Genomic DNA, 54,983 nt, shown 5'->3' on the forward strand with positions numbered 1-54,983 from the left:
GGGCATCGTCGGCGACGTGCTGGTGGGTCATGGGGTCGGTGCCGTCCCACGAGGAGACGTTCCGCGCCTTGGGAAGGTCGTCGCGGTGGAACACCGGGTTGTGGCCCTTGGCCCGCTGCTGCAGGTAGTGCTGGAGGAGCGCCACCGCGAGACCGCCGAGCGGGATGATCGCGATGAGGTTGATGGTGGCCATGACGCCCATGAACAGGTCGGCGAGGTTCCAGATGAGGTCGACCGAGCCCAGGCTGCCACCGAGGACGGCGAGCACCACGAGGATGCGGAAGGTCCGCAGTGCGGCGGGGTTGCCGCGCAGGAAGGTGATGTTGGCCTCGCCGTAGTACGAGTTGCCCAGGATGGAGGAGAACGCGAGGAAGAAGATGACCACCATGAGGAAGGGGACGCCCCAGTCGCCGACCGAGGCGGCCAGCGAGTCCTGGGTGAGCGTGATGCCCTCGCGGTCACCGCCGAACTCCGGGTTGGCCAGCAGGATGATGAAGGCGGTGGCCGAACACACGATGATGGTGTCGAAGTAGACGCCGAGCGCCTGGACGAGGCCCTGCTTGACCGGGTGGGAGACCGATGCGGTGGCGGCGGCGTTGGGCACCGAGCCCATGCCGGCCTCGTTGGAGAACAGTCCGCGGCGCATGCCCTGCATGATGGCCGCGCCGACCGCGGCGCCGGCGACCTCGCGGAACCCGAGCGCGTGGCCGACGATGAGGGAGATCATCCCCGGGACCTCGGTGATGTTGATCGCGACGACGACGAGGGCGACGACGATGTACGCCACCGCCATCACGGGGACCAGGATCTCGGTGACCGCGGACAACCGGCGGACGCCACCGAAGATGACGGCACCCACGACGAGGGCGAGGACGATGCCGATGATCAGGCCCGGGGTGAAGCCCTCGAGGGAGAACTGGTTGCGGACGGACTGCGCGATCGAGTTGGCCTGGACGGCGTTGAACACGAACCCGTAGGTGACGGTGATGATCACGGCGAAGGCGATGGCCAGCGGCTTCCAGCCCAGCCCGTCGCGGATGTAATAGGCGGGCCCGCCCACGTAGGAGTCCTTGCCCTTGACCTTGTACAGCTGCGCCAGGGTGGACTCGACGAACGCGGTGGCGCCGCCGATGATCGCGAGCAGCCACATCCAGAACACCGCGCCCGGCCCGCCGACCGTGATCGCGATCGCGACGCCGGCGACGTTCCCGGTACCCACGCGGGAGGCGGCGGAGATGGTGAAGGCCCGGAAGGCGGAGATGCCCTTCTTGTTCTCCTCGATGTCCGACGGCTTCTCGAAGATCGCCCTGATCATCTCCGGGAACATCCGGATCTGGACGATGAGGGTGGTGACGGAGAAGTAGAGACCGGCGACGACGAGTAGCGCGATCACCGCGTACCAGTAGACGTCGTTGATGGACACGATGAAGTCGGTGACAGCGCTCACACGGTGACGGTAGCGGATCGCGGCCCCGGAGGCGATGCGACCTACCCTGGGAGTCGTGACCGATTTCGCACCGACTGCCCCGGACGTCGCCCTGCTCTTCGAGGGCGGCGGTATGCGGGCGGTGCACACCGCGGGGGTCGTGGAGACGCTGATCGAGGCGGGCATCCACACGGGGTTGGTCGCGGGGATCTCGGCGGGTGCCTCCCACCTGGCGAACTACGTGTCGCGCGACGCGGTCCGGGCCCGCAAGAGTTTCGTGGAGATGGCGGCGGACCCGAACTTCGGCGACTGGCGAAGCTTCGCCCGCGGCAAGGGTCTGTTCAACGCCGAGTACATCTACGAGCAGGCCGGACTGCCGGACGAGGTGCTCCCGTACGACTTCGAGACGTTCGACGCCAGCGGTACCGAGGCGCGGATCGGGACGTTCCGCTGCTCCGACGGAGAGACCGTCTTCTGGGGCGAGGACGACATCACGTCGATGAGCGACCTCATGAGGATGGTCCGGTCGTCGTCGACGATGCCGGTGTGGATGCCGCCCGTGCTCATCGACGGCGAGTACTACGTCGACGGGGCGCTGGGCCACGACGGCGGGATCCCGCTGTCGGCGGCTCGCGACGCGGGGTACGACAAGTTCCTGGTGGTGCTCACCCAGCCGCACGGGTATCGGAAGATCCCGCCACGGCGGCTGACGCCGTTCTACCGCTCCTACTTCCGCCGGTTCCCGGCGGTGGGGGAGGCGCTGATGCACCGCTGGGCCCTCTACAACGAGACCCTCGACGAGATCGAGGCGTTGGAGGAGTCGGGCGAAGCACTGGTCTTCCGCCCGCACCGGGTGATGATCCGCAGCTACGAGCGGCGCGTCGACCGTCTCGCCGAGGCGTATGTCCTCGGGCGGGAGCAGGCCAGGCGTGAGGTCGACACCTGGCTCGACTTCTGCGGGATGTAAAGCTTCCGAAATCGCGACACGCCCCGGTGGCGGACCACCGGGGCGTGTCGAATCAGATCAGGAGCCGAACAGCTCCGCGCCACCACTGAGGGTGCCGAGTACGTAGGCCGGGAGGCGCAGCAGGCCGTCGATGGCCGCCGAACCGAACGGCGCGGGGATGAGCTCGGCCGAGCCCGCTGCAAGTCCTGCCCAGAAATCAGAGAACATGGTGTGTCCTTTCGATGTGGTACCCACCAGCTGTGGGCTATGTCTCAGACAGTACGGTCGGTCGCGGGGCCGACGCCACCGCCGAATCGTGAACTTTCCGCTCCTTAACTAATTGCCTAACCGTTATGCTGCACGGTTCCCACTTTATGAGGAAATGCCTAGGCTGACGGCGGGGCGTCTGGGGTGCGGATCCACCACAGGGATGGGTCGTCAGATCAGCTCCGGAAGGAGTGCATCATGGGAAGTCTCGTAGAGCTCGCCGGGTCGTCGATGGCGGCGGCCGGCAGTCTCGTACAGGAGTCCGGCTCGACCCTCGTGGATTCGGCGACGTTCCTCCCGTTCCACATCGTCCAGATCCTCTGGGGGACCCTGTTCGGCATCGCCGGGGATCTCGGCTCGACCTTGCCGGGGGCCTGAACTCGACGTCACCTGAGTGACGACGGGCGGGCGGGGGTCGGTTAGGTCACCCTGGATAGACAGACCAGTCTGTTCTGACTATTGTCGCGGGCATGACCGATACTGCAGCCGCCCCCCGCCCTGCTCGTCCCGCGCGGGCGCCCAAGCCGCAGGGGCAGTGGAAGATCGACGGCAAGCTGACGCTGAACCACAACGAGGAGTTCAAGCTCACCGACGACGCGCTCAACGTGCGCCAGCGGATCCTGGACACGTACTCCAAGGAGGGCTTCGCCTCGATCCCGTCGGACGACCTCTCCGGCCGTATGCGCTGGTGGGGCCTGTACACCCAGCGTAGGCAGGGCCTCGACGGCTCCCGCACCTCCAAGCTGGAGGCCGACGAGCTGCAGGACGAGTACTTCATGATGCGCGTCCGTACCGACGGCGGCGCGGTCACCACCGACCAGCTGCGCGTACTCGCGGGGATCTCGACCGACTTCGCCCGCGGCACCGCCGACATCTCCGACCGGCAGAACATCCAATACCACTGGATCGCCATCGAGGACGTCCCCACCGTCTGGCAGCGGCTCGAGGACGTGGGGATCGACACCGTCGAGGCCTGCGGCGACTGCCCGCGCGTCATCCTCGGCAGCCCAGTGGCGGGCGTCGCCGAGAACGAGATCCTCGACCCCACCCCGGTGATCGCCGAGATCAAGGCCAAGTACATCGGCACCCCCGAGTTCTCCAACCTCCCGCGCAAGTTCAAGTCCGCCATCACCGGCCACCCGAGCCTGGACGTGGTCCACGAGATCAACGACATCTCGCTGGTGGGCGTCGAGCATCCCGAGCTCGGACCCGGTTACGACCTGTGGGTGGGCGGCGGCCTGTCCACGAACCCGCAGCTCGCGACCCGCATCGGCGTGTTCGTCCGCCAGGAGGAGGCCGCCGAGGTGTGGGCCGCCGTCGTGGGCATCTTCCGCGACTATGGCTACCGCCGCATGCGCACGCGCGCCCGGCTCAAGTTCCTCATCAAGGACTGGGGCGCCGAGAAGTTCCGTCAGGTCATGCAGGACGAGTACCTGGGCCGCGAGCTGCCGGACGGGCCGGCACCCCGGCGTGGCGTCGGCTCCGGTGACCACGTGGGCATCTACGAGCAGAAGGACGGCCGCTACTACCTGGGCGCCGCCCCGACGGTCGGCCGCGTGGGCGGCGAGAAGCTGGCGCAGGTCGCCGACCTCGCCGAGGCCGCGGGATCCAAGCGCGTCCGCTTCACCCCGCACCAGAAGCTGCTCGTGCTGGACGTCGAGCCGGACAAGGTCGACCAGCTGGTCGACGGACTGGCCGAGATCGGCATGTACGCCCGCCCGAGCTCGTTCCGCCGCGCCACCATGGCGTGCACCGGCATCGAGTTCTGCAAGCTCGCCTTCGTCGACACCAAGGACACGGCCACCGCGCTGGTCGACGAGCTGGAGCGGCGCTTCGCCGACGACGCGCCCCTGCGCACGCCGCTGTCGATCCACCTCAACGGCTGCCCCAACAGCTGCGCCCGGATCCAGACCGCCGACATCGGGCTCAAGGGCCAGCTGCTCGACGGCGACACCCCCGGATTCCAGGTCCACCTGGGTGGCGGACTGGCCTCCCAGGACCAGGAGTCGGGTGGGCTCGGGCGCACGGTCCGCGGCCTCCGCGTGCCGTCGGCCGAACTGCCCAACTACGTCGAGCGCGTGATCCGCAAGTACATGGACACCGGTGCCGGCGGCGAGACCTTCGCCGAGTGGGCGCACCGGGTGGACGAGGAGGCCCTCGTATGACGGCTGTAGCTCTGGACCTGCTGCCCCGCAGCACGGTCCTCACCCCCGGCCCCGGTCGGAAGCGCACCGCCGCCGAGCTCAAGGCGATCGCCGAGGAGGCCGGCCGTCGCTTCGACGACCGCGGCCTCTACGGGAACCACTCCGAGATCGACCCCGCCGAGGTCCTGGCGTGGGCGGGCGAGACCTTCGGTGACGCGCTCGCGGTGGCCTGCTCCATGGCCAACACGGTCGTGCCGGAGATGACCGCACCCCACGCCCCCGGCGTGGACGTGCTGTTCCTCGACACGAGCTACCACTTCTCCGAGACCGTCGGCGTCCGCGACGCGCTCGCGGCCACTCCCGGTCTCAACGTGGTGGACGTCCGCAGCCCGGCGACCCGCGAAGAGCACGAGGCCGCCCTCGGCCCGCGCCCCTTCGAGACCGACCCCGAGATGTGCTGCCGCCTGCGCAAGGTGGAGCCCCTCGACGCCGCCCTGTCCGGCTACGAGGCGTGGATCACCGGCCTGCGCCGTGTGGACACCGACCACCGGGCCGGCGCGGCCATGGTCGAGTGGGACGAGAAGCACTCCATGGTCAAGATCAACCCGCTGGTCGCGTGGACCCTCGAGCGCGTCCACGACTACGCGGCCGAGCACGGGTGCCTGCTCAACCCGCTGCTCGACGACGGCTACCCGTCGATCGGCTGCGAGCCGTGCACGCGCCGCGTCGAGGCCGGAGCGGATCCCCGCTCGGGCCGCTGGGCGGGATCGTCCAAGACCGAGTGCGGCATCCACCTGTGACCAGCGCGCTCTCGGCGCCGCCCGCCGGCCCGGCACCGACGCCGGCGCTGGACGGGCTCCCGCTCACCGTCGGCCTCGCCGGTCGCGAGGTGCTGCTCGTCGGCGCCGGGCCCGTCTCGGCCCGCCGGGCGGAGACCTTCCTCGAGGCCGGCGCGATCCTGCGCGTGGTGGCCCCGCGCGTCGACCCGGCCATGGCCGACCTCGCGGAGCGGGCGTCCGACCGCCTCGTCGTCGTCACCAGGTCGTTCACCCCATCCGACCTGGACAGCCCCTGGATGGTGCACGTCGCCACCGGCGACCCCCATGTCGACGCGGAGATCGCCGCCCTGTGCGAGCAGCGCCGCATCTGGTGTGTCACCGCGGGAGACGCCGGGCTCGGCTCGGCGCGGGTGCCCGCGCGGACGGCCGTCGCGACGCCCGCCGGCCTCGTGCGCATCGCGGTCGACTCCGGCGACCCCCGGCGATCGGTGCGCGTGGGACGCCACGTGGCGCGCTCGCTGGCCACCGCACCCGCGGGCCTGCGCGCGCGTCGCCGCCCGGCCACCGGGTGGGTCGCGCTCGTGGGTGGCTCCGGCGACGGTGACCTGCTCACCGTGCGCGCCCGACGCCTCGTCCACGCCGCGGACGTCCTGGTCACCGACGGCGCGGCCGACGCCGCGCTACTGACGGAGCTCGACGACGACGTCGAGGTGCTCGAGACCGGACCCGGCCTGCCCGCAGCCCGCGTCGCCGAACTGGTGGCGGCGCGGTTCGCCGCGGGACACGGGGTCGTGCGGATCGCGGCGGCGGCCACCCTGGCCGCGCGGGCCCGCGAACTCGACGCCGTCGGGGTGGAGTTCGAGGTCGTCCCCGGCGTGGTCTGAGCAGGGCAGTCCGGGCAGGGCGGCCGTCTACTCCCAGGCGGCGGTGAGGGCGTCGTCGATCCCGTCGCGCACCGCGCTTCGCACCTCGTCGATCGCCGGCGGGGCCCCCGGGCCCTCCCACACGATGGGCCGACCCGTGGCCAGCACCGGGCGTCGCGGAGGTGTCCTGGCGTGCTCCCGCCCGTGGTAGACGATCCCGACCGGTAGGACCGCCACCCGGCCGCCCTCCACGCGGACCCCGCGGACCATCTGGCCCACCCCCTTCTTGACCGAGTCGAGACGGAGCGTGTGCAGGTCGTCGGCCGAGGAGTTGGTCCCCTCGACGAATGTCAGGACCACGCCGCCCGCGGTGAGACGATCCACGCAGAGACCGATGAGCCGGGCCGCCGCCGCGTCGTGCACCTCGCGAGCCGTGCCCTGGTAGTTCTTGGCCCGGAAAACCGGGACCGTCCCCGTGTACTCGAACACCGGACGCAGCGGGCCCCGGAAGAGCGGGTCCTTGGTCAGGCCGGTGCCGCTCGACAGGAACCGGACCCGCTTGTCGAACACGCCCGAGGCCAGGACGAACGGGTCGTGCTTGGACGGGTGGTTGGCGGCGACGACGATCCCCACCCCGGCGTCGTGGAGACGGTGCAGCTCGGACACGGTCCCCGGCGCGATGCGCAGCTCGGGGGCATAAACGGCCCCGACGAGGGCCAGCAGCGGGTGGGTGAAGCCGTCGCGCCGACGACCGGGGCCGTAGAAGTCGTACACGGCCTCCCAGTTGGCCACGGTCACCTCTGGCCGCGCACCCCGTCTGCCGCCTGCGTTCATCCCCCCAGTGTCGCCGAGCGGGTGCCGCCCCGCACCCGGATTGCGGCATGCTCGAAGGGTGAACGCTCCCGGGATGACGTCATGAGCCCCCGCCTCCTGCTGGTCGCCCACGGCACCCGGGCGGCGGCGGGCCGCCGCGTGCTGGGTCGGGTCCTGCTGGAAGCGCGTAAGCAGCTGCCCGGCGTGGACTGCCGACTCTCCTGGGTGGACGTCCAGTCACCCGGCCCGGGCCGGATACTCGCCGACGGCGCACCGACGGTCGTGGTCCCGGCCTTCCTCGCCCGCGGTTACCACGTCACCCACGACGTCGGGCAGGCCTGCCGCGACGCCCCCGGCCCGGTCGTCCAGACGCCGCACCTCGGCGCGGAACCGGAGGTCGTGCGGGCATTGATGCAGCGGCTCGCCGAGGCCGGCGCGGTGGGCGCGTTCGGCGCGGACGCCGTGGTCCTGGGCGCGGCGGGGAGTAAGAACGCGTCGTCGATCGCGGAGACGAGGGCGCTCGCCGACAGGCTCTCCGACCTCATGGGCGTGCCGGTGACCTCGGGTTTCGCTTCCGCGGCGGTCCCGACCGTCGCCGAGGCGGTCGAGCAGTTCCGCACCGGGGGGCGACGACGGGTGGCGGTCGCGACCCACCTTCTCGCCCCCGGTTTCTTCGCCGATCGAATGGCCGCGGCAGGCGGGGATATCGTCTCTCCGCCACTCGGCGCACACCCGGAGATCGTCGATCTCATCGTGCGGAGATATCGCGAGAATTCCGGCTCTTTCGGCCACTGAACAACTGTGGAATATCCCCGGAAAGTTCAGCACTGAAAACATTGTCGAGAAGTGTTACCCAAAACATACGTGTGCGTATGTCGACTTCCCTGTGCATAATGTCTTCATATAGAGAACAGAGCCGGCCAAGGGAGAAGAACACATGGCACAGCAGTTCCAGGTGCAGTACATCGACGACCTCGACGGAACGGATCTCGGCAGCGACGCCAATACGATCACGTTCGCATTCGACGGTAAGGAATACACGATCGATCTCAGCGATGAGAATGCTGAGAAATTCCGCGAGGTAATGGCTCCGTACGTGGAGAACGGCCATCGTGTCTCGTCCAGCGGCAAGGCCAAGCCTGCACGCCGGGCCGCGGCCAAGTCGTCGTCGTCCTCGGGCGATACCAAGGCGATTCGCGAATGGGCCCGCAGCAACGGTTACGAGGTCTCCGACCGCGGCCGAATTCCGTCCGACATCATGGACGCCTACGCCGCGGCCAACTGATACGGACACGGACTAACCCTGTCGCCACTCGACGAGGCGGCGAACTGGAATCGCGCACAGAGGTAAGGCCCGCAGTCCCCGCGAGGGGCTGTGGGCCTTTCTTTTTTTCGCACGCTGACCGTTCGGGGCCCGCCGACTCTCTCGAGTTGCCCGGCCCGGCGCCGAATTCCCTTGTCCCGGTTCAGCCGGGTCGTGCGTCCGGAACGGACCGAAGACGGCGCGCAGCCATGCGTGGATCGGAACACCGTCACAGCAGGTGGGACACCGTTGCCACGGCGTGCTCGGCGGCGCCGGCCCGGCGCGGGGCGCGGGCGTGATGGCGGTGCCACGACATCGGCATCACGGCGTCCGCCGCGACACGCCACGCCGCTATGACGCCGATGTCGTCGTCGTCGTCGTACCCTGCCGGGGTGACCCCTTCCTCGCCGCGCGCGGCCACCCGCGCCTCGACCCAGGCCGCGACCCGCGCCCCACACCACGCCCAGTACGACGAGGCGCTGCGCCGGGGGATCCTCGACGAGGCCACGCGACGGCTCCGGGACGCGGCGCCGGAGACGCTGGGACTGCGGCCGCTCGCCGCCTCCCAGGGCACCTCCACCACGGCGATCTACACGATGTTCGGCGGCAAGTCCGGCCTGCTCGCGGCCGTCGCGCACGAGGCCGACCGGCAACTGGCGGCCGCCCTGCGCGAGTCGCTGCGGCACGACAGCGTCGAGGGCGACATGCGGTCGCTGTGCCGCGCGTACCGGCGGTGGGCACTGGAGAACCAGGGCCTGTACGGGCTGGTCGTGGGCGAGCCGGTGCGGTCGCCGCGAGCCGGGATCGCCGGGGCCGGGGACGGCAGGGGTGGGGACAGCACCGTCGACGCGCTGTGGCGCGAACCGCTGCTCGAGGTGGTCGACGCGGCCGTCGACGAGGGCGTGTTCCGGTCGGCCGACGTGCACGAGACCGCCACCACGATCTGGGCGTCGCTGCACGGGGTCGTGTCGCTGGAGCTGAGTGTGTGGCGGTCCTCGCCCAGCGCCGAGCAGTACTTCGAGACGCAGCTAGCGGCGATCCTGCGGTCGTGGGCGGCGGGGTCGGCGGGCGGCTCGGCCGGGTTCGGCGCGTACGCCGGCGCCACCGGCACGGACGGGGTGGCCCGATGAGCGAACGCGCCTTCTTCACCCTGGACGACAGCGGGGCGTACCTGCCCACCCGGTACGCCCGCAGCGCCTGGTCGGACAGCATGGTCAACGGCCCGGCCGTCGTGGTGGCGGCCGCCCGGTCGCTCGAGCACGAGTTCGGTGCCGAGGAGTTCCAGCCCGCCCGCCTCACGGTGGACCTGTTCGCGCCGGTGCGCAACGAACCCCTGGTCGTCCAGACCGGGGAGATCCGCAGCGGCAACCGCATCCGCGTGGCCGACGCGCGGCAGATCCAGCGGGGCAAGGCCGTCGCCCGCGCCACGTTCGTCCAGCTGCGCCGCGGTGAACAGCCACCGGGGACGGTGTGGCGGTCCGGCCGGGAGCTCGCGGCGCCGGCCGACGCGGATCCGGGGGAGACCGGGCCGGGGACCAACGTGTTCTTCGGCAGCGGCCAGCCCGGCCCCTCGTGGGACCGCGACATGGGCGTGCACCAGAACGACCAGCGGAAGCGCTTCTGGATCCACCCGCTGGACGTGGTGGAGGGCGAGCCGGCCTCCCCGTTCCAGCGGGCCGTGATCGTGTCCGAGTCCACGAGCCTCATGACGCACTGGGGCGACGAGGGGATCGGCTTCATCAACGCCGACCTCACCGTGGCGCTGGCCCGGCTGCCCCGGTCGGGGGACATCGGGATCGAGGCCGACGAGCACGTCAGCGCGGACGGCGTGGCCGTGGGCACCGCCTCGCTGTTCGACCGCGACGGCATCTTCGGCACCGGCACCGTGGTGGCGGTGTCGAACGCGGGGCGACAGATCGACTTCACCCGCCGCCGGGCGGACGGCAACGACCGCCCCGGGTCCGACGAGGCGACCCGCGTATGACCTCCCGGCTCGCCTACTCCAGGATGCTCGATGCGCTCGAGGCGCAGGTCGGGCTGGTGCGGTACGCCCTGGCCGGGGACGGGCTCGGGACCGGTGCGGACGTCACCGCCCCGGTGGTCTCGTGCCAGGGCTGGACCGTGCACGACCTGGTGGTCCACCTGGGCGCCGTCAACTGGTGGGGCGCCGCCACGGTCCGCGAGGCCACGCCCGACACCCGGACCGGGGGCAGGGGAGCGGTCATGGAGTCCGCGCCGCCGGTGACCGAGGGCGCCGCCGCGCTCGCCGACTGGTATGCCGGTCTCACCGCCGAGATGATCGCGACGTTCACCGACACGGCCCCCGACGCCCTGGTCTGGACCTTCTCCGGCCCGGGCCGCGCCGACTTCTGGCCGCGGCGCCAGCTCCACGAGACCTTCGTCCACCGCTGGGACGTCGAGAACGCCCTGCACGGTGCCGCCGCGACGACGCCCGTGCCGGAGGACGTCGCGGTCGACACGATCGACGAGTTCTGTACCGTCATGCGCCCGCACATGGCCGCCCACGTGCCGCCGCTCGCGGTGACGATCCGCCTCCGCGGCGTCCCCCACGCCCCGGAGGGCCCGGCCGCGGTGGGCCTCGCCGCGGGCGCCGAGCCGGTCGGGGCGGGCGCCCTCGGCGCGCTGGAGTGGGAGCTGCCCGGTACGGACGGTGCGGGCCCCGACTCCACGGGCGTGGTCGAGGTGGCGGGGCCGCCGGAGACGCTCGCCCTGCTGCTGTGGGGCCGCGTCGGCCCCGATGCCGCGGGCCTGGAGATCACCGGTGATCGCGACGGACTCGACGCCGCACTGGAGGCCGGACTGTCGACGTGAGGTTCCCCGCCGCGATGGTCACTCTCACTTCGATGGCCGTCGTCGCCGTCGGCGGGGCGGCTGGCACGTTCGCGCGGGTCGTCGTCTCCGAGTTGGCGCCGCCGGCCCTCACCGTGACGCTCGCGATCAACGTCGTGGGCGCGTTCGCACTGGGGGTCGTCCTCACCGTGCTGCCCGAGGGCGGGGCGTGGCGACGAGAGGGACGACGACAACGACGACGACATCACGCCCGGTTACTGCTCGGCCCCGGTTTCTGCGGGGGGTTCACCACCTACTCGCTCATCGCCCTGCAGGTCTCGACCCTGGCGCGGGCGGGTGATGGGGTCGGCGCGATGGTCTATCCCGCGGCGACGCTCGTGCTGGGCGGTGTGGCCACCGTGCTCGGGATGGCGCTGGGATCGCTGGGTCATGACGGTGGGTGACGCCGTGATGGCGGTGTGGGTCGCGCTCGGCGGGGGCGTGGGCGCGGCCCTGCGCTACGGCGTGGGCCTGGCGGTCGCCGCGCGGTGGCATGGCCGGTTTCCGCTGGGCACGTTCCTCGTCAACGTGTCGGGTTCGTTCGCACTGGGCCTGGTCATGGGGCTGCTGGCCGGACCCACGGGAAGCGGCGGGACGGTGGCCGTGCTGCTGGGCACGGGGGCGCTCGGCGGCTACACGACGTTCTCCACGGCCAGTTATGACACCGTTCGCCTGGCCCGCGACGGCCGGTTCCTCACCGCGGCGGCGTACGGGGTGGGGACGATGACAGCCACGGTGGCCGCCGCCGCTCTGGGGTGGTGGCTCGCGGGCTCGTGATGGATCACGACTCGGGCTTGCGGACCACCGGCGCATGGTCCACGGTGGGGTGATGGGGCATCGGATGTTCGTCGCGGTCGTGCCGCCCGACGAGGTTCGCGAGGAACTGGAGCGGTTCCTCGAGCCGCGGCCGGGTCTGACGTGGACGAACCCCGCCCAGTGGCACCTCACCCTGACGTTCTGTCCCGACGTCGACGACTGGCGCCTCGACGAGCTGACCGAGCGGGTGGAGGCGGTCGCCCGGAAGCACGAGCCGTTCACTCTCCGGCTGGCCGGCGCGGGGGCGTTCCCCTCGGTCGAGCGGGCCAAGGTGTTGTGGGCGGGGGTCGATCAGCCCGAGGATCGGCCGCTCCACGCGCTCGCGGCGGGCGTCCGCTCGGCCGCCAACGCGGCGGGCTGCGCCCCGGACGGCGCCCGGTTCCGTCCGCACCTCACGCTCGCCCGGCTCGGCGGTCGCGACGATGCGACCGCCTGGCTGCGGGTGCTCGACACCTTCACGAGCAGCCGGTGGGAGGTTTCCGAGGTCGCGCTCGTCGACTCGTTCCTCGGCGAGGGGCCGCGGGGCCGGGCTCGCCACGAGGTCGTGGCCCGGTTGCCGCTGGGCGCGGGCGAGTGACGCTGGTGGGACCCGCCCGGGGGCTGAACGGACAGGCCCGGCGACGGCTACCGTATGGCGCGTGGAACTCATCGGGACCGTCGATCCGGCTCACCCTCTCGTCGTCGTCGCGCTGGAGCAGGAGGCGCGGCACTTCGTCACCGACTTCCCGGTGCTCGTCACCGGCGTCGGCAAGGTGCGCGCGGCCGTGGCCGTCGCGCACGCGCTCGGTGGCGGGGCCCGGCCGCGTGAGCTGGTCAACGTGGGCACCGCGGGCGGGTTGCACCCGGGGATGGAGGGCACGCACGAGATCGCGACCGTGTTCCAGCACGACTTCGACGACCCCGCCCTGCACGCCGTCACCGGCCGGCACGACGGCCCGCCGCTGGCGCTGTCCGCCCTGCGTGCGGTGACCCCCGAGCACGCCGCCGCGCCGTCGGGGCCCGGGGGATCGGCTGCGCCCGTGCTCGCGACCGGCGACAGTTTCGTCGCGGGCGGCCCGGTGCGGAACCGCCTGGCCGGGATCGCCGACCTGGTGGACATGGAGGGGTATGCGGTGGCCGCGGCGGGCGCGATGGTGGGCGTACCCACGCGGCTGGTCAAGCACGTCTCGGATGCCGCCGACGAGTCCGCGGGCACCACGTGGGTCGAGGGTGTCGACGCCTGCGCGCGGATCCTGGCGCAGTGGGTGGGTACCAGGTTGGGATGAGTGATCGAAGATGATCGAACCCTTGTACTAATGCGCCGGCGCGGGTACTATCGAATGTAGGTTCGATGTCGATGTCGATGTCGATGTCGATGTCGGTGGCGGAGGGGGTGGAATGGTGACGACGACGAGTGCGCTGTTCGCCGTACCCGAGCCCCTCGGCATGGTCGATATGGAGGCCGTCAGCGAGGCGGCCCGTGCCGCGACGCTGGCGCAGAACCGCGCCGGGGCCACGCGGCTCGAGGCGGCGCATGTCCTGGTCGACCAGTTCGCCCGGGCCGAGCAGGTACAGGCGGAGGAGGCCGGCGCCGGTTCGCGTCGGCCCGCGTACGCCCGGCTGGATCCGGAGGCCCGGGCCCGCGATCACCTCGTGGCGGCGTGTCAGCTCACGTGCTGGCACGCCGCGCGGTTGGTGACGGCCGGGACGCAGATCCACCGGCGGCTGCCCCGTCTGCGATCCACGGTCGACCGCGGGCTGCTGCCCGAGCAGTTGGCGGTCGATATCGCGTGTCGCCTGGCGGAGGTGTCCGACGCGATCGTGTCGGCCGTGGAGGACGAGGTGGTCGCGCGCTTCACGGACGATCTCGACGGTGGCGACCGGCCGACCCGCAACGCGGTGGACTCGGCGATCGATGACGCCGTGGAGCGACACGACCCGGCTGCCGCGCAGGACGCCGCCGCAGCGGCGGCCGCCACCCGCTCGGTCCGTTTCCGCGGCGACCGGAACGGCATGGCCACGATGTGGGCCAAGCTCACCGCCGCCGATGCCGAACTCCTCCGGCGTCGCATCGAGACCGATGCGTCGGCCGCCTCGGCGGACGGACTGGACGGTTCCCTGGATCAGCTCCGCGCCGACGCCCTCGCCGCGCTCGCCGTCTATCCGCCTGCTGGTGACCCGTCCGCGACCAGCCCTTGCGCGACCGACCCTGCCGCTGCCCCTGCGTCCGAGCACGACGGCATCGAGCTCGGCGACGTCAGGCTCGGGGCGGACCTCCCCCGGCCCACGCTGGGCAACGCCGCGCGGGCCGGTCAGCCGATCCGCATCAGCGTGATCGCCTCCGCGGCCCGGGGTCTGCCCAACCGTGTCGAGTTCGTCCACGGCACCTACAGCAGCGTCGAGTGGCTCTGCACGGAACTGCTCGAGGGCGACGACGCGAGCGTGCGGTTCGAGCTCATCGACCCCGCCCCCGGCGTGCTCGACTCCCCCGAGCACGCCCTGCGCTACGTGATCACCCCGGCGATGGCCGAGCGAATCCGCATGCGCGACGGGACCTGCCGCCACCCCGGGTGCTCGGTTCCCGCCGAGGCCTGCGACGTGGACCATGTGATCGCGTTCAACACGAACGACCCTGAGCTCGGCGGGCCGACCACCGAGTGGAACCTCGTCTGCCTGTGCCGCAAACACCACCGCGAGAAGACGTTCGGGACCAACGCCTACCGGTCCGGGCCGTTGGGTGAACTCGTCATCATCACCGACACCGGACACGAACACCGCACCAGACCCAAGGGACCCTTGGCCCGTGCCCGTGACGCCATCTGGGAACGCGAGTGGAACGCCTTCGCCGACCGCATCGTCGCCGACGACGGCACACTCATCAATCCGCCGGGTCAGGACAGGTACCGACCCCGCAGACGGCCGGCCTGACCGCCTCAGCAGTCGCCGACGCCCACCCATTCGGAGACGCCGTCGGTGAAGCGCTGCCGCTTCCAGATGGGCACCCCGTGCTTGAGCCGCTCGATGAGCTCCGAACACGCCGCGAACGCCTCGGCCCGATGCGGAGCCACAGCGACCACCACCACCGCGACCTCGCCCACCGGCAGCACGCCCACGCGGTGGACGGCGGACACGCGGACCGTGCGCCCGGAATCGGCCGCCGAGGTGTGCTCGGCCGCGACCTCGTCGCAGAGCCGGGCGAGCGTGTCCCGGGCCGTGGGGTGAGCCGAATACTCGATGTCGTGGACCCGGCGGCCCCCGTCGTGGTCGCGCACGACGCCGGAGAACGTCACCATCGCCCCGTCGGCGCTGGTCCACACGGCCTTCTCGACCTCGCGCGGGTCGATCTCCCGGTCGGTGATGTCCACCAGCGGACTGGAGACGCTCATCGGTGTCCTCCTCCGTGGGCGTGGACGTCGAGCAGGTGCTCGAGCAGGTCGTCGAGGACCGCCAACCCGTCGCGGACTCCGCCCGTCGAGCCCGGCAGGTTCGCCACCAGGGTACGTCCGGCGAAGCCCGCGAGCCCGCGGCTCATCGCCGCCGTCGGCGTGGCCGCCAGGCCGCGGGCCCGCATCGCCTCGGCGACCCCCGGCAGCTCCAGCTCCAGGTGCGGCGCGGTGGCCTCCGGCGTGCGGTCGTCCGGGGCGACCCCCGTACCGCCGGTGGTGAACAGGACCGCGGGGGAGCGGCGGACGTGCTCGGTGACGGCCGTGGCGATGTCGGCGTCGGCCACCACGTGCACCTCGACCGGCGAGAAACCGCGCTCGAGGAGCCAACCCTCGATGGCGGGGCCGGTGGTGTCCTCGCGGTGGCCGTGCGCGGCGGCGGTGGAGGAGACGACGACGACACCACTTCGGCCGGAATCGAGCGCGGCGGGCCCGGTGTTCGCGCGCGGCACCTCGTCGTCGTCGTTCCCGGTCGCCTTCTCGGATTCTCGCGTCCAGTCACCGCGTTTGCCGCCCGTCTTGGCGGCGAGGCGGACCCCGTCCATGGTGGCGAGCGGGTCGACGGCCTTGACCATGTCGTGCAGCGTCAGCCCGGCCACGGAGACGGCGGTCAGGGCTTCCATCTCGACACCCGTCCTGCCCGTCGTCTTGGCGGTGGCCTGCACGTGGATCTCGCCGGCCTCGTCGTCGAGGTCGAAGCTCACCTTGACCGAGTTCAGCGGGATCTGGTGGCACAGCGGGATGAGCTCGGAGGTCTTCTTGGCCGCGCCGATCCCGGCCAGGCGGGCGGTGGCCAGGACGTCGGCCTTGCCCAGCGAATCCCCTGCGACCATGGTCACGACGTCGGGGCGGGTGCGGAAGATCCCCTCGGCCGTGGCGGTGCGGGTGGTGACCGCCTTGTCGCCGACGTCGACCATGCGCACGCGGCCCTCGGCGTCGAGGTGGGTGAGCTTCGGCTCGGGTGATGAGCCCTGTCCGGTCGGCGCGTCAGTCATGCCGTTCACGGTAGTCGGCCGGGTGCGGCGGGCTCCGGGGGTGCGGCGAGGCGGGGCGTCATGGGATGCGGGTTTAATCGCGGACATGGCGATGCTCTTCGAACCGATCCGTATCCGCGACCTCGAGATCCGGAACCGGGTGTGGCTCTCGCCGATGTGCCAGTACTCGTGCGAGGACCGTGACGGGGTGCCCACGCTGTGGCATCTCGTGCACCTGGGCGCGCGGGCGCAGGGCGGGTTCGGCCTGATCCTCGCGGAGGCCTCAGCGGTGGTGCCGGAGGGGCGGATCAGTCCCGAGGACGCCGGGCTGTGGAACGACACGCAGCGCGACGCGTGGGCGCCCATCGTGGACTTCGTGCACTCCCAGGGGGCGGCGATCGGCATCCAGCTGGCGCACGCCGGACGCAAGGCGTCGGCGTACCGGGCGTGGCCCGGATACCCGGTCGGCTCACTTCCGCCCGAGGAGGGTGCGTGGACGACGGTCGCGCCGTCCGCGATCGGCTTCGGCGACATGACCACACCGGAGGCGCTGGACGCCGACGGGATCCGCGCGGTGGTGACCGCGTTCGCCGACGCCGCCCGCCGCGCCGACCACGCCGGGTTCGACGTCGTGGAGATCCACGCCGCCCACGGGTACCTCATCCACGAGTTCCTCTCGCCGCTGTCCAACGAGCGGGACGACTCCTACGGCGGTTCGCGCGACAACCGGGCCCGGCTGCTGCTGGAGATCTGCGACGCGGTGCGGCAGGTGTGGCCGGAAGGTAAGCCACTGTTCGTCCGGATCTCGGCCACGGATTGGGTGCCCGGCGGCTGGACCCCGGAGGATTCGCGCTGGTTGGCGGGCCGGCTCGCCGAGCACGGGGTCGACCTGGTGGACGTCTCCTCGGCCGCCAACACCCCCGACCGGCCGCCGGTCGAACTGGAGCAGGGCTACCAGGTGCCGCTGACCGAGGAGGTGCGCGCGTCGGGTGCAGTCCTGGCGGGCGCCGTGGGGCTCATCAGTGACCCGGAGTACGCCGAACAGCTGCTGGTCGACGAGCGCGCTGACGTGGTGTTCCTCGGGCGCGCCGCACTGCGCGAGCCCGCCTGGCCACAGCGCGCGGCTGCCGAACTCGGCCTGGACTGGCGGCGGGTCCCGTACCCGCCGCAGTACACGCGCGGGAAGTGGTGACGGCCGACTAGAGATCCAGCTCGACGTCCGAGCAGGCCAGCGCGGTGCAGACGGTGACGCGCTCCTGCGCGACGGCGCCGGGTGCACGGTCGGCGGCCTCCGCGCGGATCGTGCCGCTGAGCTTGGGCGTCACACACGCTTTGCACAGCCCGCGCTGGCAGCCGGTGGGCACGGCGATCCCGGCGCGGCCGGCCGCCTCGAGCAGGGTGGTGGCACCGTCGATCTCCACCGCCGTGCCGGTGCGGCGGAAACGGACGGTGTAGCGACTGCCGTCGTCGTCGGGCCGGTCCAGTTCGGGCGCGGTGAACGATTCGGCGTGGAACCGCCCGGCCGGCTGGCCCAGGTCACGCAGCCACCCGCGCGTCAGGTCGATGAGCGCGGCCGGGGCACACACGTAGGTCTCGCGATCGGCGGCGTCGGGGACCACGCGCTGCAGGAGCTCTGGGCCGAGTCGGCAGGTGGAGAGGTCTTCGCGCGCGGACGGTGCATCGGTGAACAGGTGCAGGGTGATGCCGGAGTCGCGGGCGAGCTCGCGGAGTTCGGACTCGAAGATGATCGAGCGGTCGTCGCGGTTGACGTACAGCAGCGTCGCGTCGGGGCGGGTACCGGTGGCTCCGTCGGGCTGGCCGCGGCGCGCGTCGCGGGCGATGCGGCGCAACAGACTGATGATCGGGGTGATCCCCACCCCGCCGGCGATGTGCAGGGATTTCGCACCCGGCGAGGGCGTCGGGAAGTCGCCCGAGGACTGCGGCACGCCGACCAGTGTCACGTGGTCGCCCGCGCGCAACGAGTCGTTGAGCCGGGTGGACACCCGCCCGCCCTCGACGCGCTTGACGCAGATCTCCATGGCGCCCCCGGCATCCGCCTCCGCGTCCGAACTGTCGCGGACCAGGCTGTACTGGCGGACCGACTCCTCGCCGCCCTGACCATCGCCGGCGCGATCGCCTCCGCCGGCGACCCGGAGCGACACGTACGCTCCGGCATCCCACCCGATGTCCTCCCAGCCGCGCGGGCGGGCCAACCGCACCGACACGGCCTGGCCGTCGGCGACGGGCGTCGCGGACAGGACCCTGACCGGCACGTTGTGGAAGCGCGGCTTGTCCAGGTACGGCGACTCGGGCAGGGGCCTGTAGGACAGCCCGGCGCGCACGCGGCGTACGAGTGAGGCGGGGTCGCGCAACAGTGTCGAGGGGCGGCCGAACTCGCGCTCGCCGAACGGGACCGACAGCCCGGTGAGCGTTTTGGCGATCAGCGGCACGGTCTCCAGCAGCGGGGTCTCGTGGTACGGAAGCCCGTACTTGGCAGCGATGGCCCGGACCTCCGGGGCGATCCTGCGCTGCATCGACGGTGGCAGATCGGGAAACAGGTGGTGCTCGACGTGGGTGTCGAGGCCGCCGTAGAAGATCCGCAGGTCGGGGCGATCGGCGAACGGCACCTCCTCCTCCAGGACCCGCGCGAGGGCGTCGTCCATCTGCGTGCTGGGCAGGAAGTTGCGGGTCGCCCGGATCTGCCGCTCGTAGTACTGGTCGGCGGTCTCGTCGGGCCCGGGATCGGTGAACAGCTCCAGCTCGCCGGCGTGGTGCTCGATGAACACCAGGAACAGCACCGCCATGTAGCCGGTGACGCCGCCGAGGTAGTTGGCCAGCAGGGTGGGCAGCGGCTTCCACCCCGAGCGGAACGGCTCGTCGACGAAGCGACGTTGGAGGTCGCGTCCGGCGATCCGGGCGGGCGAGCGCAGGGTGTAGGCGCTGAAGAACGGGTCGCCGGAAACCTTGCGGGCGATGTTGGCCAGGAAGAACGGAGCCGCTGCCGGGGCCGCGGCCGCCAGCGCCGAGATGAGCGCCACCTGACCGAGGTGGTGGCCGTACCAGTCCTGTCCGGCGCTGCCGCGGAAGATGCTGTAGCCGAGGTCGTGGTCCTTGCCGACGATGTTCGTGTTGGGGTGGTGGCCCACGTGATGCATCGTCTTCCAGTGGTCGACGTCCACGTTGAAGTCCCACTCGTAACGGTCGGAGTGATAGTCGCCGTTGCCGGGCAGGTGGTCGTAGCTGCCGTGGACGATGTTGTGCCCGAGCTCGGAGAACTGCATGAGCCGGTACATCATCTCCAGCGCCGTGGCCCGCCGGATCGCCCGCGGCCCGCCCTCGCGCAGCAACTCGCGGCGACGGGCGTCGATCGCCCGGCCGTAGGCGGTGACGTTGCGGATGTGCGCCAGGTCGTCCTCGCCGACGGCGGCCTTGGCCCGCGCGTACAGCGCCCGGATCTCGTCGGCGAGGCCGGTGGGGCCGGCTGACTGGGCGGTTCCTGCGAGTGCGGCGAGAGTCATGACTGTGACGCTAGCCACCCGACGCGGGCGCGGGAAGGTCGCAAACGGGCGCAGAGTTGGCATTTTCGGACATCCGCCGCCCGGTGTTGCTACGGTCGGCCGATGGAGTCCTCGCCGGTATGGGCGGTGCCGCGGGGCACCGAGGGCGTCCGCATCATGGTGGAGGGCGGGCTGGCCCACGGGATGACGACGACGGAGTGCCTGGCTGGCACGGGTCTCGATCCCGGCGACCTCCACGACGAGACCGCGCAGATCTGGGCGCACCAGGAGTTCACGGTGATTCGCACCCTGCTCGCGCGCCTCGGAGACCGGCCCGGGCTGGGGGCGGGCGTCGGTGCCCACTCCACCATCGGACGGACCGGCGTCATCGGCTTCATGATGCTCGCGGGCCCCACCGTGCGGGCGGCGATCGATCGCGCGATCCCCTATCTCGCCTTGTCCCCGACCCACGTGCAGTTCTCTCTCGAGGTGGACGGCCCGGACGGCGGGGCGGTCCTGGTCGCCGCCGACGACCAGATCCCCGCCGACGTGCGCACCTTCGTCGTGGAGCGGGACCTGGCAGGGTTGGCCGCGGCGTTCCGCGGTGCCCGGATCGACCTGGGGCCGGTCTCGCTCGAGACGACCCTCGGCCCGGAGAGCGCGGCGCTGGTCGGGCACGCGTGGGGCCTGGCGCCGGACACGGTCACGCCGCACGCCGCGCGCAACCGGCTGACCGTCTCGCGACAGGCCCTCGAGGCCGAGCTGCCGCAGGGCGACGAGAACACGGCGCGAGTGTTCGAGCGGCAGTGCCGCGCGCTCCTCGCCGACAGGCTCGCGCGGGTCGGCGTGGCCGGCCAGGTGCGCAGCCGGCTCCGGCACGAGCGCGGGACCTGGCCGTCGATGGCGGACGTGGCGGCGGAACTGCACGTCGATGTCCGCACCCTGCGACGCCACCTCGGAGCGGAAGGGACCTCGTATCGGACGCTGGTCGACGAGGTGCGGCATCAGCGGGCGCTCGAGCTGCTGGTGCACGACGTCCCGGTGGCCGAGGTGGCCGCCGAGCTGGGCTACTCCGAGACCGCGACCTTCTCCCGCAGTTTCCGCCGGTGGGAGGGTGTACAGCCGAGTCGCCGACGGGGGAGGTCGTCGTGACCGGGGAGGTCGGAGCGGCGTATTCGAGCCGCGCACAGGAGTACATCGACCACCTCGGTTCCATCGCGTCGGTCCACCCCTCGGACCTCGAGCTGGTCGCGCGCTGGGCGGATCAGCTCGACGGGCCGCTGATCGATGCAGGCTGCGGCCCAGGGCACTGGACGGGCCACCTGGCGGCCCGGGGCGTCGACGTGCGCGGAGTCGACCAGGTACCGGAGTTCGTGAGTCACGCCCGCCGAACCCATCCCGGGTGTCGATTCGAGGTGGGTGACCTCGACGCGCTACCCCGGTCGCCCGGCGAGGTCGCGGGGATTCTCGCCTGGTACTCGCTCATCCACCACGAACCGGCCACCGTGCGACCGACGCTGTTGCGGATGGCGCGGTGTCTGCGCCCCGGCGGCGGACTACTGCTCGGGTTCTTCCACGGTGCGGAGGTCGAACGGTTCGATCACGCCGTGGCCGGGGCCTACCGCTGGTCGGTTGAGGCCCTGTCGGAGGAGTTGCGGATGGCAGACTTCGAGGTGATCGAGACCTACACGCGGACCGGGCCGGAAGCTCGACCTCACGGCGCGATCGTCGCCCGCCTGATGTCCGCCCACGACGGGAGAGCCGAGTGACCCTGTTCGAGACCCTGAAAGACCGCTGCCGTCCAGAGTGGGAGGCCTATACCGAACACGAGTTCGTCACCGAGCTCGGGCAGGGCACCCTGCCGCTCGCGGTGTTCCAGGACTACCTGGTGCAGGACTTCCACTTCCTGGTGCAATTCGCCCGCGCCAACGCGCTCGCCGCCTACAAGAGCCGCACCCTCGCCGACATCACCGCCGCCCACCGGGCGACCGGCGCGATCCTCGCGGAGACCGAACTGCACCTGCGGCTCACCGACCGCTGGGGAATCCCGCGCGCCGAACTCGAGGCCGCCGCCGAGAAGCAGGCCACCGTCGCCTACACCCGGTACGTGCTGGACTCCGGCATGGCGGGGGACCTGCTCGACCTGCATGTAGCGCTGGCCCCGTGCACGATCGGTTACGCCGAGATCGGCGCGCACCTGGCGCCCCGGCTCGCCGAGCACGACGGCGAGCATCCCTACGGCGAGTGGATCTCCGAGTACTCGGGGGCGGAGTTCACCGCCGCCGCCGGCGCCGCGATCGAGCAGCTCGACGTGCTGTCCGACGGCGGGCTCACCGACCGCCGCCTCGACGAGCTCACCGAGGTGTTCCGCACGGCCACCCGGCTGGAGATCGACTTCTGGCAGCAGGCGCTCGACAGCACGGGATGAGGCGCGGGCGTGACCGGGCGCGATCGGTCGCGGACTCTGTGGGACGTGGGTACGCTCAGTCGTTCCCGAAAAATTACGGTGAAAGGACGAACAAATGATCATTCTTGGCGCGATTCTCTTGATCCTCGGATTCCTCTTGGACATCCCCATCCTCTGGACGATCGGTCTCGTGCTCATCGCGATCGGCGTCATCCTCGTCATCCTCGGTGCGGCAGGCCGCGCGGTCGGTGGACGTAAACACTGGTTCTGACACGCCGGGTCACATCTGACCCGGGGTGAGCACGAGCGTCCGGCGCACAGTCCGCTTGTAGCGGGTGCGTCGGACGCTCTTCATTTACACGTCTGCTGTGCCGGGTCAGGACGCGGCGGAGTGTTCCTTCGCCTTGAACCAGGTCGACACGTCGTCGGCCGCCCGTCGCACCGTGCCCCCGTCCGCACCGGCGGCGAGGTCGTTGAAACTGTCGCGCTCGTCGGGCAGGCCGGCTGGCTCGTGGGCCCCGGGCGTCCCGAATCCCATCCGCCAATCGGGGAAGCTGCGGTCGACGGTCGTCTCGGTGAGGATCACGCGGAGGTGGTGGTGCCGCTCATCGGCGATGATGTCGTCCAGGAGGGCATCGATCTCGGCCGGTGGGCCCTCGAGGAACTGGATGAAGCAGTCGTCCCGGAAGAGCAGGATGCCGGTGATCCCCACGCGACGATTGCGGTGCCTGGCAGTGCGCAGGATCGACTCGAAGTCCTCGGGCACCATCTGCCTGGTCGGCGTACTCGTGTACACGAGGTACTTGAGAAGGCCCTCGTCCGGCACCGCGGTCTGCTCCGCGGTCGGCTCGGCGTCGGAACGCATCGGGACCCCCGTTCTCGCCTGCGGCGAAGTACGACGTGCGCAGGCTGGTCAACGCACCTTCCCCCGGACTGTACGGCGTGCCCCTACAGCGGCAGGACGTCGACCTCGGCGCCGGACTCCAGTGAGGTGACGTCGGCGGGGATCTCGATCAACACGTCCGCCCGGGCCATCGAGGCCACGAGGTGCGAGCCGGGGCCCGAGACCGGATCGGCGGTGGGCCGGCCGTCGCCGTCCGCGGCCAGCGCCGCCCGCAGGTACTGCACCCGCCCGGCAGGCGAGGTGACGTCGCGGGACAGGCGGGCGCGGACGGGGCGGATCGGCGCGCGGCCGACGGCCTCGAGGATGACCGGCCGCAGGAGCACGACGAACGACACCATCGCGCTCACGGGGTTGCCCGGCAGGCACACCACGGGAGTGCCACGCCAGCTCGAGAGCCCCTGCGGGCCGCCGGGCTGCATGGCGATCGGGGCGAAACGGGCGCCCTCTCGGTCGGCGAGCACCTGGCGCACGACCTCGGCGTCGCCCATCGACACCGCGCCGACGGTCACCACGAGGTCGGCGTCGCCGGCGGCCTCGTCGAGAGTCGAGGTGAACGCCGCGCGGTCATCGCCGCTGATGAGCGTCGTGGTGACCTCGCAGCCGCAGGCCTTGAGCGCGGCGGCCAGGGTGATCGAGTTGGACTCCCAGATCTGGCCGGGCGCGAGCGGCCGCCCCGGCGCCACCAGCTCGGAACCGGTCGCCACCACCCCGACCCGAGGCCGCGGCCGCACGTCGAGTCCCGACTCCCCGAGCGAGGCCGCCGCCGCCAGGTGCCGCGCCTGTAGCCGCACCCCGGCGTCGATCACCACGTCGCCGGCCCGGACATCGTCCCCCGGGCGACGGATGAACTCGCCCCGCGACCGCGGCGCATGCACCAGGACGACAGTGGGGTCGGTCTCGCTCACGGTCGTGTCCTCGATGGGCACCACACAATCGGCACCCCGGGGGACGGGCGCTCCGGTCATGATCTTGCAGGCCTCGTCGTCGTCGACATCGGGTCCCGGCCCGTCACCGGCGTGCACCGCCCCGACCACCGTCAGCCGCGCCGGCGAGTCGGGTCCCGCCCCGGCCACGTCAGCGGAGCGCACCGCGTACCCGTCCATCTGCGAGTTGACGAACAGCGGCAGGTCGACCGACGCCCGCAACGCCGCCGAGAGCACCGAGTCCGCGCACGCCGCGAGCGGCAGGTGCGTACTGCGGGCGGCCCGCTCGAGGACCGGCTCCAGGTGCGCACGCAGGAGCTCGCGGTACTCGGCGGGGGACGGGCGGCTCGGCCTGTCGGGCAGGGAGGTCATGTCACCACCGTAACCGCGTTGTACTGTGCCTACGGTCCGCGCGAGTGCGGCCGGACGCAGCGAGAGTGGGGAAGAAGTGGGTCTCTGGTCGGTACACGGCGACGGCAAGAACATCAGACCCGGCGAGGTGGTCGCCCCCATGGAGCGGTTGAGCTGGCCGCGGACCATCGGGATCGGCGCCCAGCACGTGGTGTCGATGTTCGGCGCGACATTCGTCTTCCCCATCATCATGGGGCTCAACCCGCAGCTGGCGATCCTCTTCTCCGGCGTGTGCACCCTCCTGTTCCTCGCGGTGGTCAAGGGGCAGGTCCCCAGCTACCTCGGCACCTCGGTGGCATTCGTCGGCGCGGTCGCCGCCATCCGCGCGCAGGGCGGCACCAGCGCCGAGGTGACCGGCGCCATGCTCGTCGCCGGCGCGACGCTGCTGGTGGTGGGCCTGATCGTGCACGTCGTGGGCGGCCGCGTGGTCACCGCGATCCTGCCGCCGGTGGTGACCGGCGCCGTGGTGATGCTGCTCGGCTTCAACCTGGCGCCGGTGGTGGCGGAGACGTACTGGCCGCAGGACCAGTGGGTCGCACTGGCGGTGATGATCGTGCTGATCGGAATGACCGTGGGGCTCAAGGGCTTCGCCGGGCGGATCGCGATCTTCCTGTCCCTGGTCTTCGGCTACGTCCTGTCCTGGGTGCTCGACCTGGTCACCGGGCCCGAGAGCCCGCGCGTGGACTGGTCGGGAGTGTGGGACGCGCCGTGGATCGGGCTGCCGCCGATGACCGACGAGGCCGCCGGCGTGGTGGGTATCCACGCGCCCGACTTCTCGCTGGCGTTCGTACTGCTCGTGGTGCCGGGCGTCATCGCGCTCATCGCCGAGAACGCCGGGCACGTCAAGGCGATCGGCGAGATCACCCGCACCGAGACCGACGGCCTGATGGGCCGGGCCCTCGCCGCGGACGGCGCGGGAACCGTGCTGGCGACCTCGTTCGGTGGATCGGCGACGACGACGTACGCCGAGAACATCGGCGTGATGGCCGCGACCAAGGTGTACTCGACGGCCGCCTACGTGGTGGCCGCGCTGACCGCGATCGTGCTGGGGTGTTCCCCCAAGCTGGGGGCCGTGATCTCCGCGACCCCGGGCGGCGTGCTCGGCGGCATCACGGTGGTGCTCTACGGCATGATCGGCCTGCTCGGCGCCAAGATCTGGAAGGAGAACCGGGTCGACTTCGGCAACCCGCTCAACCTGGTGCCGGTGGCGGCGGGTGTGGTGATCGCGATCGGGGACACCACCCTGGTTATCACCGGCGACTTCCAGCTCGGTGGCATCGCGCTGGGCACCCTCGTGGTGGTCCTGGGCTACCACCTGGGGCGGGCGATCGCGCCGCAGCTGCGGGGCCAGGCCGAGCGCGACGAGATCCACGAGCTCACGCTCCTGGGTCCGAACCCGGACGTCCCCGCCCCGCCAGGGGCGCGCCGCGGACGGGGACACAGCGGATAGGTGACCGGACGGGGGTCGCACGCCGCCGGACGGTGCCCTCTACACTCGGAGTCACGCGACCGCGGAGGGAGGTGGGCGCCGTGACCGAACCGGACACCCGCAGCCCCTCCACGCGCCCCGCCACCCCGCTGCTCGTCGACTCCTTCGGCCGCGTCGCCCGCGACCTCCGCGTCTCGCTGACCGAGAAGTGCTCGCTGCGCTGCACGTACTGCATGCCCGAGGAAGGACTGCCGCCCATCCCGGACGCCGCGCGGATGACCGCTGACGAGGTGATCCGGCTGGTCGCCCTGGCGCACCGCGAGCTGGGCGTGCACGAGGTCCGCTTCACCGGGGGAGAACCCCTCATGCGGGCCGACCTCGAGCACATCATCGCCGGCACGCGGGCCGAGTGCCCCGACCTGCCGATCGCGATGACCTCCAACGGCGTGGGGCTCGAACACCGGGTCGGCGCGCTGGTCGAGGCCGGTCTGGACCGGATCAACATCTCCCTGGACACCGTCAACCGCCTCGAGTTCGCCCAACTCACCCGCAGGGACCGGCTGCCGTCCGTCCTGCGGGGAGTGCGGGCCGCGGTCGAGGCCGGCCTGGACCCGGTGAAGGTCAACGCGGTGCCCCTGCGGGCGACCCTGCACGGAGCGCCCGACCTGCTGGAATGGGCCCTGGCGGAGGGGGTGCAACTACGGTTCATCGAGGAGATGCCGCTCGACGCCGACAACACGTGGTCGCGCGCGGAGATGGTGACCGCGCAGGACGTGCTGGACTCCCTCGGCACCCGCTTCGACCTCGTTCCCGCCGGGCGCGAGGACCCGTCCGCGCCGGCCGAGATGTGGCGGGTCGCCGGACGCGCCGTGGGAGATGCTCCCGCAACGGTCGGGGTGATCGCGACCGTCACCCGCAACTTCTGCGCCGCCTGCGACCGGACCCGCCTCACCGCCGAGGGGACCGTGCGGTCGTGTCTGTTCAGCGACGACGAGACGGACGTCCTCGGGGTGCTGAGATCGGGCGCCCCGGACCACGAGGTCGCCGAGGTCTGGCGCGGCGCGATGTGGGGCAAGCAGGCAGGCCACGGCATCGGCGGCACCGCCTTCCACAGGCCGCGGCGGTCGATGGGCGCCATAGGTGGTTGACGTGTCAGTGCCGGAGGATAGGGTTGACGTCGTGAGCAGGACACCGAGAGTGATCACCGTGGGGTACTACGCGGCCGCCGAGGACGCCGCGGGTACCGCCCGCGAACGGCTGCACACACAGGCCACGACCGTCGGGGAGTTGGCGCGGGAGGTCTGCGAGCGACACGGTGAGCCGCTGGCCAGCATCGTGACCGTGTCGTCGTTCCTCGTGGGTGAGGAGACGACCCGTGACCCCCACGCCTCGATCGACGGTGTCTCCGAGGTGGACGTGCTGCCTCCCTTCGCCGGAGGCTGATCGGTGAACCGGGGCCGGGCTGTCAGCGCGTTCGCTCTCGCCCTGGCGTGCTCGGGAACCGTCGCGTGCGCCGAGCCGGAGCCCGACTCCCCCGTCATGACCCTCGGGGTCGCCGCCTCGCCGTCCCTGTCCGAGGCGTTCACCGAGATGATCGACGTCTTCGAGGACGAGCACCCCGGGGTCCGGGTGAGCCTGGAACTGGGCCGCTCCGACACGATCGCCGAGGGGATGCCCGCCCGCGACGACATCAACGTGTTCGCCTCCGCGGACGAGGGCTCCATGCGGTGGCTCGTCGATACGGGAGTGGCGGTCGATCCGGTGGTGTTCGCGCGCAACCACGTCGTCGTCGCGGTCCCGTCCGGAAACCCGCGCCAGGTCACCGGCCTCCGCGACCTGGAACGGCCCGACCTGCGGGTGGGGCTGTGCGAGCTGGACGTCCCCTGCGGTCGCGCGGCGGAGTCGCTGTTGGCCGTGGCGGGCGTGGCCACCCCGCCGGGGGTCCCCCGTGATCCGAGTTCGCGCGCGCTCGCGGCCCGCCTGGCGGACCATGAACTCGACGTGGGCATCGTCTACCGCACCGATGTCGCCGCGTCCCACGGTTGGGTGGCGCTGGCCGAGGTCGACCAGCGCGACAGGGAGCTGGCGCAGGACGCCGGCACGACGCGGTACACGGTGGCCAGGATCCCGGGTGCCGAGGACGGCCCCGACGCCGGGGCCGAGCGCGCGGCCGCGAGCGAGTTCCTCGACTTGGTGACGTCGGACCGCGGCCGTCGCGCCCTCGAGATCGCCGGGTTGGCCCCGCTGCCGCAGTAGGCGTCTGCGCGGTCGGGGGCGGCCGCGCTGCGCCGTGGGGGTGGGTGACGCATCACGGAATAGGCGGACGGGTGCACCGGTTGATATAGATGACACATCACGCAACCTCGACACCTCGAGCAAGGAGGGCACCATGCCCGTCTACGTCCAGAACCCCGATCCCCGCAGCCTGGCCGAGCGCCCGGCCGACGATCTGCTCGCGGCCGACACGCGCATGGGTGCGGTCGAACTCCTGGTCCGGGACCTGGACTCGATGATCGCGTTCTACGCCGACGGCGTGGCCCTGGACGTGCTCGAGCAGGCCGGCGAGACCGCCGTGCTCGGCCGGGCGGGTCGACCGATCGTGCGGATGCGCCGCATGCCCGAGCTGCCGCCGCGCAGGCAGGGGCAGGCCGGACTGTTCCACACCGCGGTGCTGTTCGACGACGAGCCGTCGCTGGCCGCGGCCGTCGCCTCGGTCGCCCGGCATGCGCCGAGATCCTTCACCGGCAGCGCCGATCACCTCTACAGTCAGGCGTTCTACTTCGACGACCCCGAGGGTAACGGCGTCGAGCTGTACACCGACAGGCCCCGCGACACCTGGGCCACCGAGCCCCACGGGTTGCTGAAGGTGGCCACCAACCCGCTGGACCCCAACGCCTTCCTGCGCACGCACCTCACCCCGCCGGTCGCGGGTTCGTCGATCGGGGCGTCCGCGGCACTGGGACACGTCCACCTCCAGGTCGGCGACATCGGGACGGCCCGCGACTTCTACGTCGACGCCCTCGGCTTCGAGGTGATGAGCGACGTCGGCTCCGCACTGTTCATCGCCGCCGGCGGGTACCACCATCACATCGCGGTCAACACCTGGGGCACGGCCGGCGCCGGCCCGCGCGCGGCGGCCCTGGGCCTGGGCCGGGTGAACATCGAGCTGCCCACCGAGGACGATGTCGACGCACTCCGGAAGCGACTGGCCGACCACCGGATCGAGACACGTCACGACGGTGCGGTCCTGCGGTTCGACGACCCGTGGGGGACCCTCATCGAGGTCGGGGTCGAGCAGGACTGACCCCGGCTCCGCGGCGAGGTCGGACCCAGTCGACGGACAGGGGGGAACGCCGTCCCCACCCGACGGTCTGTAACAGTGGTTCGTCCAGCTCCAGGGCAGGGTGCCCGAGGCACAGGTAGGCCAGAGGGCGTGCGCCCGTCGGAAGCCGCACGCTGTCGGAGAGATGGTCGGGTTCCACGAGACTCACCCATCCCATACCGAGGCCTTCCGCCGTCACCGCCAGCCACAACAGGGTGATCGCGGCGACCACGCTGTACTCGGTGGCGGCAGGGACGCTGGTCGTCCCGAGGGTCGGACCCGGCGGCGGCACATGGCTGACCACCAGGCCCACGGGCGCCTGGAGGATGCCCTCCAGGCGGAGCGAGTCGTAGAGTTCGCGGCGTTCGCCGCCGAACCGTTCGGCCTCGGCGGCGCGGACCGCGCGGAAGCCGGCGTGGATGGACTCCCGTACGGCCCGGTCCTCGACCACCGTGACGTGCCACGGTTGGCTCAGTCCGACACTCGGCGCGACGGCGAAGACCTCGAGCAGTCGCTCGATGGTCTCCCGCGCGACCGGTGTCGGGTGGAAGTGGCGATGGTCGCGGCGGGCCGACAGGATGCGCCACAGGGCGTCGCCGTCACTTCTCATATCCGTACTCCTCGGACTCCACTCTCGGCCGGTCGCGGTAGGGGCCCACCGACTCTAGACTGGCGCCCCCCGGAGATGGAGGTGCACGATGGCATTCCTACGCAATGCACTGAGGAGCGGGATCGCGCTCAAGGCCGTACAGGTGGTCAAGCGCGAGGCCTCGAAGCCCGAGAACCAGCGCAAGGCCCGCGAGTTCGCGGAGAAGATGCGCAACCGCCGGCGCTGATCGCCGTGGGCCCGGCCGGAGCTGATCCGGGCCCACGCCGGCGGGACTACACCAGCCAGTCGTTCGGCGCGAACAGCTCCGCGTGGAGCCGCTCGGCGGGCACGCCGGCCTCGAGGAACCGCGGGCGCAGTGACTGGAGGAAGCCGGTCGACCCGCAGAGGAAGACGTGCGCCCCCTCGGGGAGCTCGACCGCCGCCAGGTCCATGAATCCCGGGTGGACCGCGCCCGGTCCGGCGACGGTGTCCGCCCCCTGCTCGTACCAGGTGTGCACCTCGGCGTCGGCGAGCAGCGAGGACTCGCCCGCGACCTCCTCGGCGTGGGCGTGCAGCCAGCCCGAGACCTCGCCGGCGGGGCAGCCGAGCCCGCCCCGGACCTCGGCGTCGACCCGGCGGACACCGATGCGCCACGTGCCCTCGCCCGGTGCCGTCGACAGGGAGTACTGACGCAGCTGGCGCGCGCCGTCGGGGAGGACCACGCCGACGGAGGTGTACTGGCCCGGACGGAAGTCGGGCAGCGGCTCGCCGTCCGGACCACCGAGGGTGATCACGGTGACCGAGTCCGTCACGTCCTCCCGGGAGATCACGGTGGCGGTGCGGAAGACGTCCCCCGGTTCCACCTGCGCCTCGGCGTAGAGGGCCTTCTCGAAGTCCACCAGGACGGCGGCCATGATCCAGTAGACCTCGTCCCACGCCGCCGCGACCTCCGGGGTGATCGCCTCGCCCAGGACCTCCACGATCGCGCCGAAGAGGTAGTCGTGGACCACCTGGTATTGGTCGGGGGTGATGCCGAGGCTCGCGTGCTTGTGCCCGATCCGGGAGAGCATGTCGACCGGGCTGCGGCCGTCCACCAGCAGGGAGGCGAACGTCGCGATCGACGCCGCGAGCGCGCGCTGCTGGGCGCCCAGCTTCTGGTTGCCGCGGTTGAAGGTGTCGCGGAGGAGTTCGGGATTGTCGGCGAACATCGTCCGGTAGAAGACGGGCGTGATCTCGTCGATGTGGGCGCCGATGACCGGCAGGGTCGCGCGGACGACGGCGGCGTGCTCCTCGGACAGCTCGCGGGGGTGCGCGAGGATCGACTCCAGGGTGGTGAGCGACGTGGTCATGGGGGATCTCCTTCTCGGGGCGTGACGGGGTGGCCCGGGCACCGTGGGGGCCGGACTGCGGGGTGGGGGTGATGCGGGGTGGGGGGTGATGCGGGTGGTCAGGACCCCGGGCCGGGGTCCGGCCGTGGGGCGGTGGCGAGGCTGAGGGACACCTGCCGGGTGGGTGCCCGGACGATGCCCTCGACGGTGAGGGGGTCGAGGGCGGTGAAGAACGCCTCGCGAGCGTCGACGAGGGCTCGTCGCAGACCGCAGTTGCCCGCGAGCGGGCAGGGCGTCGGACCCTCGCACTGGACGACCTCGCCGGGGCCCTCCAGTTCGCGCAGCAATGACCCGACCGACTCGTGTCGGCCCGCCTCGGTGATGACGAGCCCCCCGCCCCGGCCGCGCCGGGACTCGGCGAGGCCCAGGTCGACGAGCCGGGAGACGATCTTGGCCACGTGGGAGGTCGAGGCGTTCACCGACTCCGCGATCGCCGCGGCGGTCATGCGGTCGCCGCGCTCATCGGCGACGGCGAGGCGCATGAGAGCGCGGAGCGCGAGATCGGAGGACCGGGACAGCTGCACAACGCCGAGCGTGCCATATTGCGAGCTGGTCGGGCGCATTTGATGCCGGTGATCTCAAATACCTTCTGAACTGGTCATTTGGGGCCGCCCTCCGACCTGCGGGAACGCCCCGCCGCGGGCCGGTCAGATCCAGTCGATGATCTCCACGAGGTCGTCGGCCCCGGCGTCGGCGTCGGGGCCCCCGCCCTCGGGCACCACGGCCAGGGCGGGCGCGCCCGCCAGATCCGCCAGGTGCGCGGTGCGCACGCGGTCGGCAAGGTGCCAGCCGCCGGCGCCGTCCGGTCGGGCGGGCAGGATCCGCGAGCGGCCCGGGGTGGCCAGGTCGGCCAGTCCGTGGACGCGCCTCGAAACGGGTGTGCGCTGGCGGCCGGTGAGGGCGTCGACCAGCGCCCGGCCCGTGGTCGCCGCCGCGGACACCGCCGCCAGCGGGTTGCCGGGCAGCCCCAGCAGGATGCGCCCGTCGGCGAGGACGGCCACGAGTTGCGACCCTCCCGGGCGGACACGGACCCCGTCGAGGACGATCCGCGCGCCCGTGCGCGCCAGGGCCGGGCGGAGGAGATCGGCCACCCCGCGGCCGGTGGCCCCCACCAGCACCACCACGTCGCCGGTCGTCGCGTCGACGGAGCCGGAGCCGGCGTCGAGCAGCGCGTCGAGCGCGTCCGGGGTGTCCGCGCAGTGCCCGGGCGGGCCGACGCCGACGAACCCCGCCCGCGCCAGGACCCCGCCGAGCAGCGGGCCGACCGTGTCGCGGATCCGACCCGGCGGCAGCGGCGACGGCGTGTCGGCGGGCAGGACCTCGTCACCGGTGGTGACCAGCGTCGCGCGCACCGGCCCCCGGACCGGGACCCCCGTCACCCCCGCGGACAGGGCCGCGGACGCCAGTGCGGCGTCGAGCTCGACGCCCGCCGGGGCCAGTTCGTGACCGACCGGCCAGTCCTCGCCGACGGGGCGGAGGTCGTTCACCCCGTCGCCCCCGGCAGGGCGGCGACCACCGGGGGCCGGAGGGGGCCGGGGTCACCGTCACCAGTTCGTGCCGCAGTACGCGGTCGCAGTCGGCGGGGGCGAGGGCGCCGGTCGCGATGGGCACCGCGGTGCCGTGGGTCAGCCTCGCCGACGAACCGTCCCCGGCGCGGCGGGCGGTACCGGACAGTCGCCACGGGCCGGGCCCGGCCAGCGCGTAACCGTCCATCGCCGACACCGGCCCCCGCGGCATCGGGTCCTCGGCGACCAGCGGTGAGGTGAGTACCGCGCCGACGGCTGCCAGGGGCGGGCGCACGTCCGCCGGCAGCGGGGTCAGCCCGGCGCGCAGGACGGCCCCCACGTGTGGGAGCGCGACCGGTCCGTGTCCGGCCAGGTCGGCCCACGTGTCCACGTCGCGTGCGGGGTCGCCGACGGGGACGCGGACGACCTCCTCGTCGTCGTACAGGGCCCGTACCGGTCGCCCGCTCACGCCGCCGGAGGCCTCCAGGGCGGCCAGGCGCGCGGCGAGGGCGCGGCGGTCCCACACGGCGAGGAGATACTGGTCGTGCCCGGCGACGTCGACGGCGAGTGCCGCGCCGGGGGCGTGGGTGGTGGCGGCGGGCCGGAGCGCGGCGAGGAGGGCGCGGAGGGTGGCGGCGTCGAGGTCCGGCAGGTCACAGGCGACGACGACGACGAGGTCGACCGACGGCGGGAGCGCCCGCAGTCCCGCGGCGATCCCGGCGACGGGTCCCGAGTGGGGCGGATCCTCGCGGGTGTCGCCCCCGGGGCCCACGGTGCGGACGGGGCCCGCCACCGCCCGGGCGGCGCCGAGCACCGCCTCGACCATCGGCCGACCCGCCACCGCCAGTCGCGCCTTGTCGACCCCGCCGAGGCGACTCGCGCGACCCCCGGTGAGGACGATCGCGCCGTCGGCGACCGCGGTAGCACTGTCCGAGGTGCCGCCGTCCGTCATCCGGCGTCCTCGGCCAGGCGGCCGCGGAGGAAGTCGTCGACGAGTCGCTCCACGTCCTGATCGGTGTACGGGCGCAGGCCGATCATCCGGGCCAGGACGACGGGGCCGGCCAGCTGCGCCACGGCCAGATCGCGGTCGCCGGGGATGAGGGCTCCGGATTCCTCCGCATCGGAGAGGACGGCGTGCAGAGGCTCGGTATAGGACTCGACCACGCTGCGGCGGAGCCTGCCCACCTCGTCGTCGTCACCGGCGTCGCGGCCCATCGCCAGCCACCCCAACATCGACTGCTGGAGCGGCGCGTCCTGGATGAGCTGCGTCATCGAGGCGGCCAGGTGCACGAGCTGCTCCCGGACGGGCAGGTCGGCCGGGGGGCGTGTCGGGGTGGGCAGCAGTCGCCGGAACGCCGCGGCGATGAGCGAGTCCGTCGACGGGAAGTTGCGGTACAGGGTGGTGCGGGCGACCCCCGACAGCCGGGTCACCGCGTCGACGGTCACGGCCGCCGCGCCGCCGGACAGCAACAGCGACGCCGCCGCGTCGAGCAACTTGCCCTGCGAGCGGGCGCGCCGCGGATCCGGGGTCGACATGGCCTCCATTGTGGCCTGTCCGGTGCGCTAGGGTGGGCGCACCATGCGATACCGACGGTATCGTTTCCGTGGAGCGGAGGCAGATATGTTGGAGATGAGTGCGGGTCGGCGGCGGTGGCTGCTGGTCGTCAACCTCGTGGCCGTGTCCCTGGTGGTGGCCACGATGTCCGCCCTGTACACGTCCCTGCCGGACATCGCCGTGGACATCGGTGCCACCCAGGCCGAGCTGACGTGGATCGTCGACTCCTACACGCTGGCACTGGCGGCGCTCGTCCTCACCGCCGGTGCGCTGGGGGACCGCTTCGGCCGCCGGGCCACGCTCATCGTGGGCCTGGCGCTGTTCACCGTCTCCTCGGCGCTGCCCCTGTGGTTGGACTCGCCGCTGTGGGTGATCATGCTCCGTGCGGTGGCCGGTGTCGGCGCCGCCTTCGTCATGCCCTCCACGTTGTCCCTGCTCACGGCAAGCTTCCCGCCGGATCGCCGGGGTGCGGCCGTGGGCATGTGGGCCGGCTTCGCCGGGGTCGGCGGCATCATCGGCCTGCTCGGATCCGGGCTCATGCTCAAGGTGTGGACCTGGAAGGCGATCTTCGGCGTGTACGCCGTCATCGGCCTGGTCGTCCTGGTCGCCGCCTTCACCATCGGCGAGTCCGTGGCCTCCCGCGTCGGCAGGCCGGACGTCTTCGGGGCGGTCTTCTCCGCCCTCGCGGTGGGCGGGGTGGTCTTCGGACTCATCGAGGGCGCGCACACCAGCTACTCCGAGCCGCTGGTGATCGTGGCGCTCCTCGTTGCGGCGGTGAGCGTCGTGGCCTTCGTCCTGGTCGAGCTGTGCGTCGCGGACCCCCTGCTCGACGTGCGTTACTTCCGCCGACGCGGGTTCACCACCGGCTCGGTGTCGGTGGCGCTGCAGTTCCTCACCATCTTCGGGTTCTTCCTGCTCATCGTGCAGTTCCTCCAGCTGGTCAAGGACTACGACGCCCTGTCCGCCTCGCTGGCCCTGGCTCCGATGGTCGTGCCGGTCATGGTCTTCTCGCTGCTGTCCCCGCGCATCACCGCGGCCGTGGGGCTGCGGGCGGTGTCCGTGGTGGGCGTGGGGGCCATCGCGGCCGGGATGGTCTTCCTCTCCCGGCTGTCCGTGGACTCCGGGTACTGGGACATCCTCTGGCCCATGCTCGTCTCGAGTATCGGGCTCGGGCTGTCGACGGCACCGGCGACGTCGGCGATCGTCTCGGACGTCCCGTCCGACGAGCAGGGCGTGGCCGCCGCCGTCAACGACGCGATGCGTGAGGTCGGCGCCGCGATCGGCATCGCGCTGTCGGGCAGCATCCTGGCCGGGCGCTACGCCGCGGGGATCGTCGACGTCCTGCCCGGCGTCCCCGAGGCCGGCCGGCAGGCGGTCGAAAGTTCCTTCGCCGGCGCCCGCGAATTCGGCGCCGCGGCCGGGCCGGCGGGGCAGGCCGTCGTCGACGCGGCCGTCGGGATCTTCGCGGACGGCATCTCGTCGGCGCTCCTCACCCTGGGGATGGTGGCCGCGGGCGCGGCGGTCCTGCTGTTGTTCGTCGCGCCCGGTCGCGGGTACGTCGCCCTCGGGGACACCGACACCGACACTGACGCCCCCGGCGACCCCGACCCCGGCGCCGATCCCGCCCCGGTCGGCGCGGCCGGTGGAACGAGTGGCTACCCGGTGGCCGGATCGCAGGGGGTCACGACGCGTCCGGACCGGTGACCACGGGTCGTCCGCTCGCGGCCCAGGCCCTGGTCCCTCCGTCGACGCTGACGGCCGGAATGCCCCGGGCCTCCAGCGCCCGGCAGGCGGACTTGCTGCGATTGCCGGACGCGCAGATCACGAAGACGGTGGTCCCCTCGGGCGCGACATCCGGGGCGGAAGCGACGTCGCCCAGGGGGATCAGGCGCGCGCCGGGGACGTGGCCCGCGATGTACTCGTGGGGCTCGCGGACATCGATGAGCGGGGCGCCCTCCTGGTGGTGGGAGGCGAAGGTGTCTATGTCAGTCGTGGAAACCATGCCTGAAAGATACGCTGGGGGGTATCTAGTTCGCCAGGGTTGGGGTGAGTCAATCGCGGATGCGTTCGGGGTGGGTGTAGATGGTGGCGCGGTCGACCCGGCTGAAGGCGGCCAGGGTCACGCCGGTTCCCGCGGCGAGGTCCACCGCCAGCGATGACGGCGCGCTCACCGCGGACAGGAGCGAGATCCCCGCCATCGACGCCTTCTGCACGAGCTCGAACGAGGCCCGGCCGGAGACCTGCAGGATGGCCCCGCGCAGCGGCAATCGCCCCTCGCGCAACGCCCAGCCGACCACCTTGTCCACCGCGTTGTGTCGCCCCACGTCCTCACGCAGGCACAGCAGTTCGCCGGTGGGGGAGAACAGCCCCGCCGCGTGGACGCCCCCCGTCTTGTCGAAGACCCGCTGGTGCTCGCGGAGCCGGTCGGGCAGGGACAGCAGGACCGCGGGATCGATGAGCGGCTCCGCCGGCTCGGCCGGGAAGTGGGTCGAGCGCCGGACCTCGTCGATCGAGTCAACGCCGCACACGCCGCAGGCGCTGCTCATGGTGGACGCCCGCGCGGAGCGGGGCTCCGGGATGTCCGGTGACAGGGTCACGGTGAGGGTGTTGTAGTCCTGTTCCGTCCGGCCACTGACGGTGGTGCAGTAGCAGATCTCGGGCAGGTGCTCGCGGTTCCAGACGGCGCCCTCGGAGACCAGGTGGCCCGCCGCCAGGTCCATGTCGTCGCCCGGCGTCCGCATGGTCACGACGAACGGCTGGCCGCCGACCCTGATCTCGAGTGGTTCCTCGACGGCGAGCGTCGCCACCTCTCGCCTGACGTCACCCGCGGCGAGAATCCTGCGCGCCGGGTGACGAGTCGTCCGCCGTCCCATAGTCGCGCAGCCTAGCGCCGTCCGGGCCGGCGCGTAGGAGCAGGAGGGCGGCGAGCCCCACCGCGGCCAACCAGGTCAGCGGGTAGGCGTTGGTGATCACGGTGTAGATGACCGGCGGGATGTCGCCGCCGAGCATGAACAGGCCCATCGCCACCCAGCGGTCGTCCGGGAAGTTCGGGTCGGGGAAGCTCTGCACCCAGTTCGCGGTGGCCGCCCAGAGCAGCGCCGGCAGCAGCCAGAGATACCAGCGCCGGGCGGCGATCGCGTAGTGCACGGTCAGCACGAGTAGCGGGACAAACCACACCCAGTGGTGGCCCCAGGAGAACGGCGAGACCATGGTCATCGTCAGTCCGGCCAACGTCAGGGCGAGGAGCTGGTGCCCGGCGCGATGGGCCAGCGCGGCGACGCCCAGGCCGACGGCCGCCACCACCGCGGCCCCGAGCAGCCACGCCCAGGTGGGCGCCATCTCCGTGCCGGCGAGACGGGCCATGGCACCCCGCAGGGACTGGTTGGCCAACATGGCGTCGTGCCCGATCCGCTGGGATTCGAACAGGGTCCCCGACCAGTAGTCCGCGGCGTCGCGGGGGATCAGCACGAAGCCGAGGGCGACGGTGCCTGCGAACGCCGCCCCGGAGACGACCGCCATGCGCCAGCGTCCGGTGAGGACCCAGTGCGCCCAGAAGAACGCCGGGGTGAGTTTGATGCCCGCGGCCAGACCCGAACCGATCCCCGCCCACCGGCGGCCCGACCTCCAGGCGAGGTGATCGGCCAGCACCGCCACCAGCAGCACGATGTTGATCTGGCCCAACCACGCGGTGGTCCGCACCGGCTCGGTGGACAGGGCGATCAGCGCGAGACTCAGCGAGACCTGGGCGGTGACCCGGTCCGGGCGGTAGTCCAGTGCGCGCAGGCACATCCGGACCGCGAGGTAGAGCAGAGCGAGGGTCAGCGCGAGCCACGCCGCCTCCATGAGCCGCGGGGTCACCAGGTCCAGAGGGGTGAACAGCAGTGCGGAGAACGGCGGGTAGGTGAACGGCATCTCCGGGTAGAAGCGCCCGGAGTCGTCACCCGTCAGCAGTCCGTCGTACAACGGGATCGAGTTCAGGACGGCGCTGCCGCCCCAGCGGTAGACGTTGACGTCGAGGAAGTTCCCGGTGATGCCCCACCACGGGGTCCGCTCGTCGGGCGCCCGCAGGACCATGACGACCGAGGCGAGGGCCAGCAGCGCCAGCGGGGCGCGCAGCCAGTAGGTGGTGGGAAGCGTCCGCACAGCCGGAGAGCCTAGTCCGTCAACGAGAAGACCGTTCCGCACGCCGTCACTCGGGCGATGCGTGCGGAACGGTCTTCTCGATGGGATCCGCCTCAGATGTAGATGGCCGGATCGATGTAGAACTGCGCGTCGCGCAGTTCCTCCTTGGTGGACCTGGCAGGCCGTGCCTCGCCCGGGATGCCCACGACGATCGAGTCGGCGGGGGCGCTCTTGACGACGACGGCGTTGGCGCCGACCGAGGAGTCGTCGCCGATCTCGACGGGACCCAGGATCTTCGCGCCGGCGCCCACGGTCACACGGTCGCCGAGCGTGGGATGACGCTTGGTCTGCTTAAGCGAGACCCCGCCCAGGGTGACGCTGTGGTAGAGCATGCAGTCGTCGCCGATCTCCGCTGTCTCACCGATGACGACGCCCATCCCGTGGTCGATGAAGAACCGTCGGCCGATGGTGGCGCCGGGATGGATCTCGATCCCCGTGAGGAACCGTGAGAACTGGGACAGGACGCGCCCGGCGGTCCGACCGAACCCCCCCGCGTTCCAGAGTCGGTGGGACAGGCGGTGGATCCAGATCGCATGCAGGCCGGAGTAGACGACGGCGTTCTCGACGTCACCGCGGGCGGCCGGGTCGTGGGCGCGCGCCGCGGCGAGGTCCTCGCGCAGGGTGCGCCAGAACCCCACCGGGCGGTCGGAGATTCCCGACATCAGTCGCGGTAGTCCTCGAACAGCATCGTGGAGACGTAGCGCTCGCCGTAGTCGCACACGATGACGACGATGGTCTTGCCCGCGTTCTCGGGACGCTTCGCGAGCTCGAGCGCGGCCCACACGTTGGCACCGGACGAGATACCGGCGAGGATGCCCTCCTCCTTGCCGAGACGCTTGGCGATCTCCAGCGAATCCTCGAGGGTTACATCGACGACCTCGTCGTAGATCTCACGGTTCAGGATCTCGGGCACGAAGTTGGCGCCCAGGCCCTGGATCTTGTGCGGACCGGCCTTGCCCTCGGTCAGCAGCGGGGAGTCCTTGGGCTCCACGGCCACGATCTGGATGTCGGACTTCTGCTCGCGCAGGTAGCCGCCGGCGCCGGAGATGGTGCCACCGGTGCCGATGCCGGCCACGAAGACGTCGACCTCCCCGGCCGTGTCCTCCCAGACCTCCGGGCCGGTGGTGCGGCGATGGACGTCCGGGTTCGCGGGGTTGGCGAACTGCCGGGCCAGGACCGCGTTCTCGCGGGTCGCCGCGACCTCCTCGGCCTTGGCGACCGCGCCCTTCATCCCCTCGGAGCCGGGGGTGAGGATGAGCTCGGCGCCGTAGGCGCGCATGACGGCACGGCGCTCGACCGACATGGTGTCGGGCATGACGATCACGGCCTTGAATCCACGGGCCGCGGCGACCATGGACAGCGCGATACCGGTGTTGCCCGAGGTGCCCTCGACGATGGTGCCACCCGGCTTGAGGCCGCCCGACGCCACCGCGTCGTCGATGATGGCGGCGCCGATGCGGTCCTTGACGCTGGCGGCCGGGTTCGCGGACTCGAGCTTGGCCAGGACGGTGGCCTGCAGTCCCTCGGTCAGGGAGTTGAGGCGGACCAGCGGGGTCTTGCCGATGGTCTCGCTGATGTCGGAGTAGATCTGCGCCATGTGGGGGTTCCGTTCTGAAGAATGAACAGGTCTGTCTATCCGTGAGTGTACGTGATGGGACGACAGGGCACGAGGGTGTGGCCAGGGAATGGTCCCCTGATTGCCACGAGCGCCCGGCGGGCCGATAATCGACTGCGCTCCATTTTCATCGTCGCCCGAAAGGCCGCCTCCGGCATGCGCGAGATCACCGTCCCCGCCCAGCGAAACTTCATACGTTCCGACCTGATCCCGGTGGTGGCGCGAGGGCGCGCCGCCACGGCGCCGCGGGCGGTCCCGTTCGACCATCACGTCGACGGCCGGTGGCGATCCGTCTCCAACGCCGAACTCGTCGAGCGCGTGGACAGGATCGCGGCCGGACTCATCGCGGCCGGCGTCGAGCCCGGGGACAGGGTGGCGCTCATGGCCGGAACCCGCCTCGAATGGGTGCTGGTCGATCTCGCCGTCTGGACCGCCGGAGCCATCACCGTGCCGATCTACCCGTCATCCTCGGCGGGGCAACTCGAATGGATTCTCGCCGACTCCGCGGCGAAGGTTCTCGTGGCCGAGAACGATGAACACGTCGTCGTCGTCGGAGACACGACCGTCCCCGACACCTGCACCCGGATCCTCTACCTCGACGACGGCGGGCTCGAGGCCCTCGAGGCCGACGGCGAGTCCGTCGAGGCCGAGACCCTGGACGCCGCGGTGGCCACTCTCGAGCTCGACACCCCCGCCTCGATCATCTACACCTCCGGCACCACCGGACGGCCCAAAGGTTGCGTGATCACCCACCGCAACCTCCTGTCGGAGTGTCACGCGCTGCTCGACCACCCCATCGGGTCGATGGCGCAGCAGGGCAAGAAGGTCCTGATGTTCCTGCCACTGGCCCACGTGCTCGCCCGCGCCGTGACCTACACGGTCTACCTCGGTGACGCGACCGTCGGCTTCTGGGACGACACCTCCACCATCCTCCCGCGCTTCGCCGATTTCCGGCCGCACATGATTCTCGGGGTCCCCCGCGTCTTCGAGAAGGTGCGCGACGGGATCGCCACGAAGGCCGCCGCCAAGGGCGCGGTGCAGAGGGGGATCTTCGAGCGCGCCGAAGCGGTCGCCATCGAGGACAGCCGTCTGCGCGGCAACGACGGACTGGACGACGCGCGCCGGCCCTCGCTCCTGCACGCCGCCCGGTACAAGGCGCTCGACCTGCTCGTCTACAAGGCCATCCGCGAGGCGCTCGGCGGCCGGTGCGAGTACGCCATCTCCGGCGGCGGCGCCCTGCCCGACCGCATCTCGCACTTCTTCCGCGGAGTCGGCGTGCCCGTCTACGAGGGCTACGGGCTCACCGAGAGCACCGCCGCCGCCACCGTGAACGGTCCCGGCTGCCAGCGCATCGGCACCGTCGGGCGACCCGTGGCCGGGACGAGCGTCCGGATCGCCGACAGCGGTGAGGTGGAACTGGCCGGCGAGCTGATCTTCGACCGCTACTGGAACAACGAGGAGGCCACCGCCGAGGCCGTCCGCGACGGCTGGTTCGCCACCGGTGACCTCGGTTCGCTCGACGCGGACGGATACCTGACGATCACCGGTCGCGCCAAGGAGATCATCGTCACCGCCGGCGGCAAGAACGTCTCGCCGGGGCAGATCGAGGACGCGATCCGGGCGCATCGACTCGTCGGCCACGCGGTCCTCATCGGTGAGGCCCGTAAGTTCGTCTCCGCGCTGATCACGGTGGATGAGGTCGAGCTCGAGAACTGGGCGGCGGAGAACGATCGCAGCGGCCGGCCGGTCGAGGACCTGGTCACCGACCCCGCGCTGCGCGCCGAGATCCAGGCCGCCGTGGACGATGCCAATCGGCAGGTCTCACACGCCGAGGGCGTCAAGAAGTTCGTCGTACTGCCCCGCGACTTCACTGAGGACTCGGGCGAGTTGACGGCGACCCTCAAGGTCAAGCGGCACGTGGTCGAGCAGCACTACGCCGAGCAGATCGAGGGCATGTACGTCTGATCGGGCGGATGTGGGAGCGCCCGGAACCCGTCCGGGCCCGGGCGCTCCCACGATCGGCGGATTAGGCGCCGGTGTACAGCGACTCGATCTCGCTGTCGAACCGGTCGTGCACGACCTTGCGCTTGAGCTTGAGGGTGGGAGTGAGTTCGCCGGACTCGACGGAGAACTCGGCCGCGAGGATCTTGAACTTGCGGATGGATTCCGCGCGGGAGACCGACTTGTTGGCCCGGTCCACCGCGTCCTGGACCGCGCCGACCAGGTCGCCGTCCTGCAGCAGGTCCGAGACCTCGCCGGTCTTGCCGTGTCTGTCCCGCCACGCCGGGAACGTCTCCGGGTCGATCGTGACGAGCGCCGCGATGTAGCTGCGGTTGTCGCCCACCACGACGGCCTGGCTGATCAGCGGGTCGGAGGTGAGCAGGTCCTCGAGCTGTGACGGCGAGACGTTCTTCCCGCCGGCGGTGACGATGAGGTCCTTCTTGCGACCCGTGATGGACAGGTAGCCGTCGGAGTCGAGCTCGCCGATGTCACCGGTGTGGTACCACTCGCCGGTCCACGCGGCCTCGCTCGCCTCCGGGTTTCGCCAGTAGCCCTTGAACAGTGTCTTGGCCTTGGCCAGGACCTCGCCGTCCTCGGCGATGCGGATTGTGACGCCCGGGATCGGCGTGCCGACGGTGCCGATCTTGGCCCGGTTGGTCGGGTTGACGGTGAGGACGCCCGAGGACTCGGTCAGGCCGTAGCCCTCGAGCAGGTCGAACCCGGCGCCGCGGAAGAAATGGCCCAGGCGGGCGCCCAGCGGCCCACCGCCCGAGATGATGCGGTCGCATTCGCCGCCCAGTGCGTCGTGCAGCTTCGAGTAGACGAGCTTCGAGTAGAGCTTCTGCTTGACCTTCAGCGCGGCCGACGGCCGGCCGCCGTTCTCGAGGGCCTTGGAGTAGTCGATGGCCGTCTGGACGGCGGCCTTGAAGATCTTGGCCTTCGCGCCACCGGCGTTCTCTGCCTTTGCCGCGGCGGAGTTGTAGACCTTCTCCAGCACGCGCGGCACCGACACCAGGAAGGTGGGGTGGATCTCGCCGAGGCGCTCGATGACCTTGGTGGTGTCCGGCTCGTGCGCCACGGCCACGCGCTTGTAGAAGCAGGCCACCTCCAGGATGCGGGCGAGGACGTGGGCCAGCGGCAGGAAGATCAGGGTGCGGCTGTTGGGTACGAACGCGTCCTGGAGCTGCTCCTCCACGGCCACCACGACGCCGCCGAACCCGCCGTGCAGGATTTCGCAGCCCTTGGGTTTGCCGGTCGTGCCGGAGGTGTAGACGATCGCGCAGGGGTCCTCGTGGCCCATCGCCAGCGAGGCCTGCTCGAGCTCCTCGTCGGAGACGGCCGCGCCGGCCTCGGTGAGCTGGGCGACGAGATCGTTCTCGATGACGAGGATGTCGCCCTGCCACTCGGTCTCCGCGGCGAGCACCCCACGCAGGTCGAGGTCCTCGACCACCGCGACGGTCGCCCCGGAGTCCGTGAGGATCCAGTTGCACTGGGCCGACGACGAGGTCTCGTAGATCGGCACCGTCACCGCGCCGACGGACCAGGCCGCCCAGGCGATCAGCGACCACTCGTAGCGGGTGTGGCTCATGATCGCGAGGCGGTCCCCCGGCTTGACGCCGCGGGCGATGAGGCCCTTGGCCACGCCCTTGACCTCCTCCAGGTACTGGGCGCAGGTGACCTCTTTCCAGTCGCTACCGACGCGGCGCAGCACTGCGACGTCGTTCGGGGCCTCCTCCGCGTTCTTGAACACCAGTCTGGCCAGGTTCGGAACGGGGAAGGGCTTCGAGGCGGGAGGGGTGGCGAACTCGGTCGTCATCGCGATCCTTAGGTCATGTGTGGCCTGTACCACTGTCAAGTGTAGAGGGTTGCTCGCCATCCGTGTTCAGCACGGTCTATTTAGATCCGTTTATGAGGGGCGCGTCAGGTTCGTGATCCTCGTTACTGTGATATGGGTTACACTAGCGTCATGTTCGGGGGTACGGGACCCGCGGCGAGCCTGCTGGTGGCCGAGTCGTGGGAGCGCAGCAGGCACCGGGGGATCGACCCCACGGTGGTCGCGCCGTCGGTCGAACTGGAGGGTCCGGACCTCTCCCGCCACGTGGCGCAGCACCGGATGGCGTCGGTCCTCCCGGTGGTCGAGTCCGTCCTCGTCCCGGGGGTGGTCTCCAGCGGGCACATCGTCGCTGTCGCGGACGAGCGGGGACGACTGCTGCGGGTGATCGGTGACCGCGGGGTCAGGTCCCGCGCGGAGTCCATGGCGTTCATCCCCGGCGCGGTCTGGACGGACGAGGCGGTCGGGGCCAACGCGCCGGGGCTCGCGCTGAGGCACGACACCGAGGTGCGGGTCCGCGGATCCGAGCACTATCTTGAGATGGCCCACGAATGGAGTTGTGCGGCGGCACCGGTCCACGACCCCGCCACGGGTGAACTGATCGGGCTCATCGACGTCACCGGCCCGAGCAGCGCCACCTCGGACCAGATGCTCGCGCTGATACGGGCGACGGTGATGCTCGCCGAGGGCGAGCTGCGCACGGCCGCCGGCCTCGTCGTCCCCCGGCGAGGCGGGGTCGACCACCCCCTCGGAGGGCGTGTGAGGCTGCGGGTGCTCGGTGCGGGGGCCGGCGTCCTCGACGGGGACGGCCCGGGAGGCGCGGGGCGTGCCCTGACCGGCAGGCATGCCGAGATCTGTGTCCTGCTCGACGCGAATCCGGAGGGGTTGACGGGAGGGGCGCTCGCGGAACTGCTCGCCGACGACAGGCTCGACGAGGTCAGCGTCCGCGCCGAGGTCTCCCGCCTCCGGCGGGTGTTCGGGCCGGATGTGGTGGCCTCGAGGCCCTACCGCCTGGCCCCGGGCGCTCTGGTCACCGACGTCCGAGAGGTCACGGACGCACTCGATTCCGGGGACGTGATGAAGGCGGTGGCCTCCTATCCGGGACCTATCCTGCCGGCCTCGGACGCTCCCGGGGTGGCCGACCTGCGGCTCGAGCTCCACTCGATGGTGCGGGCCGCGGTCCTGTCCGCTGATCGGCTCCCCGTCCTCAGGGCCTGGGTCGCCGGCGCCGGGCGGGAGGACCTCGCCGCGTGGCGGAGCCTGGCCCGGTCCCGGTACGCGGACGCCTCCACCGTCGCGGCGGCCGAGGCGCGGTGTCGCGTCCTCGATCAGCGCTTCGGGGCGTGAGGGGCGCGGGGATCGCGACGGCGACGGTGGCCTGAATGTCGGGGACGAATCGGCCCGGGCCCGTCCGTTCGGGTAGGTGCGGCGGTGCCATCCGGGTTGTCCGTGTGTGCCGGGTGGACAGAACACCGCAGTAGCTGTTCCGGACAGGGCGGCCGCCGGGCAAGAGTGATCGGTGTCACATTCACCGCCCCGCCGAAGGTGGGGGTCGCTCGAGCAGGAGGCGCACGATGGCGATCGAACTGAATCAGATCTGGGACATGCCGATCAAGGAGTTCCACCCTCTCCCCAAGGCTCTGCTGGGTGTCGGAGCACACGACATCCTCGGCGTGGAGGCCAAGAAGCTGGGGATGACCCGGGTTCTCATCATGACCACCGGACTACGCGGGTCGGGGATCATCGAGGAGCTCAAGGGCAAGATCGAGTATCAGGGGCTCGACGTCGTGGTCTTCGACAAGGTCGAGTCCAACCCGAAGGACTACAACGTCATGGACGCCGCGGCCCTCTACAACTCGGAGAAGTGCGACGGCATCATCTCGGTGGGCGGTGGCTCCAGCCACGACGCCGCCAAGGGCGCGCGCGTGGTGATCGCCCACGACGGCCGCGACATCAACGAGTTCCAGGGCTTCTCCAAGTCCACCAACTTCGAGAACCCGCCGCACATCGCGGTGTCCACCACTGCGGGGACCGGTGCGGAGACCTCGTGGGCCTACGTGATCACCGACACCTCGGACATGGACCACCCGCACAAGTGGGTCGCGTTCGACGACGCCAGCCTGGTCTCGCTGGCGATGGACGACCCGCTCCTCTACTACTCCTGCCCCCAGCACTTCACCGCCTACTGCGGCTTCGACGTCCTCGCGCACTGTTCGGAGCCGTACGTCTCGCGGCTCGACTTCGCCCCGTCGCTGGGCAATGCGTTGTACGCGACCAAACTCGTGGCGGACAACCTCACGACGGCCGTGTACGACCCCCGCAACCTCGAGGCGCGGACCGGGATGATGAACGCGCAGTACATCGCGACGCAGGCGTTCAACTCGGGCGGCCTGGGCATGATCCACTCGATGTCCCACGCGATCAGCGCCTACTACGACACGCACCACGGTCTGAACAACGCGATCGCCCTGCCCCGGGTGTGGGAGTACAACCTGCCGTCCCGCTACCAGCGCTACGCCGAACTCGCGCCGCAGATGGGCGTGGACACCCGCAACATGACGACCGTCCAGGCCGCCGACGCCGCGGTGGAGGCCGCCATCCGGTTGTCCAAGGACGTCGGTATCCCCGACAACTTCAGTCAGATCACGCCCGGGCTGTACGAGAAGAACCAGATGGACACGGGCAAGTACAAGGGCAAGGGCGACAGGATCGACACCTCGGCGGAGAACATCCGCCGGATCGCCGAGCACATGATGGGGGACGCGTGCACCCCGGGCAACCCGCGTGAGTCCACGGTCGAGTCGCTGATCCCGATGGTCGAGCACGCCATGACCGGGTCGTACTGACCGTCTCGCGCCGGCAGGTCGCACTAACCCCACCAGGTCCTCCCCGGGGGCGGGCGAGCGGATCCGTCCCGCGCGCCCCCCGGGGGGACACCACCATCCAGAACACGGGAAGGGCCCGACCATGGACGTCATCGACGATCGCCCCGACGAGGTGGGTCCCGCGGACGCGGTGATCGACGTGGAGGTCCTGCAGGAGGCGCTCCGCGGGACGGGCTACATCATCGACCGGGAACTCGCGACGGTCGTGCACCTGGCGACGGTCCTCGACAGGCCGCTGCTGCTGGAGGGGCCGGCCGGTGTGGGCAAGACCGAGCTGGCCAAGTCGCTCGCCTCCGCGTTCGGTCGGCGGCTAGTCCGGCTGCAGTGCTACGAGGGACTCGACGACGCCCGGGCACTGTACGAGTGGGACTACGCCAAGCAGTTGCTCCACGTCCAGATGCTCCGGGATCGGATCACGGTGGAACTGCAGGTGCACGAGGATCTCGCCGCCGCCTCTGCCGCGCTGGCGGAGATGGAGGTGGGGATCCACGGTGAGGACTTCTTGGTCACTCGGCCGCTGCTCGAGGCGATCATGTCCGAGGACCCGGTGGTCCTGCTCATCGACGAGATCGACCGGACGGAGGAGTCGCTCGAGGCGATGCTGCTCGAGGTGCTCGCGGAGAAACAGGTGACGATCCCGGAGCTCGGCACCTACCGCGCACGCACCACCCCCTGGGTGATCCTCACCTCGAACGACACCCGGGAGCTGTCGAGTGCCCTCAAGCGCCGGTGCCTGCACTTCCACGTGGACTTCCCAGACGCCGCACGGGAGACGGAGATCGTCCGATCCCGCGCACCGGAGGTTCCGGAGACCGTGGCGGCCGATGTGGTGGAGAAGGCGCGGCGACTGCGCGAGATGCCGCTGCGCAAGCCTCCGTCGATCTCCGAGGTGGTGGACGCGGCCCGCGCCGCGTCGGTGTGGGGAGGAGACGGTCCGGAGCTCGGCTGGGTCCTGTCCGCCGCCCTTCTGAAGTACCGGTCCGACGACGATGTCGCCCGCGGCGTGCTCGGCGGTGGGGGCGCCCCCGGAGAGGAGCCGGCAGGGAACGGGCGGGACATGAGGGCGGCCGCCGATGCGACCGGGGCGTCGACCTCCGCCGCGTTCGGGGCCGGTCGGGCCCGCAGCGGGGCCGGGCGCGGGACCGGACGGCGATGACGACCGGGACGGCGTCCCGCCTCTCGCCCTCGGATGTCCTTGACATCGCCTCCGTGGCGTTCGGCCGACTCCTCAGGGAGCGCGAGGTGGCGGTCTCCCCGGCCGAGGTGGTGGAGCTGCGGACAGTCCTCGCGATGGTCGGGACGTCCCGGCCCGAGGCCCTGCGGGCGGCGCTCCGTGCGGTGACGGTCAAGTACCAGCGGGAGAACCGGGGATTCGACGCGGTGTTCGACCGCTTCTTCCTGGGCGTGCTGACCACCCGTACCGAGGACGCCGGAGGGGCCCACGGCGGCGCCCCGCAGGTGGGCGGACTGCCCGACGAACTGGAGCTGGACACGGACGAGTCCTCGCCCTCCACCCCGTCGGACCTGGACCCGGCCGAGATCGGGGATCTGGTCGAGGGAGACGAGACGAGCCGGCGGAACGAGGACATGCACTACGACGACTCAGACTTCTCGACCGCGACCGGGGAGGAGGAGTTCGCGGTCCAGGAGGGGGCGGAGCGGTGGCAGTCCTCGGTCACCTACGAGATCGAGGTGGACCGCGCGTCATCGGACCATGTCGGCGAGATGGGGTCCTCCGCGATCTCGGTGTCCGGTGAGGAGTCGTTGGAATGGGCGGACGCGCTCGACGTCCTGCGGACCCTCGACGGCTACGACGCCCGTCAGGTGTATGCGGCGCACGGTGACGACGGCGGGGATCTGAGAGGCGAGCAGGCGGGGATGTTCGTCGACGCGGTGCTCGCGTTCCTGAAGAGCCTCCCGGAGGACGCCACCGACGGACGTGTCGACGACGACGAGGTCCGGGGTGGCCGGGAGGTGACCGACAGCGCCGACCTCGAACGCGCGTCCCACGAGGTGATGCGCCGCATCCGTGGCGCCCCCCGCCGACGATCGCGACCGTTCGCCCGCGGACTGCTCGATTCTCGCTCCACGTTGGGTCGGGCGTGGGCGACGGACGGCGAGGCGTTCACGCTCATGAACCGCACCCGCGTGCCGGGACCGCTCAAGCTGCTGATCCTGGTCGACGTGTCGCTCTCGGTCCGTCCCGTGACCGGTTTCGTCCTGCGCCTGGCGCAGAGCCTGCACCGCAAGGTCAACCGGTGCTCGGTCGTGGCCTTCGTCGACCGGCCGGTCGACGTGACGGACCTGCTCCTGTCGTCCTCGGGTGACGACGCGCTGGCCACTGTCCTGGCAGCGCCGGGACTCGACCTCGAGGCCAGCAGCGACTACGGGCGGATGTTCGAGCAGCTGCTCGATCGGTACGGCGGTCTCATCGACGCCCGCACCTCGGTCCTCATCGTGGGTGACGGGCGCAGCAACGGCCTCGATCCGCGGGCGGACCTCATGGGGAGGATCAGCAGGAGGGCGCACCGCGTCGCCTGGATCACGCCGGAGGCCCGCCGGTACTGGAATCGACACACCTGCGGGCTGAGCGCCTACGTGCAACACCTGGACGGCGTGGTGACGGCCCGGGATCCGGCGGAACTGTCCCAACGGGCAGGTCTGCTGGGAAGTTCTCTCGCCTGAGATGCCCCGGGCCTATCGTGAGGTCATGTCGTCGGAAGGCCGGGTGGCGAAGTTCCACGCGCCGGAGATCCTCTTCGGCTTCGGAGCCCTGCCCGAGGCGGCCGTCGCCGCGATGGGGCTGGGCGCACGTCGCCCCCTCGTCGTCACCGATCCGTGGCTCGAACTCACCCCGTGGCCGGGGACGGTGCTCGAGGGGCTGCGCGCGCAGGGTGCGACCCCGGTCGTGTGGTCGGACGTGCAGCCCAACCCGCGGGCTGCCCAGATCCTCGCCGGCGCGGACGCCTATCACGCTTTCGGTTGCGACGTGATCGTGGCGGTGGGCGGCGGCTCCGTGATCGACGCGGCCAAAGGGATCGCCCTGGTGGTCTCCAACGGCGGGCACATCCTCGAGTACGAGGGAGTCGACAGGGTGCGGCTGCCCCTGCCCCCGGTGGTGGCCGTGCCGACGACCGCCGGTAGCGGCGCCGACGTCTCACAGTTCTGCGTGGTCAACGACTCGGACCGGCGCACCAAGGTGACCATCGTGAGCCGCTCCCTGGTGCCGGAGGTGACGGTCATCGACCCGGCCACGCACGCGACGGTCCCGCCCGGGGTGGGCGCGGCCACGGCCATCGACGTGCTCTCGCACGGGGTGGAGGCGTACTTCTCGCGCGCGGCGGGCCCGCTGACGGACTCCCACGCCCTGCGGTCCGTGGAGCTGTGCGCGCGGTCGCTCGACAGGCTCGCGGCCGGCGAGAGGCTCAGTCACGTGCAGTTGGAGGACATGGCGCTGGCGTCGCTCGAGGCGGGGATGGCGTTCAGCAACGCCGTGCTGGGGGCGGTCCACGCGATGAGCCACCCGGTGGGCGGGCGGTACGACTCGTCCCACGGCCAGATCAACGGGGTCCTGCTGTCCCATGTCGTCCGACACAACGGGGTGGTGATGCCTCCGGACCGCATGGCCGGCCTGGCGCGCGCGGCCGGCGTCACCGTCGGTTCCCGGGGCGGCCAGGTGACGGACCGGGTCGCGGACCGCTTCCGGGACCTCTCCGCGTCGGTCGGGATCCCGTCGGGACTCTCGCTCCTGGGAGTCCGGGGCGAGGACATCCCCACGTTGGCCGCGCACGCGCTCGACGATCTCTGCATGGCCACGAATCCGCGTCCCGTCACCCTCGAGGACGTCGAACGGCTCTATCGGGAGGCGTCATGACCGAGGGGCCCACGGACCTGGACTCACTCCTCGGCCTGCGGTCGGTCAAGAGAAGTTTCTTCGACCAGTACCGTGCGGCCGAATCGCGGCTGCGACGGTCCATGCACGCACTCGATCGCGTCTCCGGGGCGCTGGTGCGGACCGCCGAGGGGCCCGAGGAGTTGATGCTGTCCGTCCTCAGGGTCGCGTACGACCAGCTCGACGCCCAGTGGGCGCTGGTGGCCCTCCGGGACGGTCAGCTCCCGTCCGTCGAACCACGGCACGTCCTCGTGGACCCCGAGGGGCGCTTCGTGGCGTTCGAGGGGCGGGATCTCGCGCCGGTGCCGGACGGTCTGCCCAAGGGTGTGGTCAACGTCCTGCTCGCGGTGCTCCGGGGCGGCCGCTCCGCCGAGGTGGCCGAGGCCGGCGGCCCCGACGCGGTGACCGTGCCGCTGATCCTGCACGGCGGGGTGATCGGCGGGCTGGCGTCGTGGCGCCACCCCGGGAGACCGGCCGATGACATCGACACCGTGGTCCTGCGGATCCTCGCCGCGCAGGCGGCCGTGGCCCTGCACAACTCCGTCCTGTTCCGGGACAAGGAGACGCTGCTCGCGCGGGCGGAGGACGCGTACGAGGAGGCCCGGGGGCACGTGGTGGAGCTGTCCCGGCGGAACTCCGAACTCGAGATCGCCCACCGGGAGCTCGACGCCGCGCATCGCCAGCGGATCCTCGACGTGGAACGGTCGCGGATGGCCCGGGAACTCCACGACAGCGTGTCCCAGCTCGTCCTCGGCGCGGGGATGCATCTCCAACTCGGCCTCGACGCGGTGGGACGGGCCGAGCAGCAGCGGCCGCTGCTCGAGAAGGCGGTGCATCTGACCGACCAGGCCGTCGAACAGTTGCGGTCCGTGATCTACGCCCTCCGCACGATCGACGACGGTGACGGGAGCCTGAGTCGGCTGATCGAGGATCTCTGCCGCCTCCACGTCCCGTCGAGCATGTCCACCGAGGTCAGGCTCCTCGGCAGCGAGTTCCCCACGACCCACGAGATCGAGCACGAGTTGCTCCGGATCGCCGGTGAGGCGCTCGCGAACGCCGCGAGACACTCGCGGGGGAACGGAGTGGTGGTGACTGTGGACTTCAGTGACGAGGCCGTGGGTCTGACCGTGGAGGACGACGGCGAGGGCCGGCCGGAGGACCTGCGCCACCTGCTCGAAGCCGCCCGGACCGGGTCCCCCGACGAGCGCCACGGGCTGGTCAACATGAGGGAGAGGGCGGAACTGGTGGGGGGCGTGATGAGCATCGCGGAGTCCGAGCTGGGCGGGGTGGCGATCACGGTGGTGGCGCCCCGCGTCGACGGTGCGGACCGGCGGCCGGTCCGATGACCCCGTCGGCGGCCGGCCCCATGACCCCACCGGCGACGATCCGCACCGTCCTGGTGGACGATCACGCGGTCCTCCGAGAAGGGCTGCGGCTGATGCTGCAGCGGGAACCCGATATCGAGGTGGTCGGGGAGGCGTCGACCGCGGACTCGGCGCTGGAGGTCATCACCTCGACCCGCCCGGACGTCGCGGTGATCGACCTCAAACTAGGGAGCGGCTCCGAACTCGACGGACTGCGGGTCTGTGCAGCGGTCCGGGACCTGTTCCCCGACGTCGCCCCGCTGGTGCTCACCACCTTCCTCGACAAGGCGATAGTCGTGCGTGCGGTCCGGGCCGGAGCACGTGGGTACGTGGTCAAGAACGTGGATGTCACCGAGCTGGTGACCGCCGTCCGGTCGGTGTCGGCGGGGCAGAGCGCCTTCGACACCCGGACCGCGTCGATGGTGCTCGACGCTCTCAAGGGCGGGGGCTCGGCGTCCGAGGCCCTGTCGGCCCGGGAGATCGAGGTTCTGACGCTGCTGGCGGAGGGGATGTCGAACAAGGAGATCGGTCAGGCCCTGTTCATCTCGGCCACCACCGCCAAGTTCCACATCAGCAACATCCTGCGCAAACTCAAGGTCTCCCGGCGTGCCGAGGCGGTGTACGTGGCCAGTCGGCAGGGGTTGCTCTGACCGGCGACGGGCGGGGGTGGGAGGCGAGCGGGGCTGGAGTAGGGCGGGTGGCGAGAGGACTCACGTGTCCACCACGAGCCATCCCCCGTGGTGTTCGTCGACCCTCGTCCGGGTACCGGCCGACCGGCCGTGTCCGACCGTCGCGATCCGGGCGGCCAGGCTCGTCAGTGTGGGGATGTCGAAGGTCCGGACATGCCCGTACTGTGCCACCGCCACCGCCTCGAAGGGGACGGCGATCACCAGACGGCGTCGCGCCAGACGGAGGGCTTCGCGGACCATGTCCCAGCCGGCGTCCTCGTCGAGGTGCTCGAGGACGTGGACGAGGTAGACGGTGTCCGCGGTGTCCGTCGCCAAGGGAGTCGTCCGCGCGTCGAGACAGACGGGGGTCGGCAGGGTGTCACCGGCCGGTGCGCAGGTCCGGAGCAGCTTGAGGACGGTGGGGTCCAGATCTGCCGCGATGGTCCCGGCCCCCTCCCGTGAGAGCCGCAGGGACAGGAACCCGAAGCAACACCCGATCTCCAGCGCCGAGTCGCCGACCAACTCCGCCACCGCCCGGTCGTGGACCGGGGAGAACGGGCAGTGGCCGTTTGTCAGTGCTGCGATCGAGGACCGGTAGTAGTCGGACCAGCACTCCTGCCAGCTCCCGTCCCGGGAGGTCACGAGCGCGGTCACGGCCCGGTGGAACTCGTCCACGGTGTGGAGGACCCCGGTGTCGAGCAGGTCTCGGGACATGGCCGGGATCACCGCCTCGCTCACCTCGTCGTGGCTGAGGTCGTGCCCGATCCGTACCCGATGGGCGTCGGCCACGACGGTGAACGCCCCGAAGCGTCGGCCCGGTCCGCCCCGGATCGCGGAAATCTCTCGGGTCGCCCCGGGTCTCGCGGTGGTCTCCATGGGGGCTGACGGTAGGGCGGTCGGGACGTCCGCGGCGAGGGGATGCGGTGGATTCCGGCAGGTCGAACGGGTGGGGGCCTGTCCGGTCGGGCAGTGCCCGCACGGAGTCGGACGGAATCGTCCGTCGTGCAACGTTGCTGCAACCCCGCCGCGGATAGTGTCCTACATCACAGCGACGACCACGGGGGTCGCGCGGAGGAGAAGGAGGGGCACGATGCCCGTTTTCGCACAGCCCGGCGCCGATGGTTCGGTGATGTCCTACGAGAGCCGCTACGAGCACTACATCGGCGGCGAGTGGGTGGCACCCGTCAAGGGCGAGTACTTCGAGAACGTCACCCCGATCACCGGTCAGGTCTTCTGCGAGGTCGGCCGCGGCACCTCCGAGGACATCGAGGCGGCCCTGGACGCCGCGTGGGCCGCTGCGCCGGCGTGGGGCGCGAGCTCCGCCACGGAGCGGTCGCTGGTCCTGCTCCGGATCGCCGATCGCATGGAGGAGAACCTCGAGAAGATCGCGCTCGCCGAGTCGTGGGACAACGGCAAGGCGATCCGCGAGTGCCTGGCGGCCGACATTCCGCTGGCGATCGACCACTTCCGCTACTTCGCCGGCGCGATCCGCGCCCAGGAGGGCGGCATCTCCGAGATCAACGGGGACACCGTCGCCTATCACTTCCAGGAGCCGCTCGGCGTGGTCGGCCAGATCATCCCGTGGAACTTCCCGATCCTCATGGCGGTCTGGAAGCTGGCCCCGGCCCTGGCTGCCGGCAACTGCGTGGTGCTCAAGCCGGCGGAGCAGACCCCGGCATCGATCCTGTTCCTGATGTCGGTCATCGGCGACCTGCTGCCGCCGGGCGTAATCAACGTGGTCAACGGCTTCGGCACCGAGGCCGGCAAGCCGCTCGCGTCCAACCCGCGCATCCGCAAGGTGGCCTTCACCGGCGAGACCACCACGGGCCGGCTGATCATGCAGTACGCGTCCGAGAACCTCATCCCGGTGACCCTCGAGCTCGGCGGCAAGAGCCCCAACATCTTCTTCGAGGACGTCATGGACGCCGACGACGGCTTCCGTCAGTCCGCGCTCGAGGGCTTCGCGATGTTCGGCCTCAACCAGGGCGAGGTGTGTACGTGTCCCTCGCGCG

58 protein-coding genes (2 of these 58 cut by a window edge) are annotated in these 54,983 nt (G+C 71.3%); 36 read left to right on the top strand and 22 right to left on the bottom strand.

Annotation, left to right across the window (positions count from 1 at the left end; all coding sequences use genetic code 11):
- Nucleotides 1–1,447: the 5' portion of an alanine/glycine:cation symporter family protein gene (locus tag OVA21_RS17535; RefSeq protein ID WP_096906294.1), read on the bottom strand. It extends 23 nt beyond the left edge of the window; 1,447 of the gene's 1,470 nt are visible here — the first part of the coding sequence; the start codon lies at nt 1,445–1,447; its stop codon lies beyond the left edge, outside the window.
- A gap of 55 nt (nt 1,448–1,502) precedes the next feature.
- Between OVA21_RS17535 and OVA21_RS17540 the strand changes: the two genes are divergently transcribed.
- Nucleotides 1,503–2,393, top strand: coding sequence for a patatin-like phospholipase family protein (locus OVA21_RS17540; RefSeq protein WP_227022125.1), 891 nt, complete (start codon nt 1,503–1,505; stop codon nt 2,391–2,393).
- Nucleotides 2,394–2,450: 57 nt separating this feature from the next.
- On the opposite strand, the gene OVA21_RS17545 is transcribed toward OVA21_RS17540, so the two are convergent.
- Entirely contained in the window at nt 2,451–2,600 is a 150-nt protein-coding gene (locus OVA21_RS17545) for a hypothetical protein (RefSeq protein ID WP_172812132.1), read from the bottom strand.
- Between the two features lie 237 nt (nt 2,601–2,837).
- Between OVA21_RS17545 and OVA21_RS17550 the strand changes: the two genes are divergently transcribed.
- From OVA21_RS17550 to OVA21_RS17565, 4 genes are all read left to right on the top strand, one after another.
- A complete protein-coding gene (locus OVA21_RS17550) occupies nt 2,838–3,017 on the top strand; it encodes a hypothetical protein (protein ID WP_143337720.1) in 180 nt (59 codons plus the stop codon).
- 92 nt (nt 3,018–3,109) lie between these two features.
- Nucleotides 3,110–4,804, top strand: coding sequence for a nitrite/sulfite reductase (locus tag OVA21_RS17555; RefSeq protein WP_069389101.1), 1,695 nt, complete (start codon nt 3,110–3,112; stop codon nt 4,802–4,804).
- Nucleotides 4,801–5,583 carry a phosphoadenylyl-sulfate reductase gene (locus OVA21_RS17560; RefSeq protein ID WP_096906293.1) on the top strand — a complete coding sequence of 261 codons (783 nt, stop codon included), beginning with the start codon at nt 4,801–4,803 and terminating at the stop codon, nt 5,581–5,583. The genes OVA21_RS17555 and OVA21_RS17560 overlap by 4 nt, the downstream gene beginning before the upstream one ends.
- Nucleotides 5,580–6,446 carry an NAD(P)-dependent oxidoreductase gene (locus OVA21_RS17565; protein ID WP_096906292.1) on the top strand — a complete coding sequence of 289 codons (867 nt, stop codon included), beginning with the start codon at nt 5,580–5,582 and terminating at the stop codon, nt 6,444–6,446. Before OVA21_RS17560 ends, OVA21_RS17565 begins: the two co-directional genes overlap by 4 nt.
- A 27-nt stretch (nt 6,447–6,473) precedes the next feature.
- Here the strand turns inward: OVA21_RS17565 and OVA21_RS17570 are convergent, their stop codons facing one another.
- Nucleotides 6,474–7,259 carry a lysophospholipid acyltransferase family protein gene (locus OVA21_RS17570; RefSeq protein ID WP_096906291.1) on the bottom strand — a complete coding sequence of 262 codons (786 nt, stop codon included), beginning with the start codon at nt 7,257–7,259 and terminating at the stop codon, nt 6,474–6,476.
- An 81-nt stretch (nt 7,260–7,340) separates the two neighbouring features.
- On the opposite strand from OVA21_RS17570, the gene OVA21_RS17575 reads away from it, so the two are divergent.
- On the top strand, nt 7,341–8,033 hold the full coding sequence (locus OVA21_RS17575) for a sirohydrochlorin chelatase (RefSeq protein WP_096906290.1): 693 nt from the start codon (nt 7,341–7,343) through the stop codon (nt 8,031–8,033).
- Nucleotides 8,034–8,175: 142 nt separating this feature from the next.
- Nucleotides 8,176–8,523, top strand: a complete 348-nt coding sequence (locus OVA21_RS17580) for a histone-like nucleoid-structuring protein Lsr2 (RefSeq protein ID WP_069389515.1) — start codon at nt 8,176–8,178, stop codon at nt 8,521–8,523.
- Nucleotides 8,524–8,770: 247 nt separating this feature from the next.
- Here the strand turns inward: OVA21_RS17580 and OVA21_RS17585 are convergent, their stop codons facing one another.
- Nucleotides 8,771–8,962, bottom strand: coding sequence for a hypothetical protein (locus tag OVA21_RS17585; protein ID WP_167492353.1), 192 nt, complete (start codon nt 8,960–8,962; stop codon nt 8,771–8,773).
- On the opposite strand from OVA21_RS17585, the gene OVA21_RS17590 reads away from it, so the two are divergent.
- The 8 genes from OVA21_RS17590 to OVA21_RS17625 all read left to right on the top strand — a co-directional run bounded on the left by OVA21_RS17590 (nt 8,934) and on the right by OVA21_RS17625 (nt 15,114).
- Entirely contained in the window at nt 8,934–9,671 is a 738-nt protein-coding gene (locus OVA21_RS17590) for a TetR/AcrR family transcriptional regulator (protein WP_244200930.1), read from the top strand. The two genes, OVA21_RS17585 and OVA21_RS17590, sit on opposite strands and share 29 nt — an antisense overlap.
- Nucleotides 9,668–10,525 (top strand): acyl-CoA thioesterase domain-containing protein, encoded by an 858-nt coding sequence (locus OVA21_RS17595; protein ID WP_268092971.1) that lies wholly within the window; start codon nt 9,668–9,670, stop codon nt 10,523–10,525. Before OVA21_RS17590 ends, OVA21_RS17595 begins: the two co-directional genes overlap by 4 nt.
- Nucleotides 10,522–11,373 (top strand): maleylpyruvate isomerase family mycothiol-dependent enzyme, encoded by an 852-nt coding sequence (locus OVA21_RS17600; protein ID WP_096906287.1) that lies wholly within the window; start codon nt 10,522–10,524, stop codon nt 11,371–11,373. The genes OVA21_RS17595 and OVA21_RS17600 overlap by 4 nt, the downstream gene beginning before the upstream one ends.
- A 14-nt stretch (nt 11,374–11,387) precedes the next feature.
- Nucleotides 11,388–11,795: a fluoride efflux transporter FluC gene (locus OVA21_RS17605; RefSeq protein WP_096907393.1), complete on the top strand. Its 408-nt coding sequence runs from the start codon at nt 11,388–11,390 to the stop codon at nt 11,793–11,795.
- Nucleotides 11,782–12,168: a fluoride efflux transporter CrcB gene (gene crcB / locus OVA21_RS17610; protein ID WP_096906286.1), complete on the top strand. Its 387-nt coding sequence runs from the start codon at nt 11,782–11,784 to the stop codon at nt 12,166–12,168. Before OVA21_RS17605 ends, crcB begins: the two co-directional genes overlap by 14 nt.
- A 52-nt stretch (nt 12,169–12,220) precedes the next feature.
- A complete protein-coding gene (gene thpR / locus OVA21_RS17615; protein ID WP_096907392.1) occupies nt 12,221–12,784 on the top strand; it encodes an RNA 2',3'-cyclic phosphodiesterase in 564 nt (187 codons plus the stop codon).
- Nucleotides 12,785–12,845: 61 nt separating this feature from the next.
- Entirely contained in the window at nt 12,846–13,472 is a 627-nt protein-coding gene (locus OVA21_RS17620; protein ID WP_096906285.1) for a nucleosidase, read from the top strand.
- 112 nt (nt 13,473–13,584) lie between these two features.
- Nucleotides 13,585–15,114 (top strand): HNH endonuclease signature motif containing protein, encoded by a 1,530-nt coding sequence (locus OVA21_RS17625; RefSeq protein ID WP_096907391.1) that lies wholly within the window; start codon nt 13,585–13,587, stop codon nt 15,112–15,114.
- Nucleotides 15,115–15,119: 5 nt separating this feature from the next.
- Here the strand turns inward: OVA21_RS17625 and OVA21_RS17630 are convergent, their stop codons facing one another.
- Both OVA21_RS17630 and moaCB read right to left on the bottom strand, forming a co-directional pair.
- Nucleotides 15,120–15,572, bottom strand: coding sequence for a molybdenum cofactor biosynthesis protein MoaE (locus OVA21_RS17630; RefSeq protein ID WP_096906284.1), 453 nt, complete (start codon nt 15,570–15,572; stop codon nt 15,120–15,122).
- On the bottom strand, nt 15,569–16,624 hold the full coding sequence (gene moaCB, locus OVA21_RS17635) for a bifunctional molybdenum cofactor biosynthesis protein MoaC/MoaB (RefSeq protein WP_268092972.1): 1,056 nt from the start codon (nt 16,622–16,624) through the stop codon (nt 15,569–15,571). The genes OVA21_RS17630 and moaCB overlap by 4 nt, the downstream gene beginning before the upstream one ends.
- 85 nt (nt 16,625–16,709) lie before the next feature.
- Here moaCB and OVA21_RS17640 point away from each other — a divergent pair, with 85 nt between their 5' ends.
- Nucleotides 16,710–17,795 carry an NADH:flavin oxidoreductase/NADH oxidase gene (locus OVA21_RS17640; RefSeq protein ID WP_268092973.1) on the top strand — a complete coding sequence of 362 codons (1,086 nt, stop codon included), beginning with the start codon at nt 16,710–16,712 and terminating at the stop codon, nt 17,793–17,795.
- Between the two features lie 7 nt (nt 17,796–17,802).
- On the opposite strand, the gene OVA21_RS17645 is transcribed toward OVA21_RS17640, so the two are convergent.
- Nucleotides 17,803–20,121 carry a fatty acid desaturase gene (locus OVA21_RS17645; protein ID WP_268092974.1) on the bottom strand — a complete coding sequence of 773 codons (2,319 nt, stop codon included), beginning with the start codon at nt 20,119–20,121 and terminating at the stop codon, nt 17,803–17,805.
- 102 nt (nt 20,122–20,223) lie between these two features.
- On the opposite strand from OVA21_RS17645, the gene OVA21_RS17650 reads away from it, so the two are divergent.
- The 4 genes from OVA21_RS17650 (at nt 20,224) to OVA21_RS17665 (ending at nt 22,778) form a co-directional block, all read left to right on the top strand.
- Entirely contained in the window at nt 20,224–21,252 is a 1,029-nt protein-coding gene (locus OVA21_RS17650) for an AraC family transcriptional regulator (protein WP_132062264.1), read from the top strand.
- Nucleotides 21,249–21,869, top strand: a complete 621-nt coding sequence (locus OVA21_RS17655) for a class I SAM-dependent methyltransferase (RefSeq protein WP_268092975.1) — start codon at nt 21,249–21,251, stop codon at nt 21,867–21,869. The genes OVA21_RS17650 and OVA21_RS17655 overlap by 4 nt, the downstream gene beginning before the upstream one ends.
- Nucleotides 21,866–22,528 carry a TenA family protein gene (locus tag OVA21_RS17660; protein ID WP_069388764.1) on the top strand — a complete coding sequence of 221 codons (663 nt, stop codon included), beginning with the start codon at nt 21,866–21,868 and terminating at the stop codon, nt 22,526–22,528. Before OVA21_RS17655 ends, OVA21_RS17660 begins: the two co-directional genes overlap by 4 nt.
- 94 nt (nt 22,529–22,622) lie before the next feature.
- Nucleotides 22,623–22,778, top strand: coding sequence for a DUF6131 family protein (locus tag OVA21_RS17665; protein WP_096906278.1), 156 nt, complete (start codon nt 22,623–22,625; stop codon nt 22,776–22,778).
- A 105-nt stretch (nt 22,779–22,883) separates the two neighbouring features.
- Here OVA21_RS17665 and OVA21_RS17670 read toward each other — a convergent pair whose 3' ends face one another.
- The gene (locus OVA21_RS17670; protein WP_096906277.1) at nt 22,884–23,372 is read right to left on the bottom strand and encodes a BLUF domain-containing protein; all 489 of its coding nucleotides are present in this window, start codon (nt 23,370–23,372) and stop codon (nt 22,884–22,886) included.
- 83 nt (nt 23,373–23,455) lie between these two features.
- A complete protein-coding gene (locus OVA21_RS17675; RefSeq protein ID WP_096906276.1) occupies nt 23,456–24,706 on the bottom strand; it encodes a molybdopterin molybdotransferase MoeA in 1,251 nt (416 codons plus the stop codon).
- Nucleotides 24,707–24,782: 76 nt separating this feature from the next.
- Here OVA21_RS17675 and OVA21_RS17680 point away from each other — a divergent pair, with 76 nt between their 5' ends.
- The 5 genes from OVA21_RS17680 (at nt 24,783) to OVA21_RS17700 (ending at nt 29,478) form a co-directional block, all read left to right on the top strand.
- Nucleotides 24,783–26,195, top strand: a complete 1,413-nt coding sequence (locus tag OVA21_RS17680; protein WP_235027783.1) for a uracil-xanthine permease family protein — start codon at nt 24,783–24,785, stop codon at nt 26,193–26,195.
- A gap of 71 nt (nt 26,196–26,266) precedes the next feature.
- On the top strand, nt 26,267–27,322 hold the full coding sequence (moaA, locus tag OVA21_RS17685; RefSeq protein WP_069389177.1) for a GTP 3',8-cyclase MoaA: 1,056 nt from the start codon (nt 26,267–26,269) through the stop codon (nt 27,320–27,322).
- Nucleotides 27,323–27,353: 31 nt separating this feature from the next.
- Entirely contained in the window at nt 27,354–27,617 is a 264-nt protein-coding gene (locus tag OVA21_RS17690) for a MoaD/ThiS family protein (RefSeq protein WP_227022118.1), read from the top strand.
- A gap of 3 nt (nt 27,618–27,620) precedes the next feature.
- On the top strand, nt 27,621–28,430 hold the full coding sequence (locus tag OVA21_RS17695) for a molybdate ABC transporter substrate-binding protein (RefSeq protein WP_096906275.1): 810 nt from the start codon (nt 27,621–27,623) through the stop codon (nt 28,428–28,430).
- Between the two features lie 133 nt (nt 28,431–28,563).
- Complete coding sequence (locus tag OVA21_RS17700) at nt 28,564–29,478, top strand: VOC family protein (protein ID WP_096906274.1); 915 nt, start codon at nt 28,564–28,566, stop codon at nt 29,476–29,478.
- Here OVA21_RS17700 and bluB read toward each other — a convergent pair.
- Entirely contained in the window at nt 29,450–30,106 is a 657-nt protein-coding gene (gene bluB / locus OVA21_RS17705; RefSeq protein ID WP_096906273.1) for a 5,6-dimethylbenzimidazole synthase, read from the bottom strand. The two genes, OVA21_RS17700 and bluB, sit on opposite strands and share 29 nt — an antisense overlap.
- An 88-nt stretch (nt 30,107–30,194) precedes the next feature.
- Between bluB and OVA21_RS17710 the strand changes: the two genes are divergently transcribed.
- Nucleotides 30,195–30,332, top strand: coding sequence for a hypothetical protein (locus OVA21_RS17710; protein WP_167457859.1), 138 nt, complete (start codon nt 30,195–30,197; stop codon nt 30,330–30,332).
- 46 nt (nt 30,333–30,378) lie between these two features.
- On the opposite strand, the gene OVA21_RS17715 is transcribed toward OVA21_RS17710, so the two are convergent.
- From OVA21_RS17715 to OVA21_RS17735, 5 genes are all read right to left on the bottom strand, one after another.
- Nucleotides 30,379–31,434: a globin domain-containing protein gene (locus tag OVA21_RS17715; protein WP_268092977.1), complete on the bottom strand. Its 1,056-nt coding sequence runs from the start codon at nt 31,432–31,434 to the stop codon at nt 30,379–30,381.
- Nucleotides 31,435–31,532: 98 nt separating this feature from the next.
- On the bottom strand, nt 31,533–31,997 hold the full coding sequence (locus OVA21_RS17720) for an RrF2 family transcriptional regulator (protein ID WP_067715137.1): 465 nt from the start codon (nt 31,995–31,997) through the stop codon (nt 31,533–31,535).
- Between the two features lie 123 nt (nt 31,998–32,120).
- Complete coding sequence (locus OVA21_RS17725) at nt 32,121–32,825, bottom strand: molybdopterin-binding protein (RefSeq protein ID WP_268092978.1); 705 nt, start codon at nt 32,823–32,825, stop codon at nt 32,121–32,123.
- A complete protein-coding gene (locus OVA21_RS17730) occupies nt 32,797–33,930 on the bottom strand; it encodes an NTP transferase domain-containing protein (protein ID WP_268092979.1) in 1,134 nt (377 codons plus the stop codon). Before OVA21_RS17730 ends, OVA21_RS17725 begins: the two co-directional genes overlap by 29 nt.
- Nucleotides 33,927–34,514, bottom strand: coding sequence for a TetR/AcrR family transcriptional regulator (locus OVA21_RS17735; RefSeq protein ID WP_172812124.1), 588 nt, complete (start codon nt 34,512–34,514; stop codon nt 33,927–33,929). Before OVA21_RS17735 ends, OVA21_RS17730 begins: the two co-directional genes overlap by 4 nt.
- Before the next feature lie 85 nt (nt 34,515–34,599).
- Here OVA21_RS17735 and OVA21_RS17740 point away from each other — a divergent pair, with 85 nt between their 5' ends.
- A complete protein-coding gene (locus OVA21_RS17740; protein ID WP_163375276.1) occupies nt 34,600–36,237 on the top strand; it encodes an MFS transporter in 1,638 nt (545 codons plus the stop codon).
- On the opposite strand, the gene OVA21_RS17745 is transcribed toward OVA21_RS17740, so the two are convergent.
- The 5 genes from OVA21_RS17745 to cysK form a co-directional block, all read right to left on the bottom strand.
- Nucleotides 36,215–36,535 (bottom strand): rhodanese-like domain-containing protein, encoded by a 321-nt coding sequence (locus tag OVA21_RS17745; RefSeq protein ID WP_069390379.1) that lies wholly within the window; start codon nt 36,533–36,535, stop codon nt 36,215–36,217. The two genes, OVA21_RS17740 and OVA21_RS17745, sit on opposite strands and share 23 nt — an antisense overlap.
- A gap of 49 nt (nt 36,536–36,584) precedes the next feature.
- The gene (gene fdhD, locus OVA21_RS17750; protein WP_083249846.1) at nt 36,585–37,406 is read right to left on the bottom strand and encodes a formate dehydrogenase accessory sulfurtransferase FdhD; all 822 of its coding nucleotides are present in this window, start codon (nt 37,404–37,406) and stop codon (nt 36,585–36,587) included.
- Nucleotides 37,354–38,676, bottom strand: a complete 1,323-nt coding sequence (locus OVA21_RS17755) for a glycosyltransferase 87 family protein (RefSeq protein ID WP_163375278.1) — start codon at nt 38,674–38,676, stop codon at nt 37,354–37,356. Before OVA21_RS17755 ends, fdhD begins: the two co-directional genes overlap by 53 nt.
- A gap of 92 nt (nt 38,677–38,768) precedes the next feature.
- Nucleotides 38,769–39,377: a serine O-acetyltransferase EpsC gene (epsC, locus tag OVA21_RS17760; protein WP_205475691.1), complete on the bottom strand. Its 609-nt coding sequence runs from the start codon at nt 39,375–39,377 to the stop codon at nt 38,769–38,771.
- Entirely contained in the window at nt 39,377–40,312 is a 936-nt protein-coding gene (gene cysK, locus OVA21_RS17765) for a cysteine synthase A (protein ID WP_163375280.1), read from the bottom strand. Before cysK ends, epsC begins: the two co-directional genes overlap by 1 nt.
- Before the next feature lie 174 nt (nt 40,313–40,486).
- Between cysK and OVA21_RS17770 the strand changes: the two genes are divergently transcribed.
- A complete protein-coding gene (locus OVA21_RS17770) occupies nt 40,487–42,295 on the top strand; it encodes an AMP-dependent synthetase/ligase (protein WP_069390383.1) in 1,809 nt (602 codons plus the stop codon).
- Nucleotides 42,296–42,356: 61 nt separating this feature from the next.
- On the opposite strand, the gene OVA21_RS17775 is transcribed toward OVA21_RS17770, so the two are convergent.
- Nucleotides 42,357–44,147, bottom strand: coding sequence for an AMP-dependent synthetase/ligase (locus tag OVA21_RS17775; protein ID WP_067714973.1), 1,791 nt, complete (start codon nt 44,145–44,147; stop codon nt 42,357–42,359).
- Nucleotides 44,148–44,297: 150 nt separating this feature from the next.
- Between OVA21_RS17775 and OVA21_RS17780 the strand changes: the two genes are divergently transcribed.
- From OVA21_RS17780 to OVA21_RS17810, 7 genes are all read left to right on the top strand, one after another.
- The gene (locus tag OVA21_RS17780) at nt 44,298–45,509 is read left to right on the top strand and encodes a GAF domain-containing protein (RefSeq protein WP_082923828.1); all 1,212 of its coding nucleotides are present in this window, start codon (nt 44,298–44,300) and stop codon (nt 45,507–45,509) included.
- Nucleotides 45,510–45,736: 227 nt separating this feature from the next.
- Entirely contained in the window at nt 45,737–47,008 is a 1,272-nt protein-coding gene (gene mdo, locus OVA21_RS17785) for an NDMA-dependent methanol dehydrogenase (protein ID WP_067714967.1), read from the top strand.
- A gap of 121 nt (nt 47,009–47,129) precedes the next feature.
- A complete protein-coding gene (locus tag OVA21_RS17790) occupies nt 47,130–48,203 on the top strand; it encodes a MadB family AAA-type ATPase (RefSeq protein ID WP_067714965.1) in 1,074 nt (357 codons plus the stop codon).
- Nucleotides 48,200–49,732 (top strand): VWA domain-containing protein, encoded by a 1,533-nt coding sequence (locus tag OVA21_RS17795; RefSeq protein WP_268092981.1) that lies wholly within the window; start codon nt 48,200–48,202, stop codon nt 49,730–49,732. The genes OVA21_RS17790 and OVA21_RS17795 overlap by 4 nt, the downstream gene beginning before the upstream one ends.
- Nucleotides 49,733–49,757: 25 nt before the next feature.
- On the top strand, nt 49,758–50,921 hold the full coding sequence (locus OVA21_RS17800) for an iron-containing alcohol dehydrogenase (protein WP_268092982.1): 1,164 nt from the start codon (nt 49,758–49,760) through the stop codon (nt 50,919–50,921).
- Nucleotides 50,918–52,285 carry a sensor histidine kinase gene (locus tag OVA21_RS17805; protein WP_268092984.1) on the top strand — a complete coding sequence of 456 codons (1,368 nt, stop codon included), beginning with the start codon at nt 50,918–50,920 and terminating at the stop codon, nt 52,283–52,285. Before OVA21_RS17800 ends, OVA21_RS17805 begins: the two co-directional genes overlap by 4 nt.
- A complete protein-coding gene (locus OVA21_RS17810; RefSeq protein WP_269502984.1) occupies nt 52,282–52,953 on the top strand; it encodes a MadR family response regulator transcription factor in 672 nt (223 codons plus the stop codon). The genes OVA21_RS17805 and OVA21_RS17810 overlap by 4 nt, the downstream gene beginning before the upstream one ends.
- 60 nt (nt 52,954–53,013) lie before the next feature.
- On the opposite strand, the gene mftM is transcribed toward OVA21_RS17810, so the two are convergent.
- Nucleotides 53,014–53,847 carry a mycofactocin oligosaccharide methyltransferase MftM gene (mftM, locus tag OVA21_RS17815; RefSeq protein WP_268092985.1) on the bottom strand — a complete coding sequence of 278 codons (834 nt, stop codon included), beginning with the start codon at nt 53,845–53,847 and terminating at the stop codon, nt 53,014–53,016.
- Between the two features lie 214 nt (nt 53,848–54,061).
- Here mftM and exaC point away from each other — a divergent pair, with 214 nt between their 5' ends.
- Nucleotides 54,062–54,983, top strand: partial view of an acetaldehyde dehydrogenase ExaC gene (gene exaC, locus OVA21_RS17820; protein ID WP_268092986.1) — the 5' portion only. It continues 602 nt past the right edge of the window; the window shows 922 of its 1,524 coding nt (coding positions 1–922); the start codon lies at nt 54,062–54,064; its stop codon lies off the right edge, out of view.

It is taken from the genome of Dietzia sp. SL131 (assembly GCF_026672565.1).
Classification (GTDB): Bacteria; Actinomycetota; Actinomycetes; order Mycobacteriales; family Mycobacteriaceae; genus Dietzia; species Dietzia kunjamensis.

Excerpts from the sequence above, each read along its gene's own strand:
- OVA21_RS17555 (WP_069389101.1), top strand. The coding sequence starts at position 3,110 with ATGACCGATACTGCAGCCGCCCCCCGCCCTGCTCGTCCCGCGCGGGCG.
- OVA21_RS17775 (WP_067714973.1), bottom strand. The coding sequence starts at position 44,147 with ATGACGACCGAGTTCGCCACCCCTCCCGCCTCGAAGCCCTTCCCCGTT.
- OVA21_RS17630 (WP_096906284.1), bottom strand. The coding sequence starts at position 15,572 with ATGAGCGTCTCCAGTCCGCTGGTGGACATCACCGACCGGGAGATCGAC.
- OVA21_RS17600 (WP_096906287.1), top strand. The coding sequence starts at position 10,522 with ATGACCTCCCGGCTCGCCTACTCCAGGATGCTCGATGCGCTCGAGGCG.
- OVA21_RS17730 (WP_268092979.1), bottom strand. The coding sequence starts at position 33,930 with ATGACGGACGGCGGCACCTCGGACAGTGCTACCGCGGTCGCCGACGGC.
- OVA21_RS17545 (WP_172812132.1), bottom strand. The coding sequence starts at position 2,600 with ATGTTCTCTGATTTCTGGGCAGGACTTGCAGCGGGCTCGGCCGAGCTC.
- OVA21_RS17810 (WP_269502984.1), top strand. The coding sequence starts at position 52,282 with ATGACCCCGTCGGCGGCCGGCCCCATGACCCCACCGGCGACGATCCGC.
- OVA21_RS17645 (WP_268092974.1), bottom strand. The coding sequence starts at position 20,121 with ATGACTCTCGCCGCACTCGCAGGAACCGCCCAGTCAGCCGGCCCCACC.
- OVA21_RS17650 (WP_132062264.1), top strand. The coding sequence starts at position 20,224 with ATGGAGTCCTCGCCGGTATGGGCGGTGCCGCGGGGCACCGAGGGCGTC.
- mdo (WP_067714967.1), top strand. The coding sequence starts at position 45,737 with ATGGCGATCGAACTGAATCAGATCTGGGACATGCCGATCAAGGAGTTC.
- fdhD (WP_083249846.1), bottom strand. The coding sequence starts at position 37,406 with ATGGGACGGCGGACGACTCGTCACCCGGCGCGCAGGATTCTCGCCGCG.
- OVA21_RS17670 (WP_096906277.1), bottom strand. The coding sequence starts at position 23,372 with ATGCGTTCCGACGCCGAGCCGACCGCGGAGCAGACCGCGGTGCCGGAC.
- epsC (WP_205475691.1), bottom strand. The coding sequence starts at position 39,377 with ATGTCGGGAATCTCCGACCGCCCGGTGGGGTTCTGGCGCACCCTGCGC.
- thpR (WP_096907392.1), top strand. The coding sequence starts at position 12,221 with ATGGGGCATCGGATGTTCGTCGCGGTCGTGCCGCCCGACGAGGTTCGC.
- OVA21_RS17595 (WP_268092971.1), top strand. The coding sequence starts at position 9,668 with ATGAGCGAACGCGCCTTCTTCACCCTGGACGACAGCGGGGCGTACCTG.
- OVA21_RS17800 (WP_268092982.1), top strand. The coding sequence starts at position 49,758 with ATGTCGTCGGAAGGCCGGGTGGCGAAGTTCCACGCGCCGGAGATCCTC.
- OVA21_RS17715 (WP_268092977.1), bottom strand. The coding sequence starts at position 31,434 with ATGACCACGTCGCTCACCACCCTGGAGTCGATCCTCGCGCACCCCCGC.
- OVA21_RS17740 (WP_163375276.1), top strand. The coding sequence starts at position 34,600 with ATGTTGGAGATGAGTGCGGGTCGGCGGCGGTGGCTGCTGGTCGTCAAC.
- OVA21_RS17700 (WP_096906274.1), top strand. The coding sequence starts at position 28,564 with ATGCCCGTCTACGTCCAGAACCCCGATCCCCGCAGCCTGGCCGAGCGC.
- OVA21_RS17580 (WP_069389515.1), top strand. The coding sequence starts at position 8,176 with ATGGCACAGCAGTTCCAGGTGCAGTACATCGACGACCTCGACGGAACG.
- crcB (WP_096906286.1), top strand. The coding sequence starts at position 11,782 with ATGACGGTGGGTGACGCCGTGATGGCGGTGTGGGTCGCGCTCGGCGGG.
- mftM (WP_268092985.1), bottom strand. The coding sequence starts at position 53,847 with ATGGAGACCACCGCGAGACCCGGGGCGACCCGAGAGATTTCCGCGATC.
- OVA21_RS17550 (WP_143337720.1), top strand. The coding sequence starts at position 2,838 with ATGGGAAGTCTCGTAGAGCTCGCCGGGTCGTCGATGGCGGCGGCCGGC.
- OVA21_RS17780 (WP_082923828.1), top strand. The coding sequence starts at position 44,298 with ATGTTCGGGGGTACGGGACCCGCGGCGAGCCTGCTGGTGGCCGAGTCG.
- OVA21_RS17790 (WP_067714965.1), top strand. The coding sequence starts at position 47,130 with ATGGACGTCATCGACGATCGCCCCGACGAGGTGGGTCCCGCGGACGCG.
- OVA21_RS17770 (WP_069390383.1), top strand. The coding sequence starts at position 40,487 with ATGCGCGAGATCACCGTCCCCGCCCAGCGAAACTTCATACGTTCCGAC.
- OVA21_RS17805 (WP_268092984.1), top strand. The coding sequence starts at position 50,918 with ATGACCGAGGGGCCCACGGACCTGGACTCACTCCTCGGCCTGCGGTCG.
- OVA21_RS17735 (WP_172812124.1), bottom strand. The coding sequence starts at position 34,514 with ATGTCGACCCCGGATCCGCGGCGCGCCCGCTCGCAGGGCAAGTTGCTC.
- bluB (WP_096906273.1), bottom strand. The coding sequence starts at position 30,106 with ATGAGAAGTGACGGCGACGCCCTGTGGCGCATCCTGTCGGCCCGCCGC.
- OVA21_RS17745 (WP_069390379.1), bottom strand. The coding sequence starts at position 36,535 with ATGGTTTCCACGACTGACATAGACACCTTCGCCTCCCACCACCAGGAG.
- OVA21_RS17605 (WP_096907393.1), top strand. The coding sequence starts at position 11,388 with ATGGTCACTCTCACTTCGATGGCCGTCGTCGCCGTCGGCGGGGCGGCT.
- OVA21_RS17675 (WP_096906276.1), bottom strand. The coding sequence starts at position 24,706 with ATGACCTCCCTGCCCGACAGGCCGAGCCGCCCGTCCCCCGCCGAGTAC.
- OVA21_RS17575 (WP_096906290.1), top strand. The coding sequence starts at position 7,341 with ATGAGCCCCCGCCTCCTGCTGGTCGCCCACGGCACCCGGGCGGCGGCG.
- moaCB (WP_268092972.1), bottom strand. The coding sequence starts at position 16,624 with ATGACTGACGCGCCGACCGGACAGGGCTCATCACCCGAGCCGAAGCTC.
- OVA21_RS17795 (WP_268092981.1), top strand. The coding sequence starts at position 48,200 with ATGACGACCGGGACGGCGTCCCGCCTCTCGCCCTCGGATGTCCTTGAC.
- OVA21_RS17570 (WP_096906291.1), bottom strand. The coding sequence starts at position 7,259 with ATGAACGCAGGCGGCAGACGGGGTGCGCGGCCAGAGGTGACCGTGGCC.
- cysK (WP_163375280.1), bottom strand. The coding sequence starts at position 40,312 with ATGGCGCAGATCTACTCCGACATCAGCGAGACCATCGGCAAGACCCCG.
- OVA21_RS17665 (WP_096906278.1), top strand. The coding sequence starts at position 22,623 with ATGATCATTCTTGGCGCGATTCTCTTGATCCTCGGATTCCTCTTGGAC.
- OVA21_RS17625 (WP_096907391.1), top strand. The coding sequence starts at position 13,585 with ATGGTGACGACGACGAGTGCGCTGTTCGCCGTACCCGAGCCCCTCGGC.
- OVA21_RS17560 (WP_096906293.1), top strand. The coding sequence starts at position 4,801 with ATGACGGCTGTAGCTCTGGACCTGCTGCCCCGCAGCACGGTCCTCACC.
- OVA21_RS17640 (WP_268092973.1), top strand. The coding sequence starts at position 16,710 with ATGGCGATGCTCTTCGAACCGATCCGTATCCGCGACCTCGAGATCCGG.
- OVA21_RS17710 (WP_167457859.1), top strand. The coding sequence starts at position 30,195 with ATGGCATTCCTACGCAATGCACTGAGGAGCGGGATCGCGCTCAAGGCC.